The organism is Trichococcus sp. TS_SC_9 (assembly GCF_056156325.1).
Window position 1 is genome coordinate 2,868,238 of sequence record NZ_CM149591.1, and the last position, 57,671, is coordinate 2,925,908.

Annotated in this window: 52 protein-coding genes, 1 tRNA gene, 1 other RNA gene, 1 pseudogene and 1 riboswitch (1 of these 56 running past the window's edge); of the genes and pseudogenes, 11 read left to right on the plus strand and 44 right to left on the minus strand. The window is 45.5% G+C overall.

Annotated elements, in window-relative coordinates; genetic code table 11:
• Nucleotides 1-268: 268 nt before the first annotated feature.
• From AC0J5I_RS13880 to gdhA, 7 genes are all read right to left on the minus strand, one after another.
• Complete coding sequence (locus AC0J5I_RS13880) at nt 269-1,042, minus strand: inositol monophosphatase family protein (RefSeq protein WP_107995854.1); 774 nt, start codon at nt 1,040-1,042, stop codon at nt 269-271.
• 48 nt (nt 1,043-1,090) lie between these two features.
• Nucleotides 1,091-1,369, minus strand: a complete 279-nt coding sequence (locus tag AC0J5I_RS13885; protein ID WP_107995855.1) for a UPF0223 family protein — start codon at nt 1,367-1,369, stop codon at nt 1,091-1,093.
• A 102-nt stretch (nt 1,370-1,471) separates the two neighbouring features.
• Nucleotides 1,472-2,878 (minus strand): dihydrolipoyl dehydrogenase, encoded by a 1,407-nt coding sequence (gene lpdA / locus AC0J5I_RS13890; protein WP_475301080.1) that lies wholly within the window; start codon nt 2,876-2,878, stop codon nt 1,472-1,474.
• A 9-nt stretch (nt 2,879-2,887) separates the two neighbouring features.
• A complete protein-coding gene (locus AC0J5I_RS13895; RefSeq protein ID WP_475301083.1) occupies nt 2,888-4,525 on the minus strand; it encodes a 2-oxo acid dehydrogenase subunit E2 in 1,638 nt (545 codons plus the stop codon).
• 106 nt (nt 4,526-4,631) lie between these two features.
• Entirely contained in the window at nt 4,632-5,609 is a 978-nt protein-coding gene (locus AC0J5I_RS13900; protein ID WP_086985345.1) for an alpha-ketoacid dehydrogenase subunit beta, read from the minus strand.
• A 2-nt stretch (nt 5,610-5,611) separates the two neighbouring features.
• Nucleotides 5,612-6,721: a pyruvate dehydrogenase (acetyl-transferring) E1 component subunit alpha gene (gene pdhA, locus AC0J5I_RS13905; RefSeq protein ID WP_475301086.1), complete on the minus strand. Its 1,110-nt coding sequence runs from the start codon at nt 6,719-6,721 to the stop codon at nt 5,612-5,614.
• Nucleotides 6,722-7,334: 613 nt separating this feature from the next.
• Nucleotides 7,335-8,681, minus strand: coding sequence for an NADP-specific glutamate dehydrogenase (gene gdhA / locus AC0J5I_RS13910; RefSeq protein WP_475301090.1), 1,347 nt, complete (start codon nt 8,679-8,681; stop codon nt 7,335-7,337).
• A gap of 220 nt (nt 8,682-8,901) precedes the next feature.
• Between gdhA and def the strand changes: the two genes are divergently transcribed.
• Nucleotides 8,902-9,462, plus strand: coding sequence for a peptide deformylase (def, locus tag AC0J5I_RS13915; RefSeq protein ID WP_424899654.1), 561 nt, complete (start codon nt 8,902-8,904; stop codon nt 9,460-9,462).
• A gap of 55 nt (nt 9,463-9,517) precedes the next feature.
• On the opposite strand, the gene AC0J5I_RS13920 is transcribed toward def, so the two are convergent.
• Nucleotides 9,518-10,255, minus strand: coding sequence for an amino acid ABC transporter ATP-binding protein (locus AC0J5I_RS13920; protein WP_107995861.1), 738 nt, complete (start codon nt 10,253-10,255; stop codon nt 9,518-9,520).
• Between the two features lie 22 nt (nt 10,256-10,277).
• Nucleotides 10,278-11,956, minus strand: a pseudogene (locus AC0J5I_RS13925) (ABC transporter substrate-binding protein/permease).
• A 193-nt stretch (nt 11,957-12,149) separates the two neighbouring features.
• A riboswitch (Lysine riboswitch) is annotated at nt 12,150-12,304 on the minus strand.
• A 200-nt stretch (nt 12,305-12,504) separates the two neighbouring features.
• Here AC0J5I_RS13925 and AC0J5I_RS13930 point away from each other — a divergent pair.
• Nucleotides 12,505-13,218 (plus strand): HAD family hydrolase, encoded by a 714-nt coding sequence (locus tag AC0J5I_RS13930; protein ID WP_475301096.1) that lies wholly within the window; start codon nt 12,505-12,507, stop codon nt 13,216-13,218.
• A gap of 3 nt (nt 13,219-13,221) precedes the next feature.
• Complete coding sequence (locus AC0J5I_RS13935) at nt 13,222-14,181, plus strand: lactate/malate family dehydrogenase (protein ID WP_475301099.1); 960 nt, start codon at nt 13,222-13,224, stop codon at nt 14,179-14,181.
• A gap of 71 nt (nt 14,182-14,252) precedes the next feature.
• Here the strand turns inward: AC0J5I_RS13935 and panD are convergent, their stop codons facing one another.
• The 4 genes from panD to AC0J5I_RS13955 form a co-directional block, all read right to left on the minus strand.
• Entirely contained in the window at nt 14,253-14,639 is a 387-nt protein-coding gene (gene panD / locus AC0J5I_RS13940) for an aspartate 1-decarboxylase (RefSeq protein ID WP_086628237.1), read from the minus strand.
• Between the two features lie 15 nt (nt 14,640-14,654).
• Nucleotides 14,655-15,497 (minus strand): pantoate--beta-alanine ligase, encoded by an 843-nt coding sequence (panC, locus tag AC0J5I_RS13945; protein ID WP_475301103.1) that lies wholly within the window; start codon nt 15,495-15,497, stop codon nt 14,655-14,657.
• Nucleotides 15,498-15,511: 14 nt separating this feature from the next.
• Entirely contained in the window at nt 15,512-16,282 is a 771-nt protein-coding gene (panB, locus tag AC0J5I_RS13950; protein WP_475305737.1) for a 3-methyl-2-oxobutanoate hydroxymethyltransferase, read from the minus strand.
• A gap of 375 nt (nt 16,283-16,657) precedes the next feature.
• Nucleotides 16,658-17,629 carry a hypothetical protein gene (locus AC0J5I_RS13955; protein WP_475301107.1) on the minus strand — a complete coding sequence of 324 codons (972 nt, stop codon included), beginning with the start codon at nt 17,627-17,629 and terminating at the stop codon, nt 16,658-16,660.
• 150 nt (nt 17,630-17,779) lie between these two features.
• Between AC0J5I_RS13955 and AC0J5I_RS13960 the strand changes: the two genes are divergently transcribed.
• Both AC0J5I_RS13960 and AC0J5I_RS13965 read left to right on the plus strand, forming a co-directional pair.
• Complete coding sequence (locus AC0J5I_RS13960) at nt 17,780-18,655, plus strand: DNA/RNA non-specific endonuclease (RefSeq protein WP_475301111.1); 876 nt, start codon at nt 17,780-17,782, stop codon at nt 18,653-18,655.
• Between the two features lie 486 nt (nt 18,656-19,141).
• Nucleotides 19,142-19,279: a hypothetical protein gene (locus AC0J5I_RS13965; RefSeq protein ID WP_407433801.1), complete on the plus strand. Its 138-nt coding sequence runs from the start codon at nt 19,142-19,144 to the stop codon at nt 19,277-19,279.
• 546 nt (nt 19,280-19,825) lie between these two features.
• Here AC0J5I_RS13965 and AC0J5I_RS13970 read toward each other — a convergent pair.
• From AC0J5I_RS13970 to AC0J5I_RS13990, 5 genes are all read right to left on the minus strand, one after another.
• A complete protein-coding gene (locus AC0J5I_RS13970) occupies nt 19,826-20,050 on the minus strand; it encodes a hypothetical protein (protein WP_107995871.1) in 225 nt (74 codons plus the stop codon).
• A gap of 246 nt (nt 20,051-20,296) precedes the next feature.
• Nucleotides 20,297-20,369 (minus strand) — tRNA-Ala (locus AC0J5I_RS13975).
• A gap of 69 nt (nt 20,370-20,438) precedes the next feature.
• Nucleotides 20,439-21,221 carry a Cof-type HAD-IIB family hydrolase gene (locus AC0J5I_RS13980; protein ID WP_475301120.1) on the minus strand — a complete coding sequence of 261 codons (783 nt, stop codon included), beginning with the start codon at nt 21,219-21,221 and terminating at the stop codon, nt 20,439-20,441.
• 14 nt (nt 21,222-21,235) lie between these two features.
• Nucleotides 21,236-23,017: an ABC transporter ATP-binding protein gene (locus tag AC0J5I_RS13985; protein ID WP_475301124.1), complete on the minus strand. Its 1,782-nt coding sequence runs from the start codon at nt 23,015-23,017 to the stop codon at nt 21,236-21,238.
• A complete protein-coding gene (locus AC0J5I_RS13990) occupies nt 23,014-24,744 on the minus strand; it encodes an ABC transporter ATP-binding protein (protein ID WP_107995874.1) in 1,731 nt (576 codons plus the stop codon). The genes AC0J5I_RS13985 and AC0J5I_RS13990 overlap by 4 nt, the downstream gene beginning before the upstream one ends.
• A gap of 368 nt (nt 24,745-25,112) precedes the next feature.
• Between AC0J5I_RS13990 and AC0J5I_RS13995 the strand changes: the two genes are divergently transcribed.
• Both AC0J5I_RS13995 and rnjA read left to right on the plus strand, forming a co-directional pair.
• On the plus strand, nt 25,113-25,331 hold the full coding sequence (locus tag AC0J5I_RS13995; RefSeq protein ID WP_086628267.1) for a DNA-directed RNA polymerase subunit epsilon: 219 nt from the start codon (nt 25,113-25,115) through the stop codon (nt 25,329-25,331).
• Nucleotides 25,328-27,004 carry a ribonuclease J1 gene (rnjA, locus tag AC0J5I_RS14000; RefSeq protein WP_107995875.1) on the plus strand — a complete coding sequence of 559 codons (1,677 nt, stop codon included), beginning with the start codon at nt 25,328-25,330 and terminating at the stop codon, nt 27,002-27,004. The genes AC0J5I_RS13995 and rnjA overlap by 4 nt, the downstream gene beginning before the upstream one ends.
• Before the next feature lie 62 nt (nt 27,005-27,066).
• Here rnjA and AC0J5I_RS14005 read toward each other — a convergent pair whose 3' ends face one another.
• The 22 genes from AC0J5I_RS14005 to gshAB form a co-directional block, all read right to left on the minus strand.
• The gene (locus tag AC0J5I_RS14005; protein WP_107995876.1) at nt 27,067-27,375 is read right to left on the minus strand and encodes a HesB/YadR/YfhF family protein; all 309 of its coding nucleotides are present in this window, start codon (nt 27,373-27,375) and stop codon (nt 27,067-27,069) included.
• Between the two features lie 98 nt (nt 27,376-27,473).
• Entirely contained in the window at nt 27,474-28,106 is a 633-nt protein-coding gene (locus tag AC0J5I_RS14010) for a response regulator transcription factor (RefSeq protein WP_086985367.1), read from the minus strand.
• 32 nt (nt 28,107-28,138) lie between these two features.
• Nucleotides 28,139-29,209, minus strand: coding sequence for a sensor histidine kinase (locus AC0J5I_RS14015; RefSeq protein ID WP_475301135.1), 1,071 nt, complete (start codon nt 29,207-29,209; stop codon nt 28,139-28,141).
• Entirely contained in the window at nt 29,206-29,940 is a 735-nt protein-coding gene (gene liaF / locus AC0J5I_RS14020; protein WP_475301138.1) for a cell wall-active antibiotics response protein LiaF, read from the minus strand. The genes AC0J5I_RS14015 and liaF overlap by 4 nt, the downstream gene beginning before the upstream one ends.
• A gap of 293 nt (nt 29,941-30,233) precedes the next feature.
• A complete protein-coding gene (gene greA / locus AC0J5I_RS14025) occupies nt 30,234-30,713 on the minus strand; it encodes a transcription elongation factor GreA (RefSeq protein WP_086628273.1) in 480 nt (159 codons plus the stop codon).
• Between the two features lie 251 nt (nt 30,714-30,964).
• Nucleotides 30,965-31,594 carry a uridine kinase gene (udk, locus tag AC0J5I_RS14030; protein WP_107995879.1) on the minus strand — a complete coding sequence of 210 codons (630 nt, stop codon included), beginning with the start codon at nt 31,592-31,594 and terminating at the stop codon, nt 30,965-30,967.
• A gap of 41 nt (nt 31,595-31,635) precedes the next feature.
• Nucleotides 31,636-32,808: an endolytic transglycosylase MltG gene (mltG, locus tag AC0J5I_RS14035; RefSeq protein WP_475301144.1), complete on the minus strand. Its 1,173-nt coding sequence runs from the start codon at nt 32,806-32,808 to the stop codon at nt 31,636-31,638.
• A gap of 263 nt (nt 32,809-33,071) precedes the next feature.
• Nucleotides 33,072-33,410 carry a DUF1292 domain-containing protein gene (locus AC0J5I_RS14040; protein WP_106448779.1) on the minus strand — a complete coding sequence of 113 codons (339 nt, stop codon included), beginning with the start codon at nt 33,408-33,410 and terminating at the stop codon, nt 33,072-33,074.
• Nucleotides 33,411-33,495: 85 nt separating this feature from the next.
• Nucleotides 33,496-33,912, minus strand: a complete 417-nt coding sequence (ruvX, locus tag AC0J5I_RS14045; protein ID WP_106448780.1) for a Holliday junction resolvase RuvX — start codon at nt 33,910-33,912, stop codon at nt 33,496-33,498.
• Entirely contained in the window at nt 33,909-34,178 is a 270-nt protein-coding gene (locus AC0J5I_RS14050; protein WP_086941762.1) for an IreB family regulatory phosphoprotein, read from the minus strand. The genes ruvX and AC0J5I_RS14050 overlap by 4 nt, the downstream gene beginning before the upstream one ends.
• A 211-nt stretch (nt 34,179-34,389) precedes the next feature.
• Nucleotides 34,390-37,041 (minus strand): alanine--tRNA ligase, encoded by a 2,652-nt coding sequence (alaS, locus tag AC0J5I_RS14055; protein ID WP_475301155.1) that lies wholly within the window; start codon nt 37,039-37,041, stop codon nt 34,390-34,392.
• Nucleotides 37,042-37,361: 320 nt separating this feature from the next.
• Complete coding sequence (locus AC0J5I_RS14060; RefSeq protein ID WP_475301159.1) at nt 37,362-38,468, minus strand: DUF7278 family profilin-like fold-containing protein; 1,107 nt, start codon at nt 38,466-38,468, stop codon at nt 37,362-37,364.
• Nucleotides 38,469-38,679: 211 nt separating this feature from the next.
• Nucleotides 38,680-41,178, minus strand: coding sequence for an SF1B family DNA helicase RecD2 (gene recD2, locus AC0J5I_RS14065; RefSeq protein WP_475301163.1), 2,499 nt, complete (start codon nt 41,176-41,178; stop codon nt 38,680-38,682).
• A gap of 122 nt (nt 41,179-41,300) precedes the next feature.
• Nucleotides 41,301-42,425: a tRNA 2-thiouridine(34) synthase MnmA gene (gene mnmA / locus AC0J5I_RS14070; RefSeq protein WP_475301168.1), complete on the minus strand. Its 1,125-nt coding sequence runs from the start codon at nt 42,423-42,425 to the stop codon at nt 41,301-41,303.
• A 137-nt stretch (nt 42,426-42,562) separates the two neighbouring features.
• Nucleotides 42,563-43,156, minus strand: a complete 594-nt coding sequence (locus tag AC0J5I_RS14075; protein WP_159072191.1) for a TraX family protein — start codon at nt 43,154-43,156, stop codon at nt 42,563-42,565.
• Between the two features lie 120 nt (nt 43,157-43,276).
• Nucleotides 43,277-44,569: an O-acetylhomoserine aminocarboxypropyltransferase/cysteine synthase family protein gene (locus AC0J5I_RS14080; RefSeq protein WP_107995887.1), complete on the minus strand. Its 1,293-nt coding sequence runs from the start codon at nt 44,567-44,569 to the stop codon at nt 43,277-43,279.
• A 174-nt stretch (nt 44,570-44,743) separates the two neighbouring features.
• The gene (locus tag AC0J5I_RS14085; RefSeq protein WP_107995888.1) at nt 44,744-45,319 is read right to left on the minus strand and encodes a xanthine phosphoribosyltransferase; all 576 of its coding nucleotides are present in this window, start codon (nt 45,317-45,319) and stop codon (nt 44,744-44,746) included.
• Nucleotides 45,320-45,584: 265 nt separating this feature from the next.
• Nucleotides 45,585-46,361: a formate/nitrite transporter family protein gene (locus AC0J5I_RS14090; protein WP_086628425.1), complete on the minus strand. Its 777-nt coding sequence runs from the start codon at nt 46,359-46,361 to the stop codon at nt 45,585-45,587.
• Nucleotides 46,362-46,632: 271 nt separating this feature from the next.
• On the minus strand, nt 46,633-46,980 hold the full coding sequence (locus tag AC0J5I_RS14095; protein ID WP_475301179.1) for a cysteine desulfurase: 348 nt from the start codon (nt 46,978-46,980) through the stop codon (nt 46,633-46,635).
• A gap of 54 nt (nt 46,981-47,034) precedes the next feature.
• Nucleotides 47,035-48,177, minus strand: a complete 1,143-nt coding sequence (locus AC0J5I_RS14100; protein ID WP_475301183.1) for a cysteine desulfurase family protein — start codon at nt 48,175-48,177, stop codon at nt 47,035-47,037.
• Between the two features lie 30 nt (nt 48,178-48,207).
• Entirely contained in the window at nt 48,208-49,299 is a 1,092-nt protein-coding gene (locus AC0J5I_RS14105) for a zinc metalloprotease (protein ID WP_475301187.1), read from the minus strand.
• 10 nt (nt 49,300-49,309) lie between these two features.
• A complete protein-coding gene (gene gshAB / locus AC0J5I_RS14110) occupies nt 49,310-51,601 on the minus strand; it encodes a bifunctional glutamate--cysteine ligase GshA/glutathione synthetase GshB (protein ID WP_475301191.1) in 2,292 nt (763 codons plus the stop codon).
• 193 nt (nt 51,602-51,794) lie between these two features.
• Here gshAB and AC0J5I_RS14115 point away from each other — a divergent pair, with 193 nt between their 5' ends.
• The 4 genes from AC0J5I_RS14115 (at nt 51,795) to AC0J5I_RS14130 (ending at nt 54,343) form a co-directional block, all read left to right on the plus strand.
• Nucleotides 51,795-53,066 (plus strand): replication-associated recombination protein A, encoded by a 1,272-nt coding sequence (locus AC0J5I_RS14115; RefSeq protein ID WP_475301194.1) that lies wholly within the window; start codon nt 51,795-51,797, stop codon nt 53,064-53,066.
• Between the two features lie 104 nt (nt 53,067-53,170).
• Nucleotides 53,171-53,361, plus strand: a non-coding RNA gene (gene ssrS / locus AC0J5I_RS14120) — 6S RNA.
• Nucleotides 53,362-53,475: 114 nt separating this feature from the next.
• A complete protein-coding gene (locus tag AC0J5I_RS14125; protein WP_107995894.1) occupies nt 53,476-53,778 on the plus strand; it encodes a hypothetical protein in 303 nt (100 codons plus the stop codon).
• Nucleotides 53,779-53,875: 97 nt separating this feature from the next.
• Nucleotides 53,876-54,343 (plus strand): universal stress protein, encoded by a 468-nt coding sequence (locus AC0J5I_RS14130; protein ID WP_086628292.1) that lies wholly within the window; start codon nt 53,876-53,878, stop codon nt 54,341-54,343.
• A 428-nt stretch (nt 54,344-54,771) separates the two neighbouring features.
• On the opposite strand, the gene AC0J5I_RS14135 is transcribed toward AC0J5I_RS14130, so the two are convergent.
• The 4 genes from AC0J5I_RS14135 to AC0J5I_RS14150 form a co-directional block, all read right to left on the minus strand.
• Entirely contained in the window at nt 54,772-55,968 is a 1,197-nt protein-coding gene (locus tag AC0J5I_RS14135; RefSeq protein WP_107995895.1) for an acetate/propionate family kinase, read from the minus strand.
• Nucleotides 55,969-56,018: 50 nt separating this feature from the next.
• A complete protein-coding gene (locus AC0J5I_RS14140) occupies nt 56,019-57,032 on the minus strand; it encodes a class I SAM-dependent methyltransferase (RefSeq protein ID WP_475301202.1) in 1,014 nt (337 codons plus the stop codon).
• 130 nt (nt 57,033-57,162) lie between these two features.
• Nucleotides 57,163-57,447 carry a 50S ribosomal protein L27 gene (gene rpmA / locus AC0J5I_RS14145; RefSeq protein WP_068560128.1) on the minus strand — a complete coding sequence of 95 codons (285 nt, stop codon included), beginning with the start codon at nt 57,445-57,447 and terminating at the stop codon, nt 57,163-57,165.
• Between the two features lie 34 nt (nt 57,448-57,481).
• Nucleotides 57,482-57,671, minus strand: the 3' portion of a protein-coding gene (locus tag AC0J5I_RS14150; RefSeq protein WP_086985390.1) for a ribosomal-processing cysteine protease Prp. The gene runs 146 nt beyond the window's last position; only the last 190 of its 336 coding nucleotides appear in the window; its start codon lies off the right edge, out of view; the stop codon is at nt 57,482-57,484.

A 57,671-nucleotide genomic window follows, 5' to 3' on the forward strand; every position in this document is an offset into this window, starting at 1 on the left:
ATTCCGCCTAATGAAATCTCATTAAAAAGGCTCGCATATCCTCATTTTATTATCATTTTATGGATTTTTTTCACATTTATTATTTTTTATCGAATCCTCTTTCTGAGAAAAGTAATTTTACTTTTCAGCACAAGTGAATAAAACCGCTTACCTCATACCTTTCCATGTCATGAATCCTGACATCTTTCGTGAACCGAAAAAAAATGAACAAAATGCATTTTTCTGCATCTTGTCCACTTTATTTCTAATGTTGGGAAGGTTCGATCGCTCATCGCCATTCGTCCCTGATCTCCTGGAAAGCATATTTGTTGGCGACAATCACCGCATTGTTCTGAAGCAGGTTTATTTTTTCTCCCGTGACTTGTCTATAGACCAAACCCACCTCTTCGGCAATGACCAACCCGGCAGCAATGTCCCACGGTGCCAAGGAAGGAGCAATATAGGCTACGAGTTTGCCGGAAGCAACCCAAGCTGTTTCCAACCCGGCGGAGCCATTCACGCGTAATCCACTGCTGTTTTTTGCGATTCTGCGCGCTTCCCCCGCATCCGAGACCACCAAACGGTTGCTGATTGCCACCAACCCCTCAGAAAGAGGGATTTCCTCTACTGTCGGCAGTCTTCGGTCGTTGCAGTAAGCTCCGTTATGCCGGATCGCAAAATAGAGCTCGTCCCTTACGACATCATAAATATATCCCAAATGACCGACGCCATCTTCATAGATACCGATCATGATGGCAAAATTCGCTCTCTGCTTGATGAAATTGAGGGTGCCATCAATCGGATCGATGATCCAGACAATTCCTTCCAGATCCTGTATATCATGACCGACGCTTTCTTCTCCCAAAATACGTTCATCCGGGAAATGTGCGGTGATTTTCTCATACAGGAACACCTCGATTTCCCGATCCATGTTTGTCACCAGATCCGTTCGCGATGTTTTTTCTTTAATTTCAAGCTCCTTGTTGAACGATTCCCGCAGCAAGTCTGCAGCTTCATACAACCAAGACTTGATCAGGCTGTGTCTTTTTTCGATTTGATCCATCCGGCTCCTCCCTTCTGCCGCTCTTCTAGCTGCGACTTATCCAGTCATTTAACGCTCCCCTAGAAAAATTTTGTTTTTTTCGCTTCTCTTTACTTCCTGCAGCACTTTATACAAAGAGTAGCCTGACTCTTTTTCGAACTGATTGCCGTATTTCTTTTCTTGACCGACTGAAGGCAACACAGTCTTAAATTCTCGGTAAGCCTGCATAAAATCTTCTTTGCTGATTCCACTTTCATAAGCTCGCTCTACAGCATTCCATAAAGAGATGACTTTAACGATCTCCTCTTTGGACCACTCCACTTCGAACGGATAGTCGTAATGTTGCATATTATTCCCTCCATCTGATTCCTGTTTCTACTATATTATACATGACAAAAAAAATAAAGAGAATCCGGACCCGGATTCTCTCTACTTGTGACTATTTTGGAATTAGATGTGGATTGGCATACCCAAAGCCAATTCGGCAGCGTCCATGATTGTTTCGGATAATGATGGATGACCGTGGATTGTCAGCGCGATATCTTCCGCATTCATTCCAGCTTCAATCGCCAAGCCAAGTTCAGCGATGATTTCGCTGGCGTTCACACCGGCAACTTGCGCGCCGACAAGAACGTTATCTTCTTTTGTCGTAACCAAACGGACAAAGCCTTCTGTTTGGTTCAATGATAAAGCACGGCCGTTTCCTGATAATGGGAATTTGGATGCTTTTACGTCCAGACCTTTGTCTTTCGCTTCAGCAGCGGTAAAACCGATGGTCGCTAATTCAGGATCCGTAAAGGCAACCCCTGGCATAGAGCGGTAATCAACGGCAGAAGGATGTCCGGCAATAGCTTCAGCCGCAATTTTAGCTTCGTAGCTAGCTTTATGAGCCAATGCAGCACCTGGAACGATATCGCCGATCGCAAAAATGTGTTTTACATTTGTGCGGCCTTGATTATCAACTTTAACCAAGCCACGTTCAGTCATTTCAACTCCGACTACTTCAAGTCCTAGGTCATCCGTATTCGGACGGCGACCGACAGTAACCATCACATAGTCAGCTTCGATAACTTCTTCTTTACCGTTTGCTTCATATTTAACCGTTACGCTGTCTCCGTTATCAACAGCTTCTTTAGCCATTGCTTTTGTGACGACTGTAACACCTTTTTCTTGGAATGATTTTTCAACAAATTTAACCATATCTTTTTCGAATGTCGGCAAAATTTGTGGAGATCCTTCAAGAATAGTCACTTCAGAGCCTAGGTTAGCGTATGCTCCGCCCAGTTCAGTACCGATAACACCGCCACCGACGATGACTAATTTCTTAGGAACTTCAGTCAAATTCAATCCGCCAGTGGAATCGATAACGCGTCCGCCAAATTTGAAACCTTTGATTTCGATTGGACGGCTACCAGTAGCGATGATTGCATTTTTGAAAGTATACGTTTGTGCTGCATCTTCAGTGAAAACACGCAATGTTTCTCCGTCATTGAAGAATGCATTCCCACGGATAATTTCAACTTTATTTTTCTTCAACAAATACTCAACACCGGACGTCAATGTTTTGACGACTTTGTTGTCTTTCCATTCTTGTGTTTTCGAGAAGTCCAGTTTCACATTTTCAGTTGTGATACCGAAAACCGAGGAATCCAAAGCTTCTTGATAATGATGTCCAGCAGAAATCAAAGCTTTTGAAGGGATACAACCGACGTTCAAACAAACGCCTCCGATCCATTCTCTTTCGATGATTGCTACTTTTTGTCCTAATTGTGCAGCGCGGATGGCAGCTACATAGCCACCAGGTCCCGCTCCAACAACAACTGTATCTAATTCAACTGCGAAATCGCCTACTACCATTGTCTATTTTCACCCTTCCATCAATAATAATTCTGGATCAGCCAATAATCTCTTAATGTTGTTCATTGCTTTTTGAGCAGTTGCGCCGTCAACGATACGGTGATCGAAACTCAATGAAAGTTTCATAACGCGACCGACTGCCAATTCGCCTTCTGCATTGACGATAGCTTGTTGCGCGATCGTTCCAACACCTAGGATGGCCACTTCAGGGTAGTTGATGACTGGCGTGAAGAATCCGCCGCCAACAGAACCGATGTTGCTGATAGTAACAGAGCCGTTTCTCATATCCGCAGCTGCCAGTTTGCCGTCATGGGCTTGTGCAGCCATGTTGTTGATTTCATCGGCAATTTTGAACATGCCTTTTGAATCAGCATTTTTAACGTTCGGTACATATAAACCATTGTCGGTGTCTGTAGCGATACCAATGTTGATGTAGTTCTTCAACACGATTTCTTGAGCTGCATCGTCGATAGACGCATTCAAGATAGGGAAGTCGCGTACAGTCGCTGCCAATGCCTTAACGACATACGGCAAGAAAGTAAGTTTTGTTCCTTGTGCTGCAGCAACATCTTTGAATTTCTTACGGTGATCCCATAATTTGGACACTTCTACTTCATCAAACAAGGTTACGTGAGGAGCTGTATGCTTGCTGTTGACCATTGCTTTGGCAATCGCTTTTCTTGTTGGAGACATTTTTTGGCGTGTTTCCGCTTCGCCCATGTTGGAAGTGAATGGTTGAGCTGGCGCTGTAGTTTGTGCTGCTTGAGCCGCTGCTGCTACTGGAGCTGCTTGGACCGCTGCTTGTGCCGAAGCTTGACCTTGAACTGCTGGAGTCACAGCTTTTGCTGCCACTGGAGCCACTCCGCTGAAGTTATCGATATCTTCCTTCAGTACACGTCCACCTTTTCCGGTCGGTGCAACTGCAGTGATGTCGATGCCTTTTTCGCGTGCGTATTGACGAACGGATGGCATAGCCAAAACTTGTTTGTCAGGATTTGCTGCTGCAACCACGCCTGATGACGCAGGTGCATTTGAAGCTGCTGCAGGTGCTGCGGCTGCTTTTGGTGCTGCTGCAGCCGGGCCGTTTTGGCCTGGTGCATCGATTTCGACCAATACATCGCCGATGACCGCTACTGTGCCTACTGGCGTTACGATGCGGACAACTCTACCTGTGACAGGAGATGGGATTTCTTCAACAGATTTGTCGTTCTGTACTTCAACCAATGTATCATCTTCGTTGATCATATCGCCTTCTTTGATGGGCCAAGAAACGATTTCACCTTCCATGATACCTTCGCCTAAAGCAGGCAATTTGAATTGGAACAATCCTCCTGTCGAAGCTGCAGGTGCTGCTGCAGTTGATGCCGCTGAAGCTGTTGCAGGAGCTGCAGAACCTTCATCTTCATAACCTGGAGCGTCGATTTCCACCAATACATCACCGATGACTGCAACCGTACCTACTGGCGCAACAATCTTCAAGACTTTCCCGGTCACTGGGGATGGGATTTCTTCGACTGATTTATCATTTTGCACTTCTAATAATGTGTCATCTTCATTGATGGTGTCGCCTTCTTTGATTGACCAAGAAACGATTTCACCTTCCATGATACCTTCGCCTAAAGCAGGCAACTTGAATTTAAAAGACATTTTCTTAACTTCCCTTCATTTGTCTATTTTTGGATTTCCAACGCACAAAAGCGAACAAATACAATTCTATGGGATATGGAATTGTATTTGCTCAAGCTTTCAGCTCTTAGAAATGATAAGTTTCTCTTACTTTATTTTCGATATCAGTAGCATTCGGCAACCAAATGTTTTCTGCTTGACCGAACGGGAAGACAGTATCCGGAGCAGCTACACGTCCGATAGGAGCTTCTAAAGATAATACTGCGCGTTCAGAAATTTCGGACATGACCATCGCGCCCACACCTGCTTGACGCTGCGCTTCTTGAACTACTACGACACGGCCTGTTTTTTGTACAGAGGCAATGATCGTTTCGACATCAAGTGGAGCAACAGTACGTAAATCGATTACTTCAACCGAAATGCCTTCTTTTTCAAGTGTTTCTGCAGCTTTGATAGCTTCGCGGACCATCGCGCCGTATGTGATGACGGACACGTCAGATCCTTCTTTTGTGATGGCAGCTTTGCCGATAGGAACAGTGTATGCTTCCTCAGGAACTTCATCACGGAATGAACGGTACAATTTCATGTGCTCCAAGAAGACAACGGGATCGTTGTCACGGATAGCTGAAATCAACAACCCTTTTGCATCGTATGGGTTCGAAGGGATAACCACTTTTAAACCTGGCGATTGAGCCATCAAGCCTTCCAAGTTATCCGAGTGCAATTCAGGTGTATGCACACCGCCACCGAAAGGAGAGCGGAAAACGATAGGCAGATTACGCGTGCCTGCCATACGGTAGCGTGTACGTGCAGCTTGTGCTACAACAGTATCCATTACTTCAAATACAAAACCGAAGAATTGGATTTCCGCAACAGGACGGAAACCTTCCAGTGCCAAACCGAATGCCAAACCACCGATACCGGATTCAGCTAAAGGAGTATCAAACACGCGGTCTTCTCCGAAGCTCTCTTGAAGTCCCTGTGTCGCACGGAATACACCGCCGTTTTTACCAACGTCTTCTCCGAAGATCAAAACGTTTGGATCGTTTGCAAGTTCAATTGCAAGTGCATCAGTGATGGCTTGGATCATAGTTAATTGTGCCATGATTATTTAGTCTCCTTTGCTTCGTAGTACGCGATTTGTTCTGCCATAGTTTGGTTTGGTTCTTCGAACATACTCTTCAAGAAGTCAGATACTTTTTGTTTAGGAGCTTGGTCAGCTTCCTTGATGGCATCTTTGATTTCTTCTTTGACTGATTCGATTACTTCATTTTCTTTTTCTTCAGACCATAAACCTTTTGCCGTCAAAAATTTGCGCATGCGGATCAATGGGTCTTTTGCTTGCCAGCCTTCCAATTCAGCAGTGTCACGGTAACGCGTTGGATCATCACCTGATAAGGTATGCGGACCAAAGCGGTAGCAGATTGTTTCGATCAATACCGGGCCATTTCCTGCAACAGCATATTCTCTTGCTTTTTTAGTTACAGCGTATACAGCCAGCATGTCCATTCCATCTACTTGGATACCAGGGATTCCGGCAGCGACAGCTTTCTGCGCCAAAGTTTGAGCAGCGGTCTGCACGTGGCGAGGTGTTGAAATCGCCCATCCATTATTTTGGATGAAGAAGATCGCAGGTGCTTTGTAGGATCCGGCAAAGTTGATTCCTTCATAGAAATCCCCTTGCGAGCTTCCGCCGTCACCAGTATATGTAATCGCTACATTTTTCTTGTTGCGCTTCTTCAAGCCCAACGCAACTCCGGCAGCTTGCACGTATTGTGCGCCGATGATGATTTGTGGTGGTAAAGCTTTGATATCTTCAGCGTATTTATTGCCATCCACGTGGCCTCTTGACCAAAGGAAAGCTTGCGTCAATGGCAAACCGTGTTTGACCAGTTGAGGAACATCACGGTAACCAGGCAACAAGACATCTTCCTTCTCGATTGCTGCGATACTTCCTAATTGGCTTGCTTCTTGCCCGGCTGTCGGCGCATAGAAACCTAATCTACCTTGACGATTCAATGCAGTTGAACGTTCATGTAAAATTCTGGACCATACCATATCTGTCATGAATTGAACCAATTGTTCATCAGAAAGATCTGGCATAAGGTCAGGGTTTACAATATTCCCTTCTTCATCCATGATTTGGACCATGCGAAAATCTGTGTTCGTGCTGCTTAATAATGCGTCAATGTCGATTTTTGTTTGTTTTGTAGCCATGCTAACACTTTCCTCTCTATTCCTTGATATTTCATCTCTGTCGATGAGGTTTATACAGATGATTTCAACTGTATCAATTCACAGTTGTTACATGAATAATTTACCACGCATCCGAGATATATGCAAGGCAAAAGGAAAGTTTTCATATTTTGTGCACAGAATATCTGCTACTACTTAATTGTAAGCGTTTAACATTAGTGTTTTGTTCAGTATGTAACGAACATTCTTTTTGTATCTGTGTTTTTTTATTGATTCATTATTGTTATGTATGTTTACAGATTGCCGCAATCAGACACAAAGACTCTGTATTAAAACTTCACGAAAACTGTTTCTATTAAAATTGTAAATCATTGATGGAATAGGCTTTCAAAAGTATAACAGTCTTTATATTATAACTACCCTTTTTAGGATAACCAGTTTCAGTACTTTTTCATAACCAGTTTGCTATTTTTTGGCGGTTTTCAGCCCGCTATTCCATTCATTCACGAAATCACAATCTCGTCACTATGAAAATAGGATTAAAACGCATGTGCATTCCTCTCAAAAACAAAGAAAAAAGGCCATTTCAATTAAGAAATAACCTTTTATATTAAAATTTATGCTGAAACTTATTTTAAACTAAACCTTGATAAATCATAGCATCGGCAACTTGCACAAACGCCGCGATGTTGGCACCGGCTAAATAGTTGCCTGGTATGCCATATTCTTCAGCTGTTTTTTCAGCTGTCTTAAAGATGTTTGTCATAATCTCTTGCAACTTGCCGTCGACTTCTTCGAATGTCCAATGACTATGGGCACTGTTTTGCGCCATTTCCAGCGCGGAAGTCGCTACTCCGCCTGCATTGGCTGCTTTTGCCGGCCCATAAAAAATGTTATGGGCTGCATAGATTTCTACAGCTTCCAAAGTGCTCGGCATGTTCGCGCCCTCGCTGACACAATAAACACCAGCTTTGACTAATCTTTCAGCTTGTTCTTTATCGATTTCATTTTGGGTTGCGCTAGGCAAGGCAATATCGTAGTTCAGATCGAAGTCCCACACGCTGCCATCTTTGTATACCGCTGTCGCTTTTTCGGCAGCATAGGCAGTCAATCTTTCGCGACGAACTTCTTTGATATCCTGAAGCAAAGCAACATCGATACCTGATTCGTCGTAGATATATCCGTTGGAATCGGAACAAGCGATAACGGTTCCGCCAAATTCATGAACTTTTTGGATAGCATAAATGGCAACATTTCCGCTTCCGGACACTACCACTTTTTGGCCGGCAAACGATTTTCCGTTCGCTTTCAGCATTTCTTGTGTATAGTAGACCAGTCCGTATCCAGTCGCTTCTGTACGAGCCAAACTTCCGTTCATGACTACCGGTTTGCCGGTCAGAACGCCTGTCTCAGCGCCGTTCAAGCGTTTGTATTGGCCATACATGTAGCCGATTTCGCGTCCACCAACACCGATATCGCCAGCTGGGACGTCCAAAGTAGGACCAATGTGCCTTTGCAGCTCAGTCATGAAGGATTGGCAGAAACGCATCACTTCTGCATCCGTTTTGCCCTTAGGATCAAAATCAGATCCACCTTTACCGCCACCAATCGGTAATCCGGTCAGGCTGTTTTTGAAGATTTGTTCGAAACCTAAAAATTTCAAGATGCTTTCATTGACGGTCGGATGGAAACGCAAACCGCCTTTGTATGGTCCGATTGCTGAATTGAATTGGACACGGAAACCTTTGCTGACTTGAACGTCCCCTTTGTCATCCATCCAAGGAACACGGAAGGAAACGATGCGTTCAGGTTCTACCATTCTTTCAAGGATATTCCATTTTATGTAGTGCGGATTCTTTTCTAAAGCTGGTTCGATCGTGTCGAACAACTCTCTTACCGCCTGTAAAAATTCTTTTTGATGCGGGCCTCTGTCTTCAACCTTTTTATAGACTTTTTCAATATAATCTTTAGCAACTGTCATAAAAATCATCTCTTCTTTCGCTATAAAGTTAAAAAAACCTCACACCGTCGTGTAATCATTTTTTCATTTTCCTATTTTACACATACCCCTTCTTTATTACAAGGGAAAAGATCGGTCTAGCTTTTTTTTTTCGAAACGTGTACTATGTAACGTGAAGTGTTTTGTAGTTTGCTAGCCCAATCATTTCAATATAAAAACCAGCAAAAGGAGGAATGCATGCATGATCACTATGGATAACATCATCCGTGAAGGTCATCCTACATTGCGGAGGTCGGCTGACTTGGTCACTTTCCCTTTATCTGCAGAGGATCGAAAAATCGCCACAGAAATGATGGAGTTCCTTTCGAACAGTCAGGATGAAAAAATCGCCGAGCAACTCAACTTGCGCGCAGGTGTCGGTTTGGCAGCTCCGCAAATCGACGTTTCCAAGCGCATCGTTGCACTATTGATACCAGGGGAGTATGAAGATGATCCTCCAGAATTGGCCAAAGTGATGTTCAACCCTAAAATCGTCAGCCATTCCATCGAAAGTGCCTGCCTTAAAGGTGGCGAAGGTTGCCTTTCAGTGGATCGCGAAGTACCAGGGTTCGTCGTCAGACATAGCCGTATTACGGTATCTTACCAGGATGCCGAAGGAGTGACACACAAGGCTCGCTACAAAGGATACATAGCCATCGTGGTCCAGCACGAAATCGACCATCTCAACGGGGTCATGTTCTACGACCACATCAATGAACAAGCACCTTTTGCCGTTGAAGACGACGTCATCATAATTGAATAGGAAATGAAAAAGAAGAACGGACCTGCAGCTACTGCAGAACCGTTCTTCTTTGTTTTTATTTTGTAAGATATCTTTCCAGGAACTGCTTTGTGCGCGCTTCGTTTGGATGATTGAAGATAAGGTCAGGGGCTCCCTGCTCCAGGATGACGCCTTGATCCATGAAGATGACGCGATCGGAAACTTCCTTCGCGAACTCCATTTCATGCGTCACAACAATCATCGTCAAACCGCTGTTGGCAAGATCCTTCATGACCTTCAATACTTCTCCCACCATTTCGGGGTCCAAAGCCGATGTCGGCTCATCGAACAATAGCGCATCCGGTTCCATCGTCAACGCGCGGGCGATAGCGACGCGTTGTTTTTGGCCGCCTGACAATTGATCCGGTTTGGCGTTGATGAAGTTCCCCATGCCGACCTGTTCCAGATAACCCATGGCGATCTTTTCGGCTTCCTGCTGGGATTTTTTAAGGATTTTCACAGGCCCTACCGTGCAATTATGCAACACGTCCAAGTTGTTGAACAGATTGAACTGCTGGAATACCATCCCCAATTTGCTGCGGTACTTGAAGATGTCATGCTTCGAATCCAAAACGTTTTCGCCGTTGTAGATGATTTCTCCCGCTGTAGGTTTTTCAAGCAGATTGATGCAGCGCAACAGAGTCGATTTACCGGATCCCGATGAACCGATGATGCACACAACTTCTCCTTTATTCACGCTGAAATCGATGTCCTTCAGCACTTCATGTTGACCGAAGTTTTTCTTCAGATGCTGTACGTCAATTACTTTTTCCATCAAATGATTCCTCCTGTGGCAATTAATTTGCTCTGTCTCTTCCTGCTTGTTTTTTGCGAGCCATTAATTCTGGTGTAGTCAATTGGTCTTGCCCTGCACCCATCATCTGGTAATTATCAGGACCTTGCATTTTTCTTTCAATGGCACGCAGGACGCGCGTCACCGTGAAGGTCATGACGAAGTAAATGATTGAAGCCACGAAGAATGATTCGAAATAACGGAAGTTATTCCCGGAAATCGATTTGGTCGTAAAGAACAATTCCGAAACGGATATGACGTTCAATACGGATGTATCTTTGATGTTGATGACGAATTCGTTCCCTGTAGCCGGCAGAATATTCCGGATTACTTGCGGCATGACGACATTCCGCATCGTTTGCAGATGATTCATCCCGATCGCTTGAGCAGCTTCGAATTGCCCTTTGTCGATGGATATGATCCCACCGCGGACAATTTCCGACATATAAGCACCCGTATTGACCGATACAATCAGCAACGCTGCAAAAATGCGGTTCATGTCGATATCAAATGCCAAAGCCGCCCCATAATAGATGACCATCGCTTGCACGATCATCGGCGTTCCTCGGAAAATTTCGATGTAGCATGACAGCAAAAAATTCACCACATTGTACGCGTGTTTTTTCCAGCCCGATTCCGCAACCGGGATCGTACGGATGACGCCGATCATAAGACCGATACCCAGTCCGATTACAGTTCCGATTAAAGCGATATATAATGTTGTCCATGCACCGGATAAAAACTGTCTCCAGTTTTCTTCGATGATTCGGATAACCCAACTAAACTCCATTTAATGTATGCCCCTTTTTGATATTCCGTCCGCCTTGATTATTCAGCTGACGGCTGGTTTTGGATTGCTTCATCCATCATTTGGATGCGTTCTTCTTCGGTGATGCCACTCAAAATCTCATTGATCTGATCTTTCAATTCACTTTCTTTAATCAAACCGATTGCGATTTCTGAATCAGCTGCGGACAATTCAAACGTATCCGCTTCATCCAATTCGATCATTTTGAATGCAGAATTGGCTGCTGAAGCGCTGATGGCTTCTGGACGTTCCGATACGTAAGCATCAATTGTACCTGACTCCAAAGCTACGCGCATGGAAGTGAAACTGTCCATTGCCGGTTGCTTTTGCACGCCTTCGATCTGATCGATGACGCCATAGTGCAATGTATTCAACTGTGCTGTGACTTTCGCATCCGCGAAGTCAGCTAAAGCTGTCGCATCTGCATAAGCGCCATCCGCTTTTACGACAATCACAAGTTCAGTCGTGTAGTAGGAATCCGAGAAATCAATCGCTTCTTTACGTTCCTCCGTTGGCGACATACCTGCAACGATAGCATCGATTTTGGATGAAACCAATGCCGGCACCAAGCCATCCCATTCCGTCTTGACGATGACCAGTTCTTTGCCTAATCCATCTGCCACTTTTTGTGCCATCTGAACATCATAGCCATTTGCATAACCATCAGCGCCGTCGATTTTCACAGCACCGTTGCTGTCGTCATTTTGTGTCCAGTTGAAAGGAGGATAGCCCGCTTCCATTCCAACCGTGAATGTTTCAGAATCCGCTGTACCATTAGCCGCGGATGAATCATCAGTGGCTCCGTTACCGCAACCCGCCAAAATAAACAAGCCTGTCAATGCCGCCATTGTTTTTTTCCATGTTTTTACTGTCATCTCTATTTCCTCCTAATGTATATAGTCCTTTTTAACTGCTCAAAAATAATAACAAATAACCCTTCTTATACGGCCGCTTTTTATCCACCTTTCTACCCATAGAGCGTCATAACAACGATAATTCAGTCCGTTTTTGTGCAAAAAAATAGACTATAAAGCAAAAGGCCCTATAATCCAGCTTCCTTCTGCCCGCAATACCGAAAGTACTCCACAAACGATTTTGGGCAAATCGTTCTGACAGTGTCAGGATTCTTAACCCTGACCCCAACACAGCAAACGCTGCATTTCGGCGAACACCCCTTTCAAACGGGCATTTTACTCTTGATGTTCGCAGCCTCTTCCATTATTGTATGATCGTATGACATTATTGTATGTTATTATACTGTACTGATTTTTAATTTGCAACAAAAAGCGCTTTGCCCCGCCATTTGAGCAGCCAATTCCATTGCCGTGCATCTTGGCGCGCCTTCCCTATTTTTCCCATTTCAAAAAACCGGTTTCGGATGCTATACTGACTGCAACAACCAAAGGGAGGAACTACTTCAATAATGCTTACTATTCTATTCGATTTGGACGATACTTTATACGACACAGCAAGTCCGTTTTTCCGAGCGTTGGAAAATTACCGCTTGGAGACCAGCTACAACGACGAAGCCACATTTGCTCTTTTCCGCGAGCATTGCGATACCGCCTTCGACCTGTTCTCCAACGGGAATCTGACGCTGGCCGAGTCCCACATTATGCGCACACAGCATACGTTTGCCGACTTGGGTCTTACGCTCACTACCGCAGAGGCCATGCACTTCCAGGAAACCTACCAAAAAAGGCAAGCAGAAATCACGTTAAGCCCAGGGATCGGGCAGCTGTTGAATGAGCTGAAAAGTCAGAACATTCCGATTGCGGTCTTCACAAACGGCCCTGAAAAGCACCAGATGAAAAAGTTTAACGCGTTGGGACTGGAGAGATGGGTGCCGCCAGTGCGCATCTTCATTTCCGAAAAAATCGGTTATCCAAAACCCCACGCAGCGGCTTTCGCGCATGTGCAGGAGGCTTTGGGAGCGAACCCTGATGAGCTGCTCTTCATCGGGGATACCTTCGAAACGGACATCATCGGCGGACAGACTGCTGGGTGGACATCGTTGTGGTACAACCATCGCCGGAAACCGGAAGATGAAAAAGTGGTGCTGGAGCCAACCTTCTATTCTGTAGCAGACATGCACCAAGCCATTCATGACAATATCTCAAAACGAAAGGAAATGTGACTTATGATCCAAACAAAATTAGCCATCATAGGTATCGGCCATGTCGGTTCGCAAGTATTGACCGACTGCAGCCACCTCAACCTATTTTCCGACATCGTCCTGATCGACAGCAATGAAGCAACGGCAAGAGGAGAAGCATTGGACCACCGCCATGCGCTGGCCGCCAGCTACCGGACAAACAGCAAAATCTATGCCGGCGACTATGCAGACTGCGCCGATGCGGACGTCATCATCATTTCCGCGGGCGTCAGCGAGAAGCCTCGCCCGGGCGAGGCGATGCCCCCAAGAGCATTGATGGGCAAAGAGAATGCCGTTGAAATTCGCAAGATCATGGCCAGCATCACCGAACATACAAAAGACGCCATCATCATCCTGATAACGAATCCGGTCGATACGATTACCTATATCGCCGAAAATGAGTTCGACTATCCGAAAGGCAAGATTTTCGGCACCGGAACGACTTTGGATACTTTCCGCTATCGTCAGATTGTTGCTGCCCACTATCAGGTCGATCCCAAGAACGTCAACGGCTATATCATGGGAGAACACGGCAGCACCGCCTTCCCGGCTTTCAGCAGCACGACTGTGGGTGCGCTCACCCTTCCCCAATGTGATGCCTTATTGGACCCTGCGGAACCATTGGACCGAAAATTCGTCAGCCAAGAAGTGGTGCACACAGCTTCCGATGTCTTCAACTGGAAAGGTTGGACTAATTCAGGCATCGGGGAAGTCGCAGCAGCCTTGGCCCGCGCGGTCATGCTGGACGAGAAAAGCATCTTCCCTGTGACCGCAACCGTCGACGGCTTTTACAACTGCCATGGCGAAGCGGCCTTCAGTATGCCTTGCATCATCGGAAGGAACGGCTTGGAGAAACAGATTCCCTTGCCGCTGGATGATGAAGAATACGAAAAAATTCAACTCTCCATCAAAGATATTCAATTTACGCTGCAATCCGTGAGATAGGAAAAGCGCAACCGCATCGATCCAATAGGACCCAATGCGGTTGCGCTTCTTTTTGTTGCTATCTGGACAGCCTACATGCTGAGTCTGCCGTGTTCTTCATATCTAGTTACTGTTGTGATGGCGTTCTGCTCATCCACAAACACCACCAGCGGTTTGTGTTCCTTCGCTTCCTGTTCATCCATCATGCAGTAAGCCATGATGATGATTTTGTCGGACACCTGAACGCAACGGGCAGCGGCACCGTTCAAACAGATCATGCCCGAGCCGCGTTCGCCTGCGATGACGTAAGTTTCGAACCGGGCCCCGTTGTCGATGTCGACGATCTGGACCTTCTCATATTCGATCAGTCCTGCGGCGTCCAGCAAGTCCTTGTCGACAGTGATGCTGCCCACATAGGAGAGCTCCGCCTGGACAACGACGGCGCGGTGTATTTTACTTTTTAGCATATTTAGTTGCATTGTTTTTCCCCCCACTTATTCCGTGATAAAATTATCGATCAGACGCGTTTTTCCGATATAGACTGCCAAAGCCACCAATACAGGTTGCTCGACGCTATCCACTTGCTGCAGCGTACGCGCATCCACCAACTCCACATAATCGATCTTTGCCATCGGTTCCGCTTGGATGGTTTCCGAAATGGCCTTGAGGATTTTGGCAACATCCTGCTCGCCATCCGCAAGCATTTGCTTCGCGACTTCGAGCGCCCGGCTCAGCACCAACGCTGCCTTTCGCTCATCCGCTGACAGATAACTGTTGCGCGAGCTTTTCGCCAATCCGTCCGCTTCCCGGATGATCGGGCAACCGATGACTGTGACGTCCATATTGAGGTCGCGGACCATCTGCTGGATGACCGCCAATTGTTGGGCATCCTTCTGTCCGAAATAGGCGCGGTCCGGCTGCACGATGTTGAACAGCTTTGTCACGACTGTGCAGACGCCCCGGAAATGAGCCGGCCTGCTCTTTCCGCACAAGCTCTCCGTCAGACCATGCATGTCAACAAAGCTGCTGAAATCGGGATGGTACATCTCTTTCGGCTCGGGATGGAAAATCAGGTCCACTCCGCTGGCTTCGCACAAGGAGGCATCCTTTTCCAGATCCCTTGGATAGCTTTCCAAATCTTCGGATGGGCCGAACTGCATCGGATTCACAAAAATGCTGACGACCACCCGATCGTTTTCGCTGACGGCTTTCTGCATCAAGCTTTGATGGCCTTCATGGAGATAGCCCATCGTCGGTACGAAGCCGACCGACAAACCTTCCTTTTTCCAGGCCTTCACGGTACTGCGGATTTCTTCAACCGTTGCTGCAATCTTCATTCGTGGTTACTCCTCTAATATAATTTTTCGATGACCGCATCGGACAGCGCAAAGGTGTGCTCCGCTGCCGGAAACGCGCCGCTTTTCACTTCGGTTATGTAGCCCTCGATGGCTGTCTGCATCTGCGGTCCGATCTCCGCGTAGCGCTTGACGAATTTCGGTGTGAAATCGGAATATAGCCCCAGCATGTCCTGATAGACCAACACTTGGCCGTTGCAGCCGTTTCCTGCGCCGATGCCGATTGTCGGAATCGAGATGCTCTTTGTGATCAGATCGGCCAGCTTGGCCGGGATGCATTCCAGCACCACCGCAAAAGCTCCTGCTGCTTCCACCGCTTTCGCCTGCTCAATCAAGCTGCGCGCAGCCTCTTCATCTTTACCTTGTACTTTGAATCCTCCGAAAGCATGGACGGATTGTGGCGTCAGTCCGATATGCGCCATGACCGGTATGGAAGCTTCCACGATCGCCTTGATCTGCGGGCAGACTTCAAGGCCGCCTTCCAGTTTGACTGCCTGCGCCCGGCCTTCTTTGATCAGCCTGCCTGCATTGGAGACCGCGTCATAGACGGAGGTCTGATAGGACATGAACGGCAGATCGCTTACGACCAACGCATCCTTTACCCCTCTGGCGACAGCTTTCGTGTGGTGGATCATATCCTCCATCGTTACCGATAGGGTGTCTTCATACCCCAGCATCACCATCCCCAGCGAGTCGCCAACCAATACTGAGTCGATCCCTGCAGCATCAATCAGTTTGGCAGTGGAATAGTCGTAAGCAGTCAGCATCGTGAGACGCTCATTTTTCTGCTTGGCATTGTGGAAAGTCAAAACCGATTTCTTCACCCGAATTCTCATCCTCTCTTCATCCAACATAATATATTATTCACACATTACGTTCTGCGGGGAATAATGTCAACAACTTTTTGAATCTGGAAGCCCTGCCAAAAGCATTCGTTGTCATGACACATGGATATTCCAAACGAAATGTAGCGGAAATAGGCGTGAACATAAAAAAATAACCTTCAGAGCGTCGCAGGAAAACTGTCCTATCAACGCTTCTGAAGGTTAAATTTGTAATGTGATGGAGAAGATTATTTAGTGTGAATTAAAATCCTAAAGCCAACTTATTAAACTAAACTCATCAACGGAACATTTTATTACTTAATAACATTTCGAGCACGGTTCTAATCCCAATGATAGAGCCTGGTCCATTGTCGATTCAATGTATGTCCCATTTCCACATTTATGATTATGGTATTTTGAACCAGTTGGAGTAATTAAAACAACCTGCCCATAATTTTGTTGTGGAGCTGCGGCCGCTCTGTTGGCTTCCGCCTGGGCAGCCGCTGCTTGCTCTGCTGCTACTCTATCTGCCTCTGCTTGGGCTGCGGCAGCTTGCTCTGCAGCAATTCTATCAGCTTCTACTTGAGCCGCAGCAGCTTGCTCTGCAGCGATTCTATCAGCCTCTGCTTGAGCAGCCTGCTCTTCAATAGTTCTTTCTACGCTAGATATACGTGAAGAAAAGTCCTTTTGCCGGGTGACGACAACCGCTAAATAGGTTTTTGCATTCTCAATTGATTCACCCGTTAAATTTGCTTCTGCCGATGCTATTGCTTCCTCCGCTAATCTTATGTTTTCTTCTTCTCGAATTACTTCTTCCTCAATAGCTTTCAATTTATTTTGAAGTGCTTGGGAAGGCTCATCTACTTTATCTAAGGTTTTTGTGGCAGTCTCAAAATTAGATCGAGATGGCCATGAATCAGCAACAGTAATCGCGGCAGTGGCACTTTTCAATAATTTTTTTTGATTTGATTCTGCTTTTGCATTTTCTTCTGCTGCAAGTTCTTTCTCCGTATTTCCCTTCGTAGATGCAGTCTCTACTAGGGATTGCTTTGACGTTGATTCTGAGGCAGTACTTCCCTCTCCAGATGTCATTAATGCGAAGGTACCAAACAAACTGATGACCGTACCAACAATAGCGAGTTTCATTTTTTTAGGATTGGGAGTCTTTTTCATGTAATGCCAAATACCATATCCGAAAATTATTAAAAGCACGGGGGATATTAGCTGGAAAATAGCAATAACAAAGACAGAAGCAAGTAATACGCCAAATAATTTCATAATCTTTTTCATTTTCATTACTCCTTTATTAAGAATTTATAACAAACACATTACCGTTATAATCATAGTTTAATATTAATATATATAAATAGCAATTATACTAAGGAAAATTTTTATCTGCGATGTTAAGATAGAAATAGTAATTGAAAGGAGGATAGATATATGTCAAAAAAAAATAATAATAATCCTTTTTTCGACCTCTTAGGGATGTTGCTTATTCCCGCTATTGTTTTTTCCATTGTGGTGAGCATCGATCCATCGAATGCAAAAACAGAAAAACAAGTGAGTCAAACATACGAAATATCTAGCTTCGAAGTTGAAGAGAAAGAATCAATTATAATCGAATCCACTAGCATAATAGATCCAGAAATAGAATTTGAGTCTATAAAAGAAATGGATTCTGAGGTTTCTTCAGATTCAGACCTCCAAAATTCCACTTCTGTTGAAGCAACAGTGGATACACCAGAACAATCATATTCTGCTATCTTAACAGCAGCAGACGTTCCGCTATACACTGGGGTAGATGAAGTAATACTGAATGCTGGAAACAGTACCTTTACAGCAGCAGAGTTAAAGTATGACGGTGTAGGATGGGCTGTGTATGGAAATTTAGATAATTGGAATCGTGTGACGACCATGGATGCTATGGTAACACCTAATATGTATGACACCGGCACAGATGCCGACGGTCGTATACTGCCAACTGGATGGAAAAAAAGTGAGCAGAACGCAGGCAACCCAGAACAACTTAATAGAGGGCATCTGTTAGCAGATGTACTGGGCGGAAGTGGAGAAGACTGGCGTAATCTGGTCACTCTATACCGCAATGCTAATTATCCAACAATGTATTTTGCTGCAGAAGATATTGTTAAGACAGCTATTCAACATGGCTCAGTTGTTCGTTATCGCGTAACACCAATATTTGTGGGAGAGGAATTAATGTGTGAAGGTATGCATATTATGGCAAAAAGTGTAACGGATAACTCCGTTGATTTGAATGTATATGTGTTTAATAAACCGACGGACGACATAGACTAATCACTTAAAAATATCAGTTGATATTTTAATCAACACGGATGGAAATAAAACCAACGCAGACACCGAAAAATTCGCTGTCTGCGTTGGTTTTAATCGTGTATTTATAAATTCGTGGTGCTTTTCTGATTGATGGACCTCCTGGACACTCATCTGCACATGCGCATTGAAAATAATCCCATGAGTAACAACAATCCTACTGCTTTTTTCCCGTAACGGATATAGATTTTCATCAAAACATTTGCCTACCCGCAGTCGAAGCACTTGAGAAAGATAGGCGCACTCGGTACCTGGTGGTTGTCGTACTCATTTTGATACCGAATCTTGCTCGGGTTATCCCATATGCCCATCCGCTCCAGTTCAGTCTTCAGTAGAGCGAATTCATAACATTCAGCGACAATAAAGTAATAAGGTTTACTTCAGTAAAATACGGTATAATATATTTGTTGAAGAGATTCTCTTTAAGGACAAGAAAAGTAGGTGAACAAAGTGGGGAAATATCAATTGGATTACAAAGGTCAGGCATCTGTGACGAAGTATCATGAAAAACAGACGCCTGCCAAATTTGATAAAAAGCAGCAACTTGAAAAAATACGTGCGGAGTATTTGAAAAAAAAGAAAAAATAAACAGGTGAACTACATCGGCATTGAAGTAACGAGCCTCTGGGAACACCTATAACTTGTCTAGCGAGCGTTTCAGCTCCAAAACAGCGGTTTAGGCTGGTTTTACCATGGATTTTCCCAAGCCAATCGAGAGAATTTTTTGCGGCGTTTACATCGCTTTTGGTGAAAGGCACCTAAACTTTATGCTCTGGCATGCTAACGTTTGCAGTGCTTACTTTTCTTCTCTCTCATTTTTTGATATCGGACAAAACATCCAATCTGCACAAAGATATGCGGAAACGAAAAAAGCACCTTTCTCCTTGTAAAGAATAGGTGCTTTTTTCTATTGATGGACCTCGTAATCCCATGAGTAATAACAAACCTTCCGCTTATTTTTCCGTACCGGATGTCGATTTTAAACAAAACATCCGCCACCCGTTGTCGAAGCGTTTGAGAAAGAAGGACAACAGTTTTTTTGCCTACTTCTACAATATTAGGATGCCATTGATGCTGCCTGTGATTCTGTTTCCTTTTATTTTGCACACAAAAATTAGATACTCATTTTTAAAATTAAATTTGAAAGACGCCGCCATTCGCGATTATCTCTTTCGCGCGTTCCTCGGTTATTTCCTCGAAATCTGCAAAGTCATTCATGATGATTTCTTCGTACCAATAATCGGATGATTCCCAGGCTCTGCTCTCCGGGACGTATTTAAACATCCAGTCGCCGTATTTCAAAAGGAAATTTTTCCGATTCGCCCTCGTGGTTATGTAATATTTTGTCTTTCTCATCATTTCACCTCTTCCTCATATTATCACTTGATGGGCGACTTAACCCCTGCCTTTTTCAAACAAAAGTCCCGGCCGCAATATGGCAGCAATTTCCGTTTCTCCTATGGCGAAACGGCAGATAAATTTGCCGCATACGTGAACTTTTAGCATTACATGGTCAATTACATGCTCAAAACAAAAAAACAGACCTTAGAAACATACAGAAATGGCTCTGTATCAACGCTTCTAGGGTCTATTAATTTTACATGATGGAGACGATGGGGCTCGAACCCACGACCTCTTGACTGCCAGTCAAGCACTCTCCCAACTGAGCTACGCCCCCGAAATAACAGGGTATCAACGACGTTCGGCAAAAACGCCTTATGAATGATATGATACCCTATTTTCACTTCTATAACAAGCCTAATTTTTCAAGTGCGTAGGCAATTCCGCCTGAATTACAGTCTTTCGTGACAAATTTGGCGACATCCTTGACAGGATCGACCGCATTGCCCATTGCGACCCCATAGCCGACGCTGGAAATGAGTTCATAATCGTTGTTTCCATCACCGAAAGCTATTGTATCTTCATGCGCAAAGCCCAGATGTTTCGCCATCCACAGGGCAGTCTGTGCTTTTGATCCCGGATTCGGCAACACATCGACACCGGCATCGTGCCAGCGCACAAAGCGGAATTCCGGAAAAGTGCCGTCTTCATAGATTGCTTTCTCTTCTTCTTTATAAAACAAGAGTGCTTGATAAAGCGGATTGTTCAGATAAAAAGCCTCATCATGGTCAGGGACATCGAACTCGATGCTTTGCATCGCTTCAGTTGCGTTGTTCTCAATCGATTCGTGGCGACGAGCCAGAGCATGCGCTGATTCGTAGACAATCTGATGGCCACTCTGATCGGAAATCTGCAGCAATTTTTCAAATGCATTCAGATCCAATTTGTTTTCATACTTGAGTTCATGTTTGAAGTAACCTGCAGCACCGTTGCAAACGATATAATTGTCCAATTGGAACGTATCGATGACCTCTTGGGCCAAAAATAGATTCCGTCCCGTCGCGATCGCGATTTCGTGCCCATTCTTCTGCAGTTGGCGCAAAGCTTGGAGAGTGCTCTCAAGCGGCATCTTTTCATCGTTCAGCAATGTTCCGTCGATATCAAAGAAAATGAATTTTTTGTTTTCCAAATTTTTTGCTCCTCTTATTCTGCCTCATTTTTGAATTGACTCGTGTACAAATCGTAATAAAATCCTTTTCTTTCCAGTAGCTCTACGTGTTTGCCATGTTCGATTATTTCACCTTGATCCATAACGAGAATCAAATCAGCGTCGTGGATGGTGGAAAGTCGGTGCGCGATCACAAAACTGGTCCTGCCTTGCATGATGCGTTTCATCGCTTTTTGGATTAAAGCTTCCAATCTAGTATCTACGGAACTAGTCGCTTCGTCAAGTATTAAGATTTTAGGATCCGCGATGAAAGCGCGGGCGATCGTCAGCAATTGCTTTTGCCCCAAGGAAATATTGGAGGCTTCCTGGTTTATGACCGTATCGTAGCCTGCACCCAAAGTCTGGATGAAGTGATGCACATTGGCTGTGGTCGCCGCATCCACTACCTCTTCGAAGGTCGCATCCAGTTTTCCGAAACGGATATTCCCTGTGATCGTGTCCTTGTAGAGCCAAGCGTCCTGCAGCACCATGCCGAATTGGGAGCGCAAATCAGCACGAGTCAAATCTTTCGTGTCATAACCGTCTATTTTGATGGAGCCCGAATCCACCTCATAGAAGCGCATCAAGAGATTGATCATCGTAGTCTTGCCGGCGCCTGTCGGACCGACGATAGCCACTGTTTCGCCGCTTTTTACGTCGATGTTGAAATTTTTGATCAGTGGATCTTCTTTGTCATAGCTGAAGGAGACATTTTCAAAAGTGACATCTCCGCGGATTTCCTTCGGCAAACTCATTTTCACTTCTGCTTGCACCTCTTCTTCTTGATCAAGGAGATCGAAGACGCGTTGGATGGAAGAAGCAGCCGATTGGATGATGGCCGATAATTGTGTGATCGTCGAGATTGGCTGGTTCACTTGCCAGACGTACTGCACCATAGCCTGCACATTACCGATCGTCATCGCTCCAGCCATCGCTTGCAGAATCCCGAGCACAGCTATGATGATATAGGAAGCATTGGTGACGAGTGCCACAGCCGGTGACAGTAATCCGGAAATGAAAGCCGCCTTGAAACCATTCTTTGTCAGGGATTCATTGATGGAATGGAACTCATCGAAAGCATCCCCTTCTTTGCCGTAAAGCTTGATGATGGAGAAGCCGGTCAGCGATTCCTGGACAAACCCGTTCAGCTGCCCGAGATATTTCGCTTGCCCACGGAAATACGGCTGCGACAGCAGCGTGATCTTTTTGGAAAGGATGGTGGCCATCGGAATCAGCACGACCATGGTGAGAGCCAGCTTCCAACTGATCGCAAACATCATGATGAGCGCGAAGGTGATTCCCAAAACGGCATTCAGCACCTGCAGCAACGATTGTTGCAGCGCATTGCCGATCGAATCAACATCGTTTGTCACTTTGCTCAATATGTCACCGAATTGGTTGCGGTCAAAGTAAGCAATCGGCAGCCGGTTCAGTTTATCGCTCAGATCCTTGCGCAAATCACGCATAGCATCTTGAACGACATCGGTCATGAATAATTGCGAATAGAGATTCGTAGCTTGGTAAAGTAGTGCCCGAGCAAAATAGATGACCAGCACTTTCGATAAATAATCGTAATTGATGCCGGCACCTTCCACGCCTTTCAACATATCCGATACATTTCTGCCTATTTCGGTAATGGCAAATCCGATGATGAAAGGCTCCAGTACGTTCAGTATCGTCATCGCTATGCTCAAAACGATCGAGCCGAAGAACTTCATTTTGTAAAATTTGAGGTAATCCCATACCCGGAGCAACGTTTTTTTGTCCACTTTTTTCATGCGAGTTCCTCCTTGCTCATTTGCGAGGACGCGATATCATAATAGATTTCACAATTCCGCAACAGGTCTCTGTGGGTCCCCTGACCGACGACCTCACCTTCATTCATTACAATGATCTTATCTGCATGCATGATCGTGCTCACGCGTTGGGCCACAATGATGACTGTCGCTTTTCCGGTCTCTTTTTTGAGCCGCGCGCGCAAGGTCGCATCCGTCTTGTAATCCAATGCCGAGAAACTGTCATCGAAAATATAGATATCCGGTTTGCGGACAATGGCTCTGGCGATGGATAAGCGCTGCTTTTGCCCGCCGGAAAGATTGCTTCCACCCTCCGCCAAATGTTCATCGAAACGTTTCGGTTTGCGCGCTATGAATTCCTTGGCTTGGGAAATATCGGAAGCTTCTTCGATTTCTTTTTTTGAGGCATCCCATTTCCCGTAACGAAGATTTTCGGATATCGTTCCGGTGAAAAGCAAGGCCTTCTGCGGAATAAAGCCGATTTTTTTGCGCAAAGATTTCAGATTATAATCGCGCACATCATGCCCATCAAGCAGGATGCGCCCTTTTGTGACATCATAAAAACGCGGAATCAACTGGATTAACGTCGATTTGCCGCTCCCTGTGCTGCCGATGAAAGCGATCGTTTGTCCAGGTTCAGCCGAAAAGGAAATATCCTTGATCACCGGGGTGTCAGTGTTCCCAGGATAGGCAAAACTGACTGCTTCAAAGCTCAGATAACCATGCGTCAGGGTTTCCGTAATCCCTTCTTCGTTCGGGGAAATGCTGCTGGCAGTGTCCAACACTTCCTGGATCCGCTTTGCGGAAACCGACGCCCGTGGGTACATCATGAAGACGACCGCAAAATTCAGAAACGAGAATAAGGCATGGAAACTGTATTCGATGAAAGCTGTCATGTCCCCCAGCTGAAGGCTGCCTCCCTCGATTTGCTCGGAACCAAACCACATTATGGCGATGATGATCAGATTGATGACATGAGAAAACACAGGTTGATTCCAGGCCATCAGGCGGAAGAGTTTTTTTGAAACCACGCTGTAGGCATTGTTGACTCCCTCAAAACGTTCAGCTTGGAAAGCTTCCTGTACAAAGGCCCGGATGACACGCATACCGGAAAGCGATTCCCTTAAATTCCCGTTGATGTCATCAAGATTTTGCTGTTGCGCCTCAGATAACGGCTGTGATTTTTTGCCGATTACAATGATCATCACAAGCAATGCCGGAAAAGCCGGCAACAAGATAATCGATAAGTCCGGACTCGTGCGCGCTATCATAAATGCGCTTGCGAACATCATAATGAAGGTCATCAACCCCATACGCAGCAACATCTGGGCGAATTGCATCAGGATGAAGGCATCATTGGTGACCCGCGTCACCAATGATGAAACGCCGATGCGATCATATTCTTCGTGGGAAAAAGTCTGGATATTTTGGTACATGTCATTGCGCATATCCGCTACCATGTTGGTAGTGATTCTGCCCGTTGCATAGGCGACAATGATTCTGCCCACAAAACCAATCAAGGCCAAGCCGACCATAACCGCAGTCGTGCGCAAAATATTCCCTTTTCCGCCACCTGCAACCGTCTCGTTGATCAAGCCCGCAAGCATCGTGGGCAATCCCAATTCCACAAGCACAAAGCCAAAAGCTCCCAAGACATTTAATAAAAATAATTTGTTATATCGACTGATATAACGCCAAATTAAAGACATTTCGATACACCTACCTTAATAAAAACGATTCGTCGGGGTTCTTCAGGGCAAAAAAAAAACATTCTCGTTTTTCTGTCCAGCCTTCCAAACCCTCTGTATCCAGTCTAGCCAATTACTGTGTTTAAGTCTACAAAAATATTGATTGCTTTCGTTAAAAAAAACAAAAGAGAATTGCCTTACTATTGGAAAGGCTTGCACCTCTGCAAAAATGATTTTGCCAGTCATTTCTATACTAACTGCCTTAATTGTGGTAAACTTATAGTACCGATTGTATGAAAAAATACAACTATTGACCAAGTTAACAAACTAAGATTGTAATTTTTAAGTACAGTACTATCAAAAACAATAAGAAAAATGGAGTGAACTATATGATATTTAAAGTAACATACCAACCAGCAAAATTTGATGCACCTACCAGAGAGAACACGGAATCTCTATACGTGGAGGCATCAGACATCGTAATAGCCAGAAGATTAGTTGAACAAAATACCCCTTACAACATTGAATTCATTCAACCTTTGGAAGGCAGCCATTTAGAATACGAACAAAAAGATCCGAATTTTAAAATCACGGAGTTCAATGTATGAAACCTAACATAAAAAATAATGAAGTCGGTGTATTTGCCCTCGGGGGTTTAGGGGAAATCGGCAAAAATATGTATGGCATACAATTCCAGGATGAAATCATCATTCTTGATTCCGGAATCATGTTTCCGGAAGATGACTTGCTTGGCATTGATTATGTGATACCCGACTACAGTTACTTGGTGCAAAACCAATCCAAAATCAAAGGATTGTTCATTTCTCACGGACACGAAGATCACATCGGTGGTGTCCCGTTTCTTTTGAAAGAATTGAATGTCCCTATCTATGCAGGCAAACTGGCGCTCGCCATGATCCGCAACAAACTGGATGAGCACGGCTTGCTCAGGGATGCTATCCTGCACGAAATCAATGAAGATTCAATCATCAAATTCCGTAAAACCAGCATCAGCTTCTTCGGAACAACGCACAGCATACCGGACACTATGGGGATCGTGGTCAAGACTCCTCCTGGTAACATTGTGTTTACAGGAGATTTCAAGTTCGATTTCACACCTGCAAACGGAAAACCGGCAAATATCCATAAGATGGCTAAAATCGGTGAAGAAGGCGTGCTTTTACTTCTGAGCGACAGCACAAATGCGGAAACACCAACATTTACCCAATCTGAGCAAATTGTTGGTCAATCCCTTAAAAACATCATTCAAAAAGTTTCGGGAAGAATCATTTTTGCTTCCTTCTCGTCCAATATCTACAGATTGCAACAAGTCACTGAAGTCGCGCTCGAAACGGACCGGAAAATCGCTATATTTGGTCGCAGCATGGAGACGAACTTCCGTACGGCTAGAGAATTAGGCTTCATCGTGGCACCGGATGATCTGTTCATCGACACGCGTGAATTGAATAGCCTTCCTGCGGATAAGGTTCTGATCATGTGTACGGGATCGCAAGGCGAACCGATGGCTGCATTAAGCCGGATTGCTAATGGCACACACAGACAGATTTCCATTCAACCGGGTGATACGGTCATTTTCTCAAGTTCACCGATTCCGGGCAACACAACCAGTGTCAATCGCGTCATCAACCTGCTTTTGGAAGCTGGGGCAGCCGTTGTTCACGGTAAAGTAAACAACGTCCACACTTCCGGACATGGTGGGCAACAAGAGCAGAAGTTGATGTTGACCTTGATGAAACCAAAATACTTCATGCCTGTCCATGGAGAGTACCGGATGCTGAAGATTCATACAGAATTAGCAGAAGCAGTCGGCATTCCAACCGAGAATTGCTTCATATCCGATAATGGGGAAATCCTTGCTTTGACGGCTGAGTCGGCGAGACGCGCCGGTAGCTTTACGGCAACGGACGTCTATGTGGATGGAAAAGGCATCGGTGATATCGGGAACATCGTCCTGCGCGATCGCCGTGTCCTTTCCGAGGATGGCCTTGTAGTCGTGGTATTGACCGTCGATTTCCGCAACAAAGATTTATTGGCGGGGCCGGACATCCTTTCGCGGGGATTCATCTATATGCGTGAATCAGGCGATTTGATCCATGAAGCACAAGCAATCGTCCGCCAGGATGTTCTTTCTTTGTTGAAGAGCCCTGATGCTGTAACCGAGAAGAAATTGAAGGACACGGTTACGAACGCCATTCAGCCTTACCTGTATGAAAAAACGGAGCGCCGTCCTATGATTGTTCCCGTCATTATGGGCGTCTGAACCTGAAAACCTGAACTGAACACAAAAAGAGGGCCTGGATCAAAAATCCAATGCCCTCTTTTTCATTTATCCTCTTTATTTTGTGCGATGAAGTTATACTCCGGTTCGCGTTGATTTTCATCGAAACCGACTTGCAGGTCATAGCCATTAAAGAACCAATCATCCGCATCCTCTACATAATATAAAATGCCATTGTACTCGGCTTTTCCAATCGGAGATACTGGCTCATCCACATCAAGCCCAACCGAGAACCCTTCATGTATTTGGCTACTGCCATACACTTTCCCAAGGAAACGAACCCCTTTTTTGCCTGAAATGCCCATTTCCTGTTCAAACCACTTTTGTGCGCGTTCACTGATCTCTATTTTCATCTAGTCGCTGATCGGATAATCAGCCTGCCCCCCTCACTACTCTCTATCATAATCATCTTATCATAAGGAAGCATCATTTTATAACACTTTGCTCAAAGTCACTGGATCAGATGATGCTTGAATGCATAAATCGTAGCCTGGGTTCTGTCATCCACTTCCAATTTTGTCAAAATGTTGGATACATGCGTTTTGACTGTCTTCAGTGTGATGAACAGTTGGTCGGCAATGTCCTGATTGGAGTAACCTTGCGCGATGAGCAGCAATACTTCCCGCTCTCTGGCGGTCAACTCTTCATGCAACGGCCGGATATTTCTTTTCGAGAAGCGCTCCAGCATTTTATCCGTCACTTCTGGCTCCAGGACTGACTCGCCGTGATAAGTCGAACGGATCGCGTCTGCGATTTCATGCGCTGAAGAAGTTTTCAGCATGTAACTGGAAGCCCCAGCTTCCAATGCCGGATAGACTTTCTCGTCATCGATGAAACTGGTAACGATGATAATTTTTGCTTTGGGCCATTCGTTCAGTATCGCTTTTGTCGAAGCAATGCCATCCATGACTTCCATGACCAGATCCATCAAAATGATGTCTGGGCGCAAATCTAAGGCCATTTCATAGCCAATTAAGCCATTTTCCGCTTCCCCTATTACTTCAATGTCATCTTGGATGGACAAATAGGCCGAATATCCCAGCCTCACCATCTCGTGATCGTCGATAATCAATACACGTATCAATCTGAACCCTCCTAAAGAAAATTTTTGTCATCCTATTCAGCACTTGCGTCGTTTGTATTCACATTCGTATTAGGGATGCGTATTTCGATCACGGTCCCTTTTTTAGGGAAACTAATGATTTTACAGCTCCCACCCATCCCCTGCACGCGCTCCTTGATGTTCATCAGACCATAGCTGCCGGATTTTTCGACCGAAGTATCAAAGCCGACGCCATCGTCATAAACACGGAGACTGATTTCCTGCAAGGTTTGTTTCAGATACACTTCCAGATTGCTTGCCCTTGCATGCCTCAGGGTGTTCGAAAGCAACTCCTGGACAATACGGAAAAAATGATCTTCGATGCCGCTCATCGTGTGGACATCATCGATTTCCCATTTAATCGCAATTTGGACTTTAGACTTCAATTCCACTAGCAACTGTTCGATCCCTTTTTTCAAGGATTTCCCTTCGAGTTTAGTTGGACGAAGATGAAGGAGCAACGCTCTCATCTCCGACTGGGACTCATTGATGATGTCTTCTATGAGCCGCATCTGTTTCTGTATTTTTTCCGGAAAAGCATCCGACCGCTCATTGACCGCCGACAACATCATCATAGCGGCAAAGAGTTGTTGGCTGACGGAATCATGCAGTTCCCTCGCAATGCGATGCCTCTCCTGTTCGAGAATTTCTTCTTTTGTTTCGTTGCCGATCTGCTGAGGATTTGCACTTAAATGCTGCACTTCCCGAGACAGGCTAAGCATCTTTTTCCTGAGCATTTCAATTTCAATATGGATTGCATGGCAATACTGATCCAAAAATAATGATTTATCTCGTTTGTTGTTGAATACCGTATGCTCATAATTGCCAAGGTAAAGCCAATGCAATTTGTCCTTGATGCGAGTTTCTTGATTTTTTAAATAAAAGTGAGCGATCCAGGTTACAACGATGGCAGCAAAAAGCAGCAACACGATGATGTAAAGAAATGCCGGCACATAAAAACGATCCACCTCGACCAGTTCCTGATAACTTAAATACGGCCTCAGGGCAAATAAAACACCAGCCACGATAAAAGCAAAGACGCCGAGTATCGTACTGAACAGAATCAAAACCGCGCTTCTCCTCATAGATAGATCACCTCCAAATCACCCAGCAGGCTATTGGAGACGATTTTGATTTTTCGATTTGCCTCATCGTAGTCCCGGCTATACAATTTAACTGTTTCATTGGTCAAGTCCAATTCATCTTCGTTGAACATAAGTTGGCCTTTGATGGTGGAATGATGGACAGCCACGCCGATTCCTAAAGGTACGATTACCCTGGTCTTTCCGAACCCTTTGCGTATCAGAATGATGTTTTCCTCTTTCGGCAACAACGTATTCCCCAAATCGATTATGGTATCACCCATGAACACAGTCAGATTGACGTCATCCCATTCATAGACATCTGTCCCGATACTGGTGTTTCCAATCCATTTTTGACGCTTTCTGGAACCGTTTCGCTGTTCCGGTTCTTTCGTTTTGACTGTACGAAATGCTTTTTCTTCCCAAGGAACGTCAACAAAAGTATCCAGCTTCAACTCAGACCAGATCCCTTTGCCGTTGATGACGACGAACAATATGAAAAAAATTAACATCAGCCACACTGAGAAAGTGGAAAGTATGCTCATTCCTACCATAAACCATCCGACCAAGCCAAGAATCTGACGACGCTCGCCTTTTCCGGTGCCAAATTTTATAAATATCAGCCCGAATACAAAGACCAACAGCAAATCTGTGTCCTGTACCAACTGGAACACGACCGCCAACCCCAACAGGCCTTCAATGAGCATGAATAATTTTAAGGCACTCTTTTTCATCCTGGGCCCCTCCCTTCTCTTCGATGTTTTATACATTTCCGCTGAACGCTAGCTTACAAGTGCGACAACCAAGAATGCAAGTATCTGCTTCCATTATAGATTACCTGGACCGCTTTGACAGTGCGCTAAGGATGGATAGTGCACTAAGACTAAAGTCGTACAGTCCATTTGAATGCATATCCTTTGTCATTTATACTCGATCAGCAAAAACGGAACGTAAACAAACAGAGGATAGGACAGCAAAATCATTTCGAATGATTTTTGTCCTACCCTCTTCTTCTTGAATGCTTTATTTAAGCTTGTTCTATTCTGACGATTTTCACGTTCATATCGCCGCCCGGTGTGCCGATGGCGACTTCTGCGCCGATTTGCTTGCCTAACAGGGCTTTAGCGATCGGAGAATCGTTTGAAATCTTACCTTCAAGCGGATCTGCTTCTGCACTGCCGACAATGGTGTACGTTTCTTCATCGCCATCCGGTAATTCTACGAATGTCACTTTCAGTCCAATCGAAACCACATTGCTGTCGACGTTTTGTACTTCAATGATTTCCGCAAAACGGATCATTTTTTCCAATGTTGTGATGCGGCCTTCGACGAAAGCTTGTTCGTCTTTTGCAGATTCATATTCCGAATTTTCGGATAAATCTCCATAGCTTCTGGCAATCTTGATGCGTTCAACGATTTCTCTTCTTTTGTTCACTTTTAAGTCTTCAAGTTCAGCTTCTAATTTGGCTTTACCTTCAGCTGTCATCGGATATGCTTTTTCGATCATAAGAAATATGCCCCTTTAAAGTAATGATTCAATATTCAATATGCAGCACAGGATTGCAGTTCCCTTTTTTTATTGATAGCTGTCCCCGAAAGCCAAACGGATCTGGGACAGGTAGCATGTCATCCAAAGAGAAATAATCATTTCCTGTGGCTCTACATCGTTTATTGGCTGCCTAATTAATAGTGAATTTAAAATACCACTTAATCCCAGTAAAAGCAATTATATTTTTAAAATATTACAGGTATTTATTATTATTCTGCATTTCCAGACAAAATTGAGGCAATTTTTGTGGTCATCAGATCGATTGCGACTTGATTTTGTCCACCTTCAGGAATGATGATATCCGCAAATTTTTTGGTTGGTTCGATGAATTGCTGATGCATCGGCTTGACCACTGTCAGATATTGATGGATGACAGAATCAAGTGTCCGGCCTCTTGATTCCATGTCGCGTTTGATTCTGCGGATGATACGGATGTCATCATCCGTATCCACATAGACTTTGATGTCCATCAGATCGCGCAGTCGTTGATCCTCTAAAATCAGGATTCCCTCAACAATTATGACTTCTTTCGGCTCGCGGTGGATCACTTTATCGCTGCGCGTGTGCTTGGAGTAGTCGTAAACCGGTTGCTCGACGCTCTCGTATTGTATCAATTTTTTAAGATCCTCGATGAACAGATCCGTATCAAACGCAAACGGATGATCGTAGTTTGTTTTCAGGCGTTCCTCAAACGGTAGATCGCTTTGATCTTTGTAATAAAAATCCTGTTCCAACAGCAAAATGGAAACATCGGTAAACTTGTCTAAGATGGCCCGACTGACACTGGTTTTCCCGCTTCCCGATCCCCCTGTCACCCCGATAACGATAGGTTTTTTCACTGGTGTTTCTTCCTCTCTTCTTGCAACTCACTTTATTCGCCTTATTCGCTGTCTACGTATTGGCTTTGCAATTGTAAATGTTCCTCATATGTTTCGGAAAAATAAACGATACCGGTTGTTGTGTCTGCAACGAAATACAGATAGTTAGTATCCGCTGGTGACAGCGTCGCTTGAATGGACCCTTCGCTTGGACTGTTGAATGGCCCAGGACCCATGCCTGTATTCCTGTAAAGGTTATAAGGCGAATCTATTTCAAGATCATCGAACGTCACTAATTCCTTGTGTTCATTCAGCGCATACAAAATACTGATGTCCGATTGTATCGGCATATCGATTTCCAGACGATTAAAGAATACGCCGGCAATATTCGCACGATCTTCCTGAGTAACACCTTCTTTTTCGACAAGTGAAGCAATCGTCAGAATTTCATGAAGCGTATGACCCGAAGAAGCAATCTGTTCTGCATAGGGCGTAAGCACTTCATTCGTCTTCTGCAACATCTGTAAAATGACTTCATCCAAACTGTTTCCGGTCAAATAATCATAAGTCGCCGGATAGAGGTAGCCTTCCAAACGATAACGCGTATCGGTGCGTTGGGATGCTTCAGTCAAAATATCAGGGTACTGTGCAGCCGCATTCGTCAGGAATTCCGCATCATTCACTTTCGCAAAAAATTCCTCAGCTGTGAAATCCGTCTTTTCTTCGACTTCCGCTGCGATTTCTTCAATCGTGTTGCCTTCTCTTACGATGATTTTGTGATCGCTCGATTGTGGCACAGGACTTCCGCCTGCTTGAAGCGTCGCAATGATGTCATTCAGACTCATGGAAGGCGATAATTCATAAAAGCCTGCTTGGAAATCAGAAACATTTTGCGTCTTGATATAGTAGTTGAAGATGGTCGCGTTTTTGATGACGTTTCCTTCTTCCAAAAGCTGCGTGATCCCTTTTGTGGACGTCCCAATCGGAATTTCCACTTCGACGACTTCCGTACTTTCTGGTTCCAAAGGCTGAAGTGCATCTGTTATATATTTGTAGCCGGCAAAGCCAACGATGACTCCTAACAGGATACCTATCGTTACGATTGCAAAAACAATTTTCCGCACTAGTGACCGTTCTTTTTTGCGTATTTTCATTTTGTCTACGGCTTCTTTCTCCAACGTAGGCCGAATGAGTTTTTGTTGCTCTTGAGGCTCTTGCTGATCATTTTGTGACAAAGACTAGCCCTCCTTACTTGAGTATATGGCTGTTGATAGTCCATCAGCCATTCGACTTCCGTAATTATACACGAAAACCTATATAAATTGAATCTTTTTCGTTATTTGCATAGACATATGGAGCATATTGGACAGTTTTCTCATCATTTTATCAGGCCGGCCCCGGTTGCATGCCGAAAGCTAAAAATACAAGACAGTAGCCAAAAAAAAAAAGAGGCCCCAGACATGAATTGTCCCGGTCCTCCCTCATTTCCCTTACAACTTTATTGAAGGTCTTCGTCTTCCATAAATGTGTTCAGGACTTCTTCGATCATATCCCATTCTTCATCCGATTCGATCGGCTCTAAATCGCCTTCTCCGCCATCTTCTGTTTCAACATAGGAATAAGCTTGCAATTCGATTTCTTCTCCTTCAGGAGCTCCTGCTGGGTAAACCAGCACATAGGACTTTCCGAAATCTTCTGATTCGAAAGTGAATAAGATTTCGAATAACTCTTCATTTCCGTTCTCATCCACGATTGTGATGTGCTCGTGGTTATCTTCATGGTCATGATCGTGGTCGTGATTGTGGTCATGATCGTGATCGTGATTATGTTCAGTCATGGTATGCACCTCTTTATCTAAGTATTATTTTTATCGTTCAAACAAAGGATATTGTAACGCAAATAGGACAAAAAAACCACTCTCTTTACTGGCTGTCCAAATAATTCTGAAGAAGTATGACAGCAGCAAGTTTGTCGATAACCTTTTTTCGTTTTTTGCGGGAAACATTTCCTTCATTAATCAACATTTTTTCTGCTTGCACAGTGGTAAGTCTTTCATCAACGTAATCGACCGGCAAACCCAACTCTTTTTCAAGCAAATTCCCATAAGCGATGGAAGCCTCCGCCCGGAAACCAATGCTGTTGTCCATATTTTTGGGCAAGCCAAGTACAAACTTTTCAACTTCGTATTCTTTGACCAATTCGGCAATCCGCTCAAGGCCAAATACGCCATTGGCCTCATCGATTTTGACGATTTCGATCCCCTGCGCCGTCCATCCCATCGGATCGCTGATGGCCACTCCTACCGTTTTTGATCCGACATCCAAGCCCATGAGCCTCATTGGATGATTCTGCCTGTTCCAGAAAGATAGCTCTTCACTAATTCCTCCATTATTTCATCACGTTCGTGACGGCGGATCAGGTTTCTGGCATCGTTATGACGCGGGATATAGGCTGGATCGCCAGAAAGCAGGTAGCCCACAATCTGGTTGATAGGGTTGTATCCTTTTTCTTCCAATGCGTCATAAACAAGGGCTAATGTCTCTTGTACATTCTTTTTCAGATTGTCATCAAAATTGAATAACATCGTTTCATCTTTCGAACTCATAGCGACACCCCAGTTTTCTTTAGTATATTTACCATTTTACAAGAAATCACAAAAAACTACAACAAAGAAATGCCGCTGCCCTCTGCGGATGGGCGTCGCGACTTGTCCAATTTCCCTCCTGTTGGTATATTCCGCATTTTGTTTCATGCGGATTGGCCCAACAAACAGGGACCGGCATCTTGTCGGGATGCCCGCCCCTGAGAAAGGATGCTTACTTTGTATTTTCCTCGATCCAGACGCCAACGTGTTTCAGGGCATCCGGGATGCCTGCTGGGTTATTTCCACCTGCTTGTGCCATATCCGGACGTCCGCCGCCTTTGCCCCCAGCAAATGGAGCAAGTATCTTGATCAAATCGCCGGCTTTTAGGCCTTGTTCCAATTTCTCTTGGGAGACTGCCGCCAGCATATTGACTTTGCCATCTGTAGCCGAAGCTGCCACGAAGAGATCAGAGACAGCTTTTTGACGCCATTGGTCAGCCAATTGACGCAACGCGTTCATATCCTGATTTATTGTTTCATAGGTGATATATGTGACACCATTGACGGTTTCCACGTTTTCAAAGAGATCTTTGGCTTCGGCATTCATGATTTTTGCTTTCAAAGACTCATTTTCGCCTTGCATTTCCTTCATTTCTTGTTTGAGCTGATTTATTTTACCGGCTACTTCTTTTGTTTGTTGGGCTTTCACAAGCTGTGCCGCCTCGCTCAATTCAGCTTCTTTTGTGCGGAAATACTGATAAGCTGCCTGGCCGGTCACTGCCTCGATGCGTCGGACACCTGCACCAATTCCGGATTCGGACAAAATCTTGAAGACTCCGATATCCTGCGAATTCTGTACATGAACCCCGCCACATAGTTCGACTGAATAGCCACCGACATCGACGACTCGGACTTCTTTGCCATATTTTTCACCAAACAATGCCATGGCGCCCATTTCTTTCGCTTTATCGACGGTTGTTTCGACCGTTACGACAGGCAATGCTTCCCAAATTTTTTCATTCACTATTTCTTCCATCCGTACCAACTCTTCTGCTGTTACTTGGCCGAAATGCGTGAAGTCAAAACGAAGTTGATTCGGGTTTACCAGCGAACCGGCTTGGTTGGCATGATTTCCCAATACATCCTTCAGTGCTTGGTGCAATAGATGGGTCGCCGTATGGTTCCTTGTGATGCTTCTTCTGCGCGCTTCATCCACGTGCAGGATATAAGTTTCGTTCGAATGGATTTCTGTCAGGACACGCGCAATATGCATGGTTTGGCCATTAGGGGCGCGCTTGACGTCTTCGATTTCTGCGATCACTTCACCAGCTTCGGTTTCGATTGTTCCTTTGTCCGCAACTTGTCCACCCATTTCTGCATAGAACGGTGTTTCGCGGAAAATGATCTGAACACGATCATCTGCAGCTGCTTTTTCGACGATTTCGTCATTCGCAACCATCACTGAAAGCTCGGACGAAATTTTTGTTTGGGCATAGCCGGAAAACGTGCTTGGAACCAGCACTTCAGCCCAGACCGGGGATTGCACGGAGAAGGAGTCTTCCACTTGTCTGGCTGCACGGGCACGGTTCCGTTGTTCTTGCATCTCTTGGTTGAACCCTGCTGTATCGACTTTGAAGCCTTTTTCTTCGGCATATTCGCTCGTCAATTCCAACGGGAAGCCGTATGTATCATACAGTTTGAAGGCATTCGTGCCGTTTACGACCGTTTCACCTTTTTCGTTCATCTCTTCAAAGACGCTGTTGAGTATTTCCATCCCTTCATGGATTGTTTCCTGGAAACGTTGCTCTTCATTCGTGATGACTTTGATGATGAAATCTTGATCAGCTTTGACCTCAGGATAATAAGATTCCATGATGGCTGCCACAACCGGAACCAATTCGTTCAGGAACATTTTTTCGATGCCCAATTTTTGGCCATGCATGACGGAGCGGCGAATCAAACGACGCAAAATGTAGCCGCGGCCTTCATTTGATGGCAAGGCACGGTCCCCTATCGCAAAGCTAACGGCGCGGACGTGATCAGCGATAACTTTGAAGGAAATATCCAATGTTTTGTTTTCGCCATATTTCTTGCCGTTGCTCAACGTCTCAATTTTTTCGATGATCGGCATGAACAGATCCGTTTCGAAGTTGGTCGGTGTGTTTTGGACTACGCTTGTGACACGTTCCAGACCCATCCCCGTATCGACGTTTTTGTGCGGCAGCGGCTCATAGGTGCCATCCGGCTTGTGGTTGAATTCAGAGAATACTAGGTTCCAGATTTCCAGGTAGCGTTCATTTTCACCGCCCGGATACATTTCAGGGTCTCCGTCAGGCAAATCCTGGAAGGATGGTCCGCGGTCATAGAAGATTTCCGTATCCGGTCCGCACGGTCCTGCGCCGATATCCCAGAAGTTGTCCGCAATCGGAACGATATGATCTTCCGGCAAACCGACTTTTTCCTGCCAAATGCGTTTTGTGTCCGTGTCTTCCGGATAATAAGTGACGTAAAGCAACTCCGGATCGAACGCCAACCATTTTTCATCCGTCAGGAATTCCCAAGCCCAAGGGATCGCTTCTTCTTTGAAGTAGTCCCCGATCGAAAAATTCCCCAACATTTCGAATAATGTGTGGTGTCTTGCCGTCACGCCCACATTTTCGATGTCGTTTGTGCGGATGCTTTTTTGGGCATTGGTGATGCGCGGATTTTCAGGGATCAATGTGCCATCAAAATATTTTTTCAGCGTTGCGACGCCTGAGTTGATCCATAATAAGGTAGGGTCGTTGACCGGTATCAGCGAAGCGCTCGGTTCCACTTTCGACCCTTTCGTTGCCCAAAAATCAAGATACATTTGACGGATGTCACTGCTTTTTAGATTCTTCATTATTACCTTCCTTTTCTCTTCATTTATTTTTGGAGTGGATAAAATAAAAAACACCCCACTGCATACAAGGACGAATGACGCGGTACCACCTTGTTTGCAATGAAATGTTTTGAGCATTCATTACCTCTCGGATCCGTTAACGCTGGAAGCGATAGTATTTCTACTATATTTACACAAAGGGAGCATAAACGGATGCGTTTCCTTTCACCAAACGGAAACTCTCTTTTGTTATCCATTCCTATATCCTCTGCTTCAATCAAAAACTAGTATAACCAAAATTATGTCCGCATGCAAGCAGTTCTTAAGAAAAGCGGTTCGGGTCACATTTCGATGCGGATGGAACGTCTTGCGCAGTAATAACCGGGTGACAAGGGTTCTTGCTGCTTCGCTTTCAAAGCATCCGCATGGTTTTCATAATAGGTAGCGTAGGGCAGGAGTTTCTCCAGTATATTCTCGGCTTGAATGAAAATCCAGCCGCCTTTGGCCAACAACCCGTCTTCGACAAGTTCCGGTCCCCAGCCCATATTGGCTATTTCCAAGCCAAACATGTTTTTTTTATAGAGATAGCTATCTTCGGGTTCGAATAGGTTACGATGCAACTGATTACCCCAACGGAAAAGCCTGCGCGTCGATGCGCCGCAGCAATATTCCCATTCATCGCTGGACAACAACCCCATGCCATCTTTCTCCAATTGCTTGCGCATCTCTGCATAAGTGGTCTGGTAAGGCGCAAAAACTGTGTAAGAATCCAAATCTTCGTTCTGTTTCAGGAAGAAAGAATCATTTTGGACCAGATGCGCCGGAAAATCCGCAAATATCGATGATCCGTTTGCGCTCGGCATCAAGGCTTGATGGATGTCCTTCTCGTGTATGCTGAACCAATCGCTTTGGCCCTCAAATTTCCCGTTTATGACTGCATAATTCCCGACTTTCGTCATCCCCACATAAGTCGGACTGACTTCCACCAATAATGGAGGGATCTCTGTCGTCCGAAGCTGCGACATTTGGCTGTTGACCAATTCTTCCAATTCATCCAAAGAATGGATCGGTTCGATTTTCTTCTTCATCCAATGATCGTCATGCAAAAATTCAGCGCCTTGAACAGAAAGTTTCAGGCAATTTTCGATGGCGAGGTACATCTCTTTCCTGTCAGAGCTGATGTCCAATGGGTCCAGGCCGTTGATTCCGCTGTCCCATCCGAGGACGGCCTCCTTGTGCCCGGGTACAAAAACAAACGGTGCGCCGTTGATGTCCACTGTAAACGTTTCGGTCTTAATGCCGCCCATCTGATAATACGCCGGACGGATATCCGCGACAGACAAAAGCGGATTCACAAAATAACGGACAACGCTGCTGGCCAGAACAAGCTTGTGCTCCATCGGGATGTTCTTCCAGTTCGGATTCATCAATTGATCAAATAGTTCCATTATACCACTCTCTTCTTGTAGCTGTATTGGAAAACCAGTAAATTGCTTTACTGTCAGTATAGCAGAATATTGAGGCGGCGAGTAGCTTATTTCTTTTGCTGAAGGGAGCGCCTATAGAGGCACCGTTGATTATTGCGGACGGCGCCGCTGATTTTCTGAAAGCAGAAAAGTCCGCAGACAAATTCTTCATTGTTTGCGGACTTCTCTCGGATTACTTTTCATTCATGAAAGTTTCCGGTGTTATATTTTCCATGCCGATCATCGGATCGATGCTCCCATCGGAAATGTGTTCGATCGTCAAATGGTAGATGGGTATTATTTTTGGAGATTCTTTGTTTTCTGGCTTTTGGGTTGCAGATTCGGTAGTTGTTTCGATGAGTGATTCAGCAGTCTCAATTCCAACACTAGGTGCTCTCGTTTCCTTGCTTTCTGCGGGTTCTTCCGCAGTGAAGACTTTGTCATTGTTCAGATTGCGTTCTAGTTTTTCGTGCAGCATCGTTTTCCGGATATCACCGGTGCTTACGACTGCCGTTTCGAAAGCTTCGTAGTCGCCGCACAAAATCAATTTGCTTTTGCTCCTGGTGATGGCTGTGTACAGCAGATTGCGGCGCAGCATCCGCCCGTACTGTTTCACCATCGGCAAAATGACCATCGTAAATTCGCTGCCTTGTGATTTATGGATGGAACAACAGTAAGCCAGCACGAACTTGTTCCAATTATTACGATTATAGGTGACTTCGACAGTATCGAATAGGACCGTGATCTGGTCGACTTTCTCTTCCGTCTCTTTAGCGAATTGGATGGCAGTGATTTCACCCATGTCCCCGTTAAAGACATTATTTTCCGGTTGATTCACCAACTGAAGCACTTTATCGCCTACCCGATAGACGACATCGAAAAAAGCAACTTCGCGTCTTTTCTTGTTCCCCTTCGGATTGAAAATTTCCTGCATCATCGTATTGATGGCATCAATACCGGCAGCGCCTTTGTACATCGGCGCCAGAATCTGGATGTCTTTCGCGGTGAACCCTCTTGATTTTGCCTTTTCGACGACTTGCCGGATAACCGGCTCGATCTGATGCGTTTGGCAAGGCAGAAACGACCGGTCCGCTTGATTGTTCCGGAAATCGCGTGGGAGGATGCCGTTCTTGATTTCGTGCGCCAACGGAATGATTGAGGAATCGCCAGATTGTCTGAATATCTCATTCAGCTCGACCTGCGGCAATGATTTGCAGTTCAATAGATCAAACAACACTTGGCCCGGCCCGACCGACGGCAATTGGTCCTTATCCCCGACAAACAGCACTTGCATGCCCGACGGCACCGACTTCAGGAGCCGGTGCATCAACCATGTATCCACCATCGAAACTTCATCGATGATCAACAGCTTGCCTTCCAGCTCTTGCGTATAAAGTTCTTCGGATTCCTTTTCCTGGCCCGTCAAGCCCAGTAAGCGGTGAATCGTGCTGCCGGGCAGACCTGTCGTTTCCTGCATACGTTTTGCGGCCCGTCCGGTCGGAGCGGCAAGTAATATCGGGAAAAGTCCATCTTTGTAGTCGTGAGGGTCTTCCGGCAAATCGTTTAGTTCGGAGAACATGCGGACGATCCCTTTCAGAACTGTCGTTTTGCCGGTACCAGGGCCTCCGGTCAGGATGAAGAACGGTGAAAGCAAAGCTGCTTTAATCGCTTCGATTTGGGAGGCGCCATAGCGGATCTGCAGGTTTGATTGCAGCTGCTCGATTTCCAGATCCAAATCCACTCCCGGATAAGCAATTTTCGTTTTTCGTTTCAGAAGTCTGTCGATCGATGAAGCGATGCCTTCTTCGGCGAAATAGAGAGACGGGATGGCAAAACGGCTGTGATCCTCGACCACTTTCATGTCCATCACCATCTCCATCAGCGCTTCGATGACGGGCGCATCCTCGATGATGAAACGCCGGCTTTGCTCAAGCAAATGGATCGTCCGCTCAAGCAAGACAGTCCCGTCGACATACGTATCCCCGTTCGAGAGGCAAAGTTCCTGCAACGTCGCGAACAAGCCACCCTTCAGCCGGCTTGTGTGATCCGGAGCGAAATTCAACTCCTCCGCCAATTGATCGGCCTTCTTGAAACCGATGCCTTCAATGTCCTCGAGCAGGCGGTAAGGATTTTCGTTAAGGACAGTCAGCGTTTCGGTGCGGTAAAAATGGAAGATATTCGCCGCCTGATTATTGGAGAATCCATAGTTTCCCAAAGCAATCAGGATTTTTTCGGTTCCTTGCGTCTGCATCAGGACATCGCGCATCATTTCTCTCTTTTTGGGTGTCATGCCGCTGATGTTTTTCAGAGCTTCCGGGTCATCGAGGATGACATCGACTGCCTCCTCGCCAAAAGTCTCGACGATTTTTTCTGCCGTGCGTTTACCGATGCCCGGGAACCGTTCCCCCGACAAGAATGCAATCAACCCATTCTTGGATGTGGGTTTTTCCTGCTGGTAGGAATTGGCTTGGAATTGGACGCCGTATCTCGGATGCTCCACGACCTCACCGAAAAAGCGGTAGGCTGTATCTTCGGTTATCTGCCCAAAGCTTCCCGTCACTACAATTTCCTCATTCTTTTGTGGGAGATTCGATTCACTGACTGAAATCAGTATGACCTTGTAGAAATTACTCGCGTTTTCAAAGAAAATCGCTTTGAGTTCTCCAACGATATAGCCTTGTTCTGTATCCATCCGGATGATCCCCTCCCTTTTTATAATATTCAGACTTGTAACAAGATTCCTTAAGAACGATACCACAATTCCCGCCCAAATTAAAGAGAGGCCGTAGAAAAAACCAGCCTCTCACTCATTATTCAGATGTACTGCAGGATGCGTTCGGCCTGATAAGCCTTGTCGATCGTGCCCCCACCCAGACATTCCATACCGTCATAAAAAACAACAGCTTGGCCAGGCGTAATGGCGCGGACCGGTTCCGCAAATTCCACACGGGCAGTCGTCTGATCTTCGTTCAGATAGACAGTGACTGCTGTGTCTTGTTGACGGTAACGGAATTTAGCCGTGCAAGTGAAGACAGATGGTTTATTGCCTTCGGAGGTGAAGTGGATATCGGTCGCATCCAGACTGTCGGCATACAGGTTCTCATGATGGTAGCCTTGGCCCACGTAGAGCGTATTGGTCGCCAAATCCTTGCCTATGACAAACCAAGGATCATCGGATTCTCCGCCGCCGCCGATTCCCAGACCTTTTCTTTGCCCGATCGTATAGTACATCAATCCGGCATGCTCCCCCATCACATCCCCGCTCAAGGTGACCATTTTGCCCGGGATCGCCGGCAGAAAGTTCGTCAAGAATTCTTTGAAGTTCTTCTCGCCGATAAAACAAATGCCCGTCGAATCTTTTTTCTTGGCTGTCGCCAAACCGGCTTCTTCAGCAATGCGGCGCACTTCCGGCTTTTTGATTCCGCCTAGCGGAAACATCGTTTTGGAAAGTTGCTCTTGGGAAAGCTGATTCAGGAAATAGGTTTGGTCTTTGTTATCGTCCACGCCTCTGAGAAGATGAGCAGTGCCATCTTCGTCACGGACGACTTGCGCATAATGCCCGGTTGCGACATAATCCGCCCCCAGTTCCATCGCATAATCCAAGAAGGCTTTGAATTTGATTTCTTTGTTGCACATGACATCCGGATTCGGTGTCCGTCCCTTCGTGTATTCGTCCAGGAAATATTGGAATACCTTATCCCAATATTCCTTTTCAAAATTGACAGAATAATAGGGAATGCCGATTTGCTGTGCGACAGCTTGCACATCCTTGTAATCTTCGGTTGCCGTACAGAATCCGAATTCATCCGTATCATCCCAATTCTTCATGAAAATACCGATGACATCGTAGCCTTGTTCCTTCAAAAGCAATGCTGTGACAGAAGAGTCAACGCCTCCGCTCATTCCGACCACCACGCGTATTTTTGAATTGTCTTGCATGCCTTTCACACCCTTACTTGATTTGTGTATTTTCTCACTTCTTACATTATATAAGTAACATCCGATACAAAGAAACAGTTTACACCATCCCGTCGCATATTTCAAGCTTTCTCGCCTGTCCGCAGACAAGCCGACGGTCACATCAGCCTGGCGATAAGCATGAGGATAACTTGATGGACCGGATAGTAGGCATAACCGGTCCATTTCGGTAGCGGACTGATCCCAAAATTGACCGGCATAAGCATGGGAATAAGCGCTACTGCCGCGAATGCCTGCAAGGAGGGGAACTGCAAAGCATTCACCAGCAAAAACAAGGCAATTCCCGCTCCAACATGTTTTTCTAAGAGTACATAGATTGTCCACCCCATCATAAAGCCATACAGGCCGTATTCCGTAAACTGTACCAAAAAGATTGCCGGCAAGATGAAACGATAGTCTTTGATCGATAAGGCAAAAAGAGCCAAAGTAAAGAGAATATTGAAGACATTCCCTACTTGTGCGGTTATCGGCATACTGATGACCCCGGTCAGGACCAAGCGCAACAAATACTTGCGAAAATCACGCGTTTCCCTTACCCCTTTCACGGTTGTATACAAAAAACAAGGAAACGCGATGCGTCCGACCACACGCAGAAAAAGAAAAGAAGGGAACAGATAATAGCCGATGTGATCGATCGTCATTGTGAGGATCGCAATCCATTTGATGAGTGCTGTTTTATTGTTGTATGCCATTGCTTCACTTCCGATCTTCTTGAATGATATGGGATGCAAAAGAGAAATCTTTCCCACTAAAGAAAACAAAGCAGAACACCTTTGGAAGGGATTCTGCTTCATTTTCAGGGAAACTGTCGATCAGACTGTATAAGGCTTGGCATCCAAATTCAGGGTTGCCAATGCTTGCTCAATGTCTTCGATGATGTCAGCAATGTTTTCAAGCCCTACCGAAAAGCGGATCAGTCCTGGCGTAATGCCTGCCGCCGCCAATTGTTCATCGGTCAGTTGTCTGTGGGTTGAACTTGCCGGATGGAGCACACAAGTCCGGATGTCGGCAACATGGACTTCATTGGACGCCAACTTCAGACTGTCCATGAATTTGATGGCATTTTCTCTGCTTCCTTCGATAGACAGTGAAATGACGCCGCACGTTCCGAGCGGCAGATATTTATTTGCCAATTCGTGGTATTTGTCTCCTTCTAATCCCGGATAATTCACAAATTCAACTTTCTCGGATTGTTTGAAATATTCAGCGACTTTCAAGGCATTGCTGCAATGTCTATCCATTCTCACAGGCAGCGTTTCAAGCCCTAGATTCAACAAGAAGGCAGCATTGGCGGTTGGGTACGCCCCCATGTCCCTCATCATCTGTACCCGTGCTTTTGTAATATACGCAGCGTTCTCAAAGCTTTCCGTATAGACGATGCCGTGATAGGATTCATCCGGTTCGGTAAATTCCGGGAAATTACCGTTTTTCCAGTCAAAATTACCGCTGTCGACAATGACTCCGCCCATCTGTACAGCGTGGCCATCCATGTATTTCGAGGTGGAATGGACCACGATGTCCGCTCCAAACTCGAACGGCCTGCAAAGGTATGGCGTCGGGAACGTGTTGTCTACGATTAAAGGAACGTTGTTGTTGTGCGCAATCGCGGCCCATTTTTCGATGTCCAGAACAGATAAAGCAGGATTGGCGATGGTTTCGCCGAAAACAGCCTTTGTGTTCGGTTTGAACATTTTTTGGATTTCTTCCTCAGGCAGTTCTTGATCGACAAATGTGCATTCGATTCCGAATCGCTTCAAAGTTACGGCGAACAGATTGATTGTTCCGCCATAAATGGAGGCGGTGCTGATGAAATGATCCCCTTCCTTCAGGATGTTCATCAAGCTTATCATGGTGGCAGCCTGCCCGGAAGTTGTGCACAAAGCCCCTACGCCACCCTCCATCGCCGCGATTTTTTCTTCCACGGCTCCAACAGTCGGATTGGAGATGCGCGAATACATGTGTCCGGCAGCAGTCAAATCGAATAATTTCCCGATATGTTCCGTGGAGTCATATCTGTAAGTGGTGCTTTGGTAAATCGGAAGCGCGCTTGGCTCTCCGTTCCCTGGGTGATATCCTTCGTGTAAACATTGTGTTTCGATTCTCATTATTGAACCTCCTCATTAAGATAACGCTCATAATCTCATGTATATTTAACATTTTACCACAATTCCAAAAGGCTTTGTGGAGATATTGAATCCAAATCGAAAGATCCTGAACGCCCAAAATTTTCCATGTTTGAAAACAAAAAAAAGACAGAGATTATCTGCCTTCCTGTGCTGCTATTCTTCTATGAACTGTACCGTGCCGTTTTCAAAGGACTTGATGCGCGCCAATGAATAGACATCCATACCCTGTTCCTCCAAAATTTTTCTGCCTTTTTGGAAGGATTTTTCGATGACGATACCGACACCAGCGATCTCCGCTCCTGCCTGTTTGCAGATTTCCATCAAGCCGTTAGTGGCTTGTCCGTTCGCCAAAAAGTCATCAATGATGAGGACATGATCATTCTCGTCAAGATATTGTTTGGAAATTGTAATTTCGTTGGTGACATCTTTTGTGAAGGAGTAGACAGTGGCCGAGTACAGATTGTCTTTCATCGTCAGACTCTTTTGTTTTCTTGCAAAAACAACTTTCACTCCCAATGCCAAACCTGTGAATACTGCGGGCACAATGCCGGATGTCTCCACCGTCAAAATTTTGGTAATTTTTTTGTCAGCAAAATACCGTGCAAATTCATCCCCCAATTGTTGCATCAATATGGGATCGATCTGATGGTTCAAGAAATTGTCCACCTTCAACACGTTGTCCCCCAACACGATGCCATCCTTCAGTATACGTTCCTCCAGCAATTTCATAAAAAAATCCTCCTTAATCACATTTCGTTCTATCTATCAGCCGCTTGCGACGGTCGGCCAGCATGCCTTATTTTTGTTAACAAATAACAGTAAAACAATACAGATAATCTTCGCTTTTGTCAACGGTCCGTAAGTTTTATCGCCAATTGGGATAACTATCACCTCGGAAAAACGAACAAATCTTCATTCGGACATTTTTTTATCCGTAGACGAAAAAACGAGAAGAATCCGGTTGCCGGACTCTTCTCGTTTTTGGTTGTAAAGCTTAGTCTACGTATACTTCGGAATCCTTGTTCATCCATGCGTAAAGCAAACCAATGATCAATCCGCCACCGATGTAATTGCCGATCATAGCGAAGAACCAGTTCGTCAGGACGCTGCCGACTGTCATCCCTGGCAAAGCGCCGCCGAATGCGAAAAACGCAAGGCTGAAGGAAGAGAAGTTGGCGATAACGTGTTCAAAGCCTAAAAATGCAAAGATGAAGATGATGAAAATAGTCGAGAAGAGCTTACCGGCGTCATCTTTCATATGCGCGCTCACAAATACAGTCGTATTCACGATGACGTTCGCGAAGATACCTTCAGCAACCATCTGTATAGGTGTTTTGAGCAACTTGCCTTCAACTGCGTGGAAAAGGAAGTGCTCAGCCGGTAAATCCTGGAAAATATTCGTGAATGACATGACGAATGAAGCAATGGTACCACCGATAAGGTTGAAAAGGATACAAGCGAATAAAATTGCTAAAGCTCTTTTAGGTGCCAACACCTTGCGGTAAATAGCTGCTGTCATGTACATCATGTTGGATGTACCCAATTCTGTGTTCATGTAATTGATCATGACCAAAGACCATGCAAACATGAATGAGTAGAAAAATTTCCCACTACCGGGCAGCATGTGTTCTGCTTTTTCAGCGACCATTACAGCAATTGAGGTACCCAACGTCAAAAACATACCAGCAAGCATACATCTGATGAAATATTTTACTTGTGAAGTCTCAAATAAATGTGACTTCTTTAGGGCGCTTTTATCAACTGTAGTCATGGCTGCGCCTTGATATTTTTGTTCCACTTTCTTCATCTCCCGAATTGTTTGTGCGATTCTGAATAAGTATATCATATTTCATAAGAATTGGAATGAAAAAAACAACTGTTTATATAATTATATTAATGCATTTATAGTATGCATGGTGTTTTTTTTGTGCACATGGATTTTAGCAAGTTCCATTTTCCCATTTGATGAAAAAAAAACCGGCTGTAAGATTGACTCTTACAGAACCGGTCCGTTGTTTTCAAATATCACAAATAAATTGGGATTACTCCGACACTTCAGCCAGGACGCCGTTTTCTACCAAGCTGTCTAAAATGTATTCCAACTGTTCTTTCGCAGCCGACATGGTTTCCTTACCGTAGACATCCACTAGCTGCAATCCGTTGCTCGTCGTTGTGGAAACTTTCAATGTTTTCAGATCGGCAGCGACGACAATTTTCACTTTGATCCCTTGTTTATGCAACACGCTGTTGTCCAAATCGCGGACCATTTGGAAATTGCCGTTTTTGGTTTCCTCAAAACCATTGTCGCGCAAAGTGTAGCGTTTCACCTGTTCGTCCAATCGAAAGGTTTTTCCGGATCCCTTTAAAGATACATTTTTTTCGAATGCCATATGCAGTCCTCCAAGATAACGTTTTCTCTATCATAACACATTTTTTTCTTTCGTTCAGCCGTTCTTGTATTGCTTACTGTGGATGCTTTTCAGCAAGGCGATCAGCGTGTCCGCCTCATCAGTCGTATTATCCGGTCCGAATGAAATGCGTAAGGATTCGGTTGCTCGCGGATTATCCATTCCGTACATCGCTGCCAATACATGGCTCGGTTCAATGCTGCCGGCTGTACAAGCGGATCCGGCCGCCAGCATGATCCCTTTGAGATCGCACTGAATCAGCATTTTGTCGGAACGCATACCGGGCAGCCAGATGTTCAAGATGTGCGGGACTCCCTCAGGATAGACACCATTGCATTCAAATGGAATCCCGCTTTTTTCAAGTCCGCTCAGTAAATACTTGCCCAGTTCACGTTTTTTGCGGTTGCTTTCTTTGCGTTCTGCTTCCATCAGAGTGACGGCCTCAGCAAACCCCCGGATGTATGGCGTATTTTCCGTACCGCCACGGTGGTCGTTCTCCTGGCTGCCGCCATGGATGAAATTAGGCAGGTGCAGACTATTTTTACGGTATAAAAATCCAATGCCTTTGGGACCATTGATTTTATGCGCGGAAACCGATAGGAAGTCGATATGCTGTTGCTCCACATCAATCCGCTCGCTGCCATATGCTTGAACGGCATCGGTGTGGAATAGGATGTTCTGTTCTGTCAAAAAAGCACCTATTTCGGCAATTGGATTGATACTGCCCACCTCGTTGTTGGCATACATCAATGAGACTAAGATAGTATCCTCGCGAATCGCATCCTTCAGGGATTGCAAGGTTACTTTTCCGGTATCGTCCACCGGAAGATAGGTCACCTCAAAGCCTAACGTTTCCAGATAATGCATCGGATGCAGGACTGCATGGTGTTCCGCTGCAGAAGTGATAAGGTGTTTGCCCTTTTCCTTCAGAGCCAACGCAGTCGGTATGATCGCTGTATTGTTGGATTCGGAGCCGCAGCTTGTGATGATGATATCAGCCGGGTCTGCTTGGATGGATGCCGCAAAAATCCTGCGTGACTGGTCGATATGCTGTCTTGTTCGTCTTCCCAGAGCATAGGTGCTGGAAGGATTCCCGAAATCTTCGATAAGCGATTCCTGAATGACCGCTACAACTTCAGGTCTCACCGGAGTCGTAGCGGCGTGGTCGAAATAAATCAATTTGTTACCTTCTTTCTGTCGCAAGTCTTTCTAGTGTTCAAAATAACTGTTGAGCCAACGGTACAGGCGCAATTCGATGCTGGTTTCCATTTCCTTCGAGGAATCTTGGGCAGTTGCGGGACCCTGTCCCAACAATTTTTTCGTTTCTTCAATATCGGTAAGACAGAAAAACGCATAGGCAGCCCTTATTCTGTTGTTTACGATCCAGTACCTTTTTAACAAAGGATGAGCTTGTATTTGGATGTATTTTTCTTCTGCATTTACGAGCCGACCGAACAGCGCATCGCAAAACAAAGATTCCATCATATAAACGGGCCAATAGACTGACTCTTTGACTGGACGGTTGGCCGAAAAAGTCAGCAACAATGAATCGGCTTCTTCAAAATCCAGTTCCCCCAAAGCGCGGACATATGCGACCATGTAGAAGTAGTCAACCAGGAAGGTTTTTTGATACTGGGCGTCGTTTATGCTTTCGAAATAGGCGTCCGGTAAGTCGGCAAAAGGCACTTTTTCTTCGATAAGCTGTGCCATCTCCAACTGCTGGAACAGGAGCCTGCGCGCAGGCAATGATCGGCTTGCTTCCCTCAGCAAAGCTCCGTCATTCTGCGCTTTCGGCAGCAGATTCGCTAAAGCCATCCAGACAGGCACCAAACTGAACAAAACGAACAGGGAGCCTGTCTTCAGTTCCATACAAAAAGCCAGGCTGTACAGGAGTGTCCCCGTCAAAGCATTTGCCATAATGCCCCCCAGCATATAACTGCGATACGGCAATTCCGCATAGTCCCCTTTAGGTGGCGCCATCAAGCATTGGCCAGCCAGCAACGGGGAGGCAGCCTGCATATGATGCAGGCTGTGATCCGCATGGCTATATTTGTAACGTCTGACTTGAAAGCTGATCAGCCGATAACCGCTCAATTTTCCGAAGATAAAATGTCCCCCTTCATGAAGAAAGACATGCACGTGGATGGATAGAAACAGGCCTGCCGACAGAGCTGGAACGAGTAGGGGATCAAAAGACGACAGCTTCCCCCAGTCGTTGAATCCCTTCGCGATGAGATAGCCGTAAAACATGATGAAGGCAATTGTAATATGGCCGGCAATTCTCAGAAATGATTTTTTCATGAAGTTCCCCCTACTCTTCCTCCAGTTGCATTTCCGGGAACAATAAGCGCAGGATTTCCATCGTCAAACGTCGACTTTTCCCTTGGTACGGATAAATGTGAATCAGCATGGCGGGGTTGAAGTTCGCCTCAATCACCCCGTAGTTCGGCTCCTCTTTCGTGGCCGGGACCGAATGATCCGGGATGATGATATCCACCCCACAGATTGCAACACCCAGTGAGGCTGCCATCTGCACAGCCAACTTTTTGTAGCTGTCGTCCATCTGATCCGTAAAATCAATTGAATCGCCGCCGGTACTGATGTTTGAATTATCCCTCAGACGGACATTCGTGCCTTCAGGTGGGATACTGTCGAAAGTATACCCTTGCCCCTGGATCGTCAATTTTTCGAGCTCACCGGTCGCTATCAGTTCCAATGGGGAGCGGTGATTTTTCCCGCGGAGACTGTCTTTATTCTTCTCCTCGACCAATTGACGGATTGTGTGGCTGCCATCACCTACCACATTGGCCGGCACACGCAGCAACACGGCTTTCGTTTCATTGCCTATGACAAAGAATCGGTATTCGGTTCCGGCCAAGAAATCCTCGACCAATATATCCTCGTCCTCTTCAAATGCGATGCGTACTGCTTTTTCGTAGTTTTCAGCTGTTGCGCCGTCCTTGAAGATGGAAATCCCTAACCCGTAGTTCGTTGACTTAGGTTTGACGACGATGCCTTTCCCAGCAAAGATAGAGTAATCGCGCAAGGCTGCGACCACAGAATGGTACTCACCGCTGTCCGGCACAGCGAATCCGTTCTCCGCCAATATTTTTTTGGTGACGACCTTGTTTTCCATAATGAGCGGGCCGATATAGCTGTCCTTTGCCGTCATATTGCCGTTCTTCACGTATTCGCGATGATTCTTGTAGGTCAGCGAGATGAATTGGTCATAACGGTCGAGCATGTTGATCTTCAAACCTTTTTGGATGGCATCGAACATCAGGATCTGTGTGGAGAGTTCCATGTCCTCAAAGCCCCTCAAGGCATATGGACGTTTCCAGGCAGCTTCTTTGTACTTTTTGGCCAAAGATGTGGCCCAAGCCGTTTTGTCCTCTGTCGCATCCACTGCCTTGACCATCTGCCCTGCCACTGTTTTCTCCGGATTGTGGAATGCTCCGATTTTTTCTTTAACGATTGCGCTGATTTTCTCTTCTGCGCCGATCGCTTCCAGCATCTGCAGCATCCCTTCCAGGACGGACAGCCCTTCCGCTTGGAATGCGGATGGCTGCAGAGGATTCTCCAATGCCGTGCTGTAATTCATTTCTTTCCCGATTTTCATCTCTTCTTCGCTGGCATCCTTCTCGATCCACAATAAATAGAGCAGGAAATAATGGATGAAGTACATATCCTCTTTATGCATTCCGAACTCGGCAAATGGGTTCAGATCGAACAACCTGAATTCGAGATAGGCGATTCCGTTCGTCAGCAAATCACGCGCTTTGTTGGCCCCCCTGAAACGGACAGTGGAATAAAACTCCTTTTCGGCAATAAGCTTTCCACTGGTTACCATCCGTTCGATATCCTGTACATAGGCATCAATCGATTCAAAAGAAACATGCACGTCCGCTTTATTGACGTATCCATATTTGCTGCTGCGGATGCTTCTTTTGTAGCTGTCCAGAGGCAAATCCTGTTGGGTTTCTTTTTCGAAGTAGGAGCTGTCGGCGGATATGGATCCTCCCATAAGATAGGTCATGATCCATTGGTGACGGATGAAGTTATGCGCCATCTTCAAGTAGACATCCGATTGGAACGCCTTAAGTGTCCCGGCAGACCCGGAAAGCTGATGAAGTTCTTTGATGAGGGCAGGATTCAATTCGAAGTTGAAGTGGATGCCGCTGACCATCTGTTTCTTGTTCCCGTAAACAGAGACCAAGTACTCCCGGTACGCCACATCATCCGCGCTGTCCAACTTGGCTACTTTGATTTCTTCGCTTGCCGGCATGGTAGGCGGGATGCTGCAAGGCAACAGGTATTCATCTTCCGACAAGGATCGCAGTACGACATCATGGATAGCCGTCAGCCACTCATGTGTTTCCTCGATTGACTGCATCGGCGGCGTGATCAATTCCGGTTGGCTTTCCGCAAAGTCAGTCTGTATGTAAGGATGGAAACTGCGATTTCCGAATACAGTCGGGTGGTTTGTCTTGGCGATTGTACCTTCACCCGTTATCCGTTGGCTTTCTTTTTCGATTCCAAAAGAGGCTTTCGAAAATAATGCCGATAATTTATGTGTTAAAATAATCTCTTTGAAATCTGTCATTATATACTCTCGCTTTCTGCTTCCAATTTTCAATGTATTCATTATAGCTTTTCTGCTTGTAAATAGTAAAGATGTTGCTTGCCTTTCTTTTCAATCAATTTTCACAAAGCTGCCAAAAAGAAATAACCGGGCGAATGTTTGTTCTTTATTATCAGATGGCATATAATGGGGAGAGAAAAAGGAGCGGAGAATAATGAAACAACCTTTAGCATACCGTATGCGTCCCGTCCACATCGACGAAGTCATCGGCCAAAGTCATCTGGTCGGCGAAAATAAAATCATCCGCCGTATGGTCGATGCCAAGATGCTTTCTTCAATGATACTGTACGGCCCACCGGGAATCGGCAAAACCAGCATTGCGAGCGCCATCGCCGGATCGACCCATTCGGCTTTCCGGCAACTGAACGCCGCTACCGACACAAAAAAAGATCTTCAGATCGTCGTGGAGGAAGCCAAATTTTCCGGCCAGGTCATCCTCTTGTTGGATGAGGTGCATCGCTTGGACAAACCCAAACAGGATTTTCTCTTGCCGCATCTTGAGAGCGGCCAGGTCATCCTGATCGGCGCCACCACCGAAAATCCATACATCAGCATCAGTCCCGCTATCCGGAGCCGGACCCAAATTTTCGAATTGAAGGCCCTGAGCACACAGGACGTCATATTGGCGCTGGAACGGGCCATCGCTGACGAAAAGCGCGGTTTGGGTAAAGAAAAGATTATGATCGACGAAGATGCCTTGCTTCATTTCGCCAGAAGTACGATGGGTGACGTGCGCGGCTCGCTGAACGCCTTGGAATTGGCCGCGCTATCCACCAAACCGGATGCGGATGGAACCATCCACATAACCTTGGACATCGCCGAGGAGTGTGTCCAAAAGAAGGCATTGGTCCACGATAAGAACGGCGATGCCCATTACGATGTCATATCTGCCTTCCAAAAATCGATCCGCGGCAGCGACGTCGATGCGGCCATACATTATCTGGCCAGGCTGCTGGAAGCCGGCGAATTGCTGATCGCCTGCAGGCGGTTGATGGTCTGTGCCTACGAAGATATCGGCTTAGGCAATCCGCAAGCTGTGGCCCGAACCGTTTTGGCTGTTCAGGCTGCCGAAAAGCTGGGCTTGCCGGAAGCACGGATTCCCTTGGCCAATGCTGTCGTCGATCTGGCCCTTTCGCCGAAATCCAATTCGGCCTATCTTGCCTTGGACAGCGCTCTTGCCGACGTGCGCGCCGGAAAGTCCGGCGACATACCGGATAGCCTGCGGGATGCCCACTACAGCGGTGCAAACAAGCTGGGCCGTGGCATCGGGTATCAATACCCGCACGACTTCCCGGATCACTGGATCAAACAACAATATTTGCCGGACTCGCTGAAAGATCGCCGATACTACGAGCCCGCTTCGACCGGAAAATATGAACAAGCCTTGGCCAGCCAATTGCAGCACCGCTTCAACAAAGATTCCTGATTACTGTTTGGCAGCGTTTAACCAGTTGCTGCTGTACTGTTTCCGGATTGAAATGCTTGTGTTTTGCTTGCCAACGATTGATTAGTATGCTACTATACGTATATAGATTTCTGAGGTGTTCGACATATTCTCAATGTGTTGACCGAACAATTTATTACTACCTTGGGATCCTGTTTATTCCGGTGGATAACACGCCTTTTCATTTGGTAGTTAGAGACTGGATATTGGAGCCCACCTGCTTATATGCGGGTTCAAAACTAGTAGAATATAACTCACCGGCACCATCGGATTTCTAATAAAGTTTTATACTTTTGGAGCTGCTCTTTGAGCAGCTTTTTTTGCAGACTGAAATATTCGGGAAAGCATTTCTTGAGCCATTATCCCGCAATTTCCTTGAGGAGGACACACTTTGGTTGAATTGTTGATTGCCCTTTTTTCATTATTATTGGTTTCGACCGGACTTTTCATGACATTGAAAGGCCCCACTGTCTTCGTGTTGGCTCCGGATCGGATCACAGAACAGCAACGCCATCAGATCTGGCTCTTTTTCCGCAACGGCGGAGCCCTGTACATGTTGATTGGGTTTCTCTGTCTGCTGACGATTTTCTTCAGGAGTTCCCTGCTTTATGCATTTGCCGTATTGATTGCCTCAGGGTATACAGCACTCTTCAGCATCCGGCTGGCCGGCATGATGAAAGATCAGGGCCGCTGATCAATAAATTCCGGAAAATATCGCATACGCTTTCATTTTTATGGAAAGTGAAGTAAAATAAACTTGTAAGCGATACTAGTTTAGAGGAGTGGTTAATATGTTTCAAGAGTATAAGAAAATTTTGATACCGGTTGACGGATCGAGAGAATCAGAATTATCCTTCCGTAAAGCAGTGGAAGTGGCCAAACGGAATAAAGCAGCCATCATCATCACTCATATTATTGATACAAGAGCCATACAGACCCCTACAGGTTTTGAAGGCAGTTTTACGGATGAAATCGTCCGCCAATCCAAAACGTTGATGGAAGAATACAAAACCTACGCCACGAACGAAGGCATAACGGATGTTCACACAGTCATCGAATACGGCTCGCCAAAAGCCATCATCGCAAAAGATTTGCCTGCCGAATACGGCGTGGATCTGATCATGATCGGCGCGACCGGCCTTAATGCCGTCGAAAGACTGTTCATCGGCTCCGTTTCCGAGTACGTCATCCGCAACGCACCTTGCGATGTGCTGGTCGTCCGGACCGACCTGGAGAATAAACCAAAACCTAAAAAATGACAGGCAGCGGCCTAACTCCCTGCCGCAGAAAAAATTCAACAAAAAAATTCCGATATGCCAGTTGTTGGCATATCGGAATTTTTATTTTTTATTATGAAAGCATAATACATTTTGAATCCCAAAGTGCGTCACCGTTGGTGTTTTACAGGTTTGCAAAAGGTTTCATGCATCCAAAAAGTTGTCCAGCTGCACGGGTTAGCCCTTCGGAAAGGATAGAGGAACCCCTTGACTCTGCGAGCCAAGGATACTATTCGACTACCCTGCTGACGCAGGAAGTCTCTCAGCATATTGCGCTCTACGATGCTCAGTTGCATGGGACTTTTAGAGATTCATCCCTTAGAGTCCCAGTACAAGGTGACCGTAGAGAACGTTGCGTGGCACGATTTCCTAAATTTCTTTCAGGGCTGAACGAACCCGTTCCGCTTTTCTTATTTTTGGCTGAAGCGTACGACGTCGCGAGCGATCATCACTTCTTCGTCCGTAGGGATCAACAGTACTTTAACTTTTGAATCGTCAGTTGAAATGATTCTTTCAACGCCGCGGACATTGTTCTTTTCATCGTCGATTTCGCAACCGAACCAAGAGATGCCATCGATGATGATTTTGCGGGTAGGCGCAGAATTTTCTCCGACGCCGGCAGTGAAGACGATCGCATCCACACCGTTCATGATTGCAACATATTGTCCGATATATTTTATGATGCGATTGTGGAAGATATCCAATGCAATTTGAGCTTGCTCGTTGCCTTTTTCAGCTTCTGTTTCAACATCGCGCATATCGCTTGATACGCCTGAAAGTCCCAACAGACCTGATTTTTTATTCAGGATGTCAACGAATTCATTGATATCCGTGATGCCCAGTTTGCCCATCAAATACGCGATTAAAGATGCATCGATGTCCCCTGAACGAGTTCCCATCGTGATACCAGCCAATGGCGTGAAGCCCATGGATGTGTCGATAGATTTTCCGCCTTGGACAGCAGTGATGGAACCACCGTTACCGATGTGGCATGTAACGATCTTCAACTCTTCGATCGGTCTGCCCAACATTTCGGCAGCGCGTTCAGCTACGTATTTGTGGCTTGTTCCGTGTGCGCCGTACTTTCTTGCAGAATATTTTTCATAGTACTCCATCGGGATGCTGTAAAGGTAATTTACTTTCGGCATTGTTGTATGGAAAGAGGTGTCGAATACAGCAACACTTGTGATTTCAGGCAACAATTTTTTGAACGCACGGATTCCGGTAGCGTTCGCTGGGTTATGCAACGGCGCCAATTCAGCCAGTTCTTCGATTTGTTCCAGGACAAGATCATCCACAAGCGCGGAATCTTTGAAGATTTCGCCGCCGGCAACGACACGGTGGCCAACACCTGTGATCTCATCGTAGCTTGAAATGATGTTTAGTGCCAATAATTGATCCAGCAAGTTTTGTACCGCGATCTCATGGTTCGCAATATCTTCCGTTACCTTGAATTTTTCGCCTTCTCCATATTTGATTGTGAAGACGGAATCGTTCAAACCGATTCTTTCGATAATTCCGGTTGCAAGAACTTCCTGATCAGGCATAGCGTATAATGTAAATTTCAAGCTTGAGCTACCAGCATTGATAGCGATGATTTTTGACATTTTTTTCTCTCCTTTAAATTGACTGATTTTTCTTATATCTCTAATAAATATTATATCATCTTTGCGCTCCAATTGTGGAAAATATCCAGGAAAGATTGCATCTTTTGTGCGTTTTTAAGATCTGGAATTTCCCCCAAAAGCACTTGTTCGGCTTGAATCGATTTTTCACCATTTTTTTGAACAATAATGATTGATTTTTTCATTCCATTTTTGTGGAACAGATCTGCCGGAAGGCTCAAAAATGCCTGTATATGAACGTTTTCCTTTAGCCACCCCATTAATACAGATGTTTTATCTGTTTCAAAAATATCGGATGGAACGATAAAAACCCCCCAACCGGATTCTTTTAAATAGTTCACATTTTGTTCAAACATTAAGAAATGCGCAAAAGAATTTCCTTCCGAAAAAGCTGTTTTGTAATTTTTTGCGCGCTCATTCACTGGATAATAGCCGATTGGAAAATCCGATACCATGATATCCGAGGGTTCAATCAACAGTTCCTGCAGGCTGTCCGAGTGGGTGTAATGGATTTTTTCGGACAATCCCATCAAGGACCCGCTGTTGGCCGCGACACTGATCAACAGGTCATCGTTGTCAACTGCTTCCGCAGTCACTTCATTGCCTCTGCTTGCCAAATGCGCCAGAACGATATTGAGCAGATTCCCAGTTCCTGCTGCCAAGTCTGAAACATGCAGTTTTTCTGTCTTATCTTTTTTTATTTCTCCGATAAAATAAGCAATCAGATACGCAATCGTGTCCGGAGTCATTTGATGATTCATCTGGAGCTTGTCTTCTTTCGTAGCTTTGATGAAAGTCAGTTGTATGCTCTTGCGGATGATTTCTTTATCCAAGGCTTCCAAATTCATCTTTTTGTAGAGGCTGTTCAGGCGCTCGATTGCCTCATTTGAGGGCAATCCTTCCACTTGTTGTGCTTTCCCTTCAAAGGAAAGATTTTCCAGCGTTTCGGACAACGCTTCTATGTATGATAGTTCAGCTTCCGTTTGAAGTAATTTGATGGCTTCATCCATTAAACCGAAAAGACTCTCAACATTTGTTGCTTTCAAGTCGTTCACCGTCCCTTACTTTTTGTTGTTTTGTAAAAAACAAAAAAACCTGCGAAGGAAGTGACTAATCATTTGCCCCCGCAAGGTTTTTTGTGTGTATGTAATTGGTTGATCGGCAAAAGTACAAGTATTATTTAGCTGTAGGGTATACAGAAACTTGTTTTTTGTCACGGCCTAAACGTTCGAAACGAACGACACCGTCAACTTTTGCAAATAGAGTGTCATCTCCACCGATACCGACGTTAGTACCTGGATGAATTTTTGTTCCGCGTTGACGGTACAAAATCGATCCGCCAGTTACTGTTTGTCCGTCTGCACGTTTAGCGCCTAAACGTTTAGATTGGGACTCACGTCCGTTGGTAGTAGATCCGCCCCCTTTTTTGTGGGCGAACAATTGTAGATTCAATTTCAACATGTGGTTTGCACCTCCTTATTAAGTAGTACAGTTTTTATTGCATTTTTATGGTCACATAATCTGGATATGTCTGAGCGACATCTTCCAGTGAATAGAATAGATGCTTCAGTAAAATCTGCGTAATGTATTGCTGTTCCGCTTCCCTTTCGGAAAGTATTTCCGCATAGAGATACCCGCCTTCATCATTTGCTTCATCAACAAGCATCTGGTAACCGGCTAAACGT

What these genes read in the sequence shown, in the direction of transcription:
- AC0J5I_RS13880 (WP_107995854.1), bottom strand. Translation starts at nt 1,042, where the DNA reads ATGGATCAAATCGAAAAAAGACACAGCCTGATCAAGTCTTGGTTGTAT.
- AC0J5I_RS13885 (WP_107995855.1), bottom strand. Translation starts at nt 1,369, where the DNA reads ATGCAACATTACGACTATCCGTTCGAAGTGGAGTGGTCCAAAGAGGAG.
- lpdA (WP_475301080.1), bottom strand. Translation starts at nt 2,878, where the DNA reads ATGGTAGTAGGCGATTTCGCAGTTGAATTAGATACAGTTGTTGTTGGA.
- AC0J5I_RS13895 (WP_475301083.1), bottom strand. Translation starts at nt 4,525, where the DNA reads ATGTCTTTTAAATTCAAGTTGCCTGCTTTAGGCGAAGGTATCATGGAA.
- AC0J5I_RS13900 (WP_086985345.1), bottom strand. Translation starts at nt 5,609, where the DNA reads ATGGCACAATTAACTATGATCCAAGCCATCACTGATGCACTTGCAATT.
- pdhA (WP_475301086.1), bottom strand. Translation starts at nt 6,721, where the DNA reads ATGGCTACAAAACAAACAAAAATCGACATTGACGCATTATTAAGCAGC.
- gdhA (WP_475301090.1), bottom strand. Translation starts at nt 8,681, where the DNA reads ATGACAGTTGCTAAAGATTATATTGAAAAAGTCTATAAAAAGGTTGAA.
- def (WP_424899654.1), top strand. Translation starts at nt 8,902, where the DNA reads ATGATCACTATGGATAACATCATCCGTGAAGGTCATCCTACATTGCGG.
- AC0J5I_RS13920 (WP_107995861.1), bottom strand. Translation starts at nt 10,255, where the DNA reads ATGGAAAAAGTAATTGACGTACAGCATCTGAAGAAAAACTTCGGTCAA.
- AC0J5I_RS13930 (WP_475301096.1), top strand. Translation starts at nt 12,505, where the DNA reads ATGCTTACTATTCTATTCGATTTGGACGATACTTTATACGACACAGCA.
- AC0J5I_RS13935 (WP_475301099.1), top strand. Translation starts at nt 13,222, where the DNA reads ATGATCCAAACAAAATTAGCCATCATAGGTATCGGCCATGTCGGTTCG.
- panD (WP_086628237.1), bottom strand. Translation starts at nt 14,639, where the DNA reads ATGCAACTAAATATGCTAAAAAGTAAAATACACCGCGCCGTCGTTGTC.
- panC (WP_475301103.1), bottom strand. Translation starts at nt 15,497, where the DNA reads ATGAAGATTGCAGCAACGGTTGAAGAAATCCGCAGTACCGTGAAGGCC.
- panB (WP_475305737.1), bottom strand. Translation starts at nt 16,282, where the DNA reads ATGCTGACTGCTTACGACTATTCCACTGCCAAACTGATTGATGCTGCA.
- AC0J5I_RS13955 (WP_475301107.1), bottom strand. Translation starts at nt 17,629, where the DNA reads ATGAAAAAGATTATGAAATTATTTGGCGTATTACTTGCTTCTGTCTTT.
- AC0J5I_RS13960 (WP_475301111.1), top strand. Translation starts at nt 17,780, where the DNA reads ATGTCAAAAAAAAATAATAATAATCCTTTTTTCGACCTCTTAGGGATG.
- AC0J5I_RS13970 (WP_107995871.1), bottom strand. Translation starts at nt 20,050, where the DNA reads ATGATGAGAAAGACAAAATATTACATAACCACGAGGGCGAATCGGAAA.
- AC0J5I_RS13985 (WP_475301124.1), bottom strand. Translation starts at nt 23,017, where the DNA reads ATGAAAAAAGTGGACAAAAAAACGTTGCTCCGGGTATGGGATTACCTC.
- AC0J5I_RS13990 (WP_107995874.1), bottom strand. Translation starts at nt 24,744, where the DNA reads ATGTCTTTAATTTGGCGTTATATCAGTCGATATAACAAATTATTTTTA.
- AC0J5I_RS13995 (WP_086628267.1), top strand. Translation starts at nt 25,113, where the DNA reads ATGATATTTAAAGTAACATACCAACCAGCAAAATTTGATGCACCTACC.
- rnjA (WP_107995875.1), top strand. Translation starts at nt 25,328, where the DNA reads ATGAAACCTAACATAAAAAATAATGAAGTCGGTGTATTTGCCCTCGGG.
- AC0J5I_RS14005 (WP_107995876.1), bottom strand. Translation starts at nt 27,375, where the DNA reads ATGAAAATAGAGATCAGTGAACGCGCACAAAAGTGGTTTGAACAGGAA.
- AC0J5I_RS14015 (WP_475301135.1), bottom strand. Translation starts at nt 29,209, where the DNA reads ATGAGGAGAAGCGCGGTTTTGATTCTGTTCAGTACGATACTCGGCGTC.
- liaF (WP_475301138.1), bottom strand. Translation starts at nt 29,940, where the DNA reads ATGAAAAAGAGTGCCTTAAAATTATTCATGCTCATTGAAGGCCTGTTG.
- greA (WP_086628273.1), bottom strand. Translation starts at nt 30,713, where the DNA reads ATGATCGAAAAAGCATATCCGATGACAGCTGAAGGTAAAGCCAAATTA.
- AC0J5I_RS14040 (WP_106448779.1), bottom strand. Translation starts at nt 33,410, where the DNA reads ATGACTGAACATAATCACGATCACGATCATGACCACAATCACGACCAC.
- ruvX (WP_106448780.1), bottom strand. Translation starts at nt 33,912, where the DNA reads ATGAGGCTCATGGGCTTGGATGTCGGATCAAAAACGGTAGGAGTGGCC.
- AC0J5I_RS14050 (WP_086941762.1), bottom strand. Translation starts at nt 34,178, where the DNA reads ATGAGTTCGAAAGATGAAACGATGTTATTCAATTTTGATGACAATCTG.
- alaS (WP_475301155.1), bottom strand. Translation starts at nt 37,041, where the DNA reads ATGAAGAATCTAAAAAGCAGTGACATCCGTCAAATGTATCTTGATTTT.
- AC0J5I_RS14060 (WP_475301159.1), bottom strand. Translation starts at nt 38,468, where the DNA reads ATGGAACTATTTGATCAATTGATGAATCCGAACTGGAAGAACATCCCG.
- recD2 (WP_475301163.1), bottom strand. Translation starts at nt 41,178, where the DNA reads ATGGATACAGAACAAGGCTATATCGTTGGAGAACTCAAAGCGATTTTC.
- mnmA (WP_475301168.1), bottom strand. Translation starts at nt 42,425, where the DNA reads ATGCAAGACAATTCAAAAATACGCGTGGTGGTCGGAATGAGCGGAGGC.
- AC0J5I_RS14075 (WP_159072191.1), bottom strand. Translation starts at nt 43,156, where the DNA reads ATGGCATACAACAATAAAACAGCACTCATCAAATGGATTGCGATCCTC.
- AC0J5I_RS14080 (WP_107995887.1), bottom strand. Translation starts at nt 44,569, where the DNA reads ATGAGAATCGAAACACAATGTTTACACGAAGGATATCACCCAGGGAAC.
- AC0J5I_RS14085 (WP_107995888.1), bottom strand. Translation starts at nt 45,319, where the DNA reads ATGAAATTGCTGGAGGAACGTATACTGAAGGATGGCATCGTGTTGGGG.
- AC0J5I_RS14090 (WP_086628425.1), bottom strand. Translation starts at nt 46,361, where the DNA reads ATGACTACAGTTGATAAAAGCGCCCTAAAGAAGTCACATTTATTTGAG.
- AC0J5I_RS14095 (WP_475301179.1), bottom strand. Translation starts at nt 46,980, where the DNA reads ATGGCATTCGAAAAAAATGTATCTTTAAAGGGATCCGGAAAAACCTTT.
- AC0J5I_RS14105 (WP_475301187.1), bottom strand. Translation starts at nt 49,299, where the DNA reads ATGAAAAAATCATTTCTGAGAATTGCCGGCCATATTACAATTGCCTTC.
- gshAB (WP_475301191.1), bottom strand. Translation starts at nt 51,601, where the DNA reads ATGACAGATTTCAAAGAGATTATTTTAACACATAAATTATCGGCATTA.
- AC0J5I_RS14115 (WP_475301194.1), top strand. Translation starts at nt 51,795, where the DNA reads ATGAAACAACCTTTAGCATACCGTATGCGTCCCGTCCACATCGACGAA.
- AC0J5I_RS14130 (WP_086628292.1), top strand. Translation starts at nt 53,876, where the DNA reads ATGTTTCAAGAGTATAAGAAAATTTTGATACCGGTTGACGGATCGAGA.
- AC0J5I_RS14135 (WP_107995895.1), bottom strand. Translation starts at nt 55,968, where the DNA reads ATGTCAAAAATCATCGCTATCAATGCTGGTAGCTCAAGCTTGAAATTT.
- rpmA (WP_068560128.1), bottom strand. Translation starts at nt 57,447, where the DNA reads ATGTTGAAATTGAATCTACAATTGTTCGCCCACAAAAAAGGGGGCGGA.